The 57,671-nt window shown below is 71.6% G+C and carries 51 protein-coding genes and 1 pseudogene (2 of these 52 cut by a window edge); 33 read left to right on the top strand and 19 right to left on the bottom strand.

Translation table 11 applies throughout. The features are described 5' to 3' along the window. The 5 genes from NE235_RS08615 to NE235_RS08595 all read left to right on the top strand — a co-directional run. A protein-coding gene (locus NE235_RS08615; RefSeq protein ID WP_252800465.1) for a serine/threonine-protein kinase crosses the window boundary here: on the top strand, positions 1-1,607 show its 3' portion. 112 nt of this gene lie to the left of the window's left edge; only the last 1,607 of its 1,719 coding nucleotides appear in the window; the start codon falls outside the window, past its left edge; its stop codon occupies positions 1,605-1,607. Positions 1,608-1,689: 82 nt separating this feature from the next. Continuing rightward, entirely contained in the window at positions 1,690-2,400 is a 711-nt protein-coding gene (locus NE235_RS08610; protein ID WP_252800464.1) for a hypothetical protein, read from the top strand. A 48-nt stretch (positions 2,401-2,448) separates the two neighbouring features. Continuing rightward, complete coding sequence (locus tag NE235_RS08605) at positions 2,449-3,888, top strand: 3' terminal RNA ribose 2'-O-methyltransferase Hen1 (RefSeq protein ID WP_252800462.1); 1,440 nt, start codon at positions 2,449-2,451, stop codon at positions 3,886-3,888. Further along, entirely contained in the window at positions 3,885-6,479 is a 2,595-nt protein-coding gene (locus tag NE235_RS08600; RefSeq protein ID WP_252800461.1) for a polynucleotide kinase-phosphatase, read from the top strand. The genes NE235_RS08605 and NE235_RS08600 overlap by 4 nt, the downstream gene beginning before the upstream one ends. Before the next feature lie 104 nt (positions 6,480-6,583). Then, on the top strand, positions 6,584-7,741 hold the full coding sequence (locus NE235_RS08595; protein ID WP_252800459.1) for a GDSL-type esterase/lipase family protein: 1,158 nt from the start codon (positions 6,584-6,586) through the stop codon (positions 7,739-7,741). Between the two features lie 153 nt (positions 7,742-7,894). On the opposite strand, the gene gndA is transcribed toward NE235_RS08595, so the two are convergent. Then, a complete protein-coding gene (gene gndA, locus NE235_RS08590; protein ID WP_289848351.1) occupies positions 7,895-9,319 on the bottom strand; it encodes an NADP-dependent phosphogluconate dehydrogenase in 1,425 nt (474 codons plus the stop codon). 312 nt (positions 9,320-9,631) lie between these two features. On the opposite strand from gndA, the gene NE235_RS08585 reads away from it, so the two are divergent. The 6 genes and pseudogenes from NE235_RS08585 to NE235_RS38630 form a co-directional block, all read left to right on the top strand. Further along, positions 9,632-10,726, top strand: coding sequence for a sugar ABC transporter substrate-binding protein (locus NE235_RS08585; protein WP_252800457.1), 1,095 nt, complete (start codon positions 9,632-9,634; stop codon positions 10,724-10,726). A 60-nt stretch (positions 10,727-10,786) separates the two neighbouring features. After that, a complete protein-coding gene (locus tag NE235_RS08580; protein WP_252800455.1) occupies positions 10,787-11,572 on the top strand; it encodes an ATP-binding cassette domain-containing protein in 786 nt (261 codons plus the stop codon). Positions 11,573-11,580: 8 nt separating this feature from the next. Beyond that, on the top strand, positions 11,581-12,894 hold the full coding sequence (locus tag NE235_RS08575; protein WP_252800453.1) for a sugar ABC transporter permease: 1,314 nt from the start codon (positions 11,581-11,583) through the stop codon (positions 12,892-12,894). A gap of 5 nt (positions 12,895-12,899) precedes the next feature. Further along, positions 12,900-14,117, top strand: coding sequence for an ROK family protein (locus NE235_RS08570; protein WP_252800451.1), 1,218 nt, complete (start codon positions 12,900-12,902; stop codon positions 14,115-14,117). 166 nt (positions 14,118-14,283) lie between these two features. Beyond that, entirely contained in the window at positions 14,284-15,483 is a 1,200-nt protein-coding gene (locus NE235_RS08565) for an RNA-guided endonuclease InsQ/TnpB family protein (RefSeq protein WP_252800449.1), read from the top strand. A 266-nt stretch (positions 15,484-15,749) separates the two neighbouring features. Beyond that, positions 15,750-15,914 (top strand): annotated as a pseudogene (locus NE235_RS38630) (hypothetical protein); the annotation flags it as partial. Positions 15,915-15,984: 70 nt separating this feature from the next. On the opposite strand, the gene NE235_RS08560 reads toward NE235_RS38630, so the two are convergent. Both NE235_RS08560 and NE235_RS08555 read right to left on the bottom strand, forming a co-directional pair. Beyond that, positions 15,985-16,500, bottom strand: coding sequence for a DUF1707 SHOCT-like domain-containing protein (locus NE235_RS08560; protein WP_252800447.1), 516 nt, complete (start codon positions 16,498-16,500; stop codon positions 15,985-15,987). Between the two features lie 36 nt (positions 16,501-16,536). Continuing rightward, positions 16,537-17,139, bottom strand: coding sequence for a PadR family transcriptional regulator (locus tag NE235_RS08555; RefSeq protein WP_252800445.1), 603 nt, complete (start codon positions 17,137-17,139; stop codon positions 16,537-16,539). A gap of 257 nt (positions 17,140-17,396) precedes the next feature. Between NE235_RS08555 and NE235_RS08550 the strand changes: the two genes are divergently transcribed. Further along, positions 17,397-20,186: an aconitate hydratase gene (locus NE235_RS08550; protein WP_406567555.1), complete on the top strand. Its 2,790-nt coding sequence runs from the start codon at positions 17,397-17,399 to the stop codon at positions 20,184-20,186. Positions 20,187-20,231: 45 nt separating this feature from the next. Here the strand turns inward: NE235_RS08550 and NE235_RS08545 are convergent, their stop codons facing one another. Next, on the bottom strand, positions 20,232-20,435 hold the full coding sequence (locus NE235_RS08545) for a type II toxin-antitoxin system PemK/MazF family toxin (protein ID WP_252800443.1): 204 nt from the start codon (positions 20,433-20,435) through the stop codon (positions 20,232-20,234). Between the two features lie 249 nt (positions 20,436-20,684). Here NE235_RS08545 and mug point away from each other — a divergent pair, with 249 nt between their 5' ends. Further along, on the top strand, positions 20,685-21,221 hold the full coding sequence (gene mug / locus NE235_RS08540) for a G/U mismatch-specific DNA glycosylase (RefSeq protein WP_252800886.1): 537 nt from the start codon (positions 20,685-20,687) through the stop codon (positions 21,219-21,221). 17 nt (positions 21,222-21,238) lie between these two features. Here the strand turns inward: mug and idi are convergent, their stop codons facing one another. Beyond that, positions 21,239-21,811, bottom strand: a complete 573-nt coding sequence (idi, locus tag NE235_RS08535) for an isopentenyl-diphosphate Delta-isomerase (RefSeq protein ID WP_252800442.1) — start codon at positions 21,809-21,811, stop codon at positions 21,239-21,241. 120 nt (positions 21,812-21,931) lie between these two features. Between idi and dxs the strand changes: the two genes are divergently transcribed. The 3 genes from dxs to NE235_RS08520 all read left to right on the top strand — a co-directional run bounded on the left by dxs (position 21,932) and on the right by NE235_RS08520 (position 26,775). Further along, positions 21,932-23,830, top strand: a complete 1,899-nt coding sequence (gene dxs / locus NE235_RS08530) for a 1-deoxy-D-xylulose-5-phosphate synthase (RefSeq protein WP_252800441.1) — start codon at positions 21,932-21,934, stop codon at positions 23,828-23,830. 67 nt (positions 23,831-23,897) lie between these two features. After that, positions 23,898-25,367: an amino acid permease gene (locus NE235_RS08525; protein ID WP_252800440.1), complete on the top strand. Its 1,470-nt coding sequence runs from the start codon at positions 23,898-23,900 to the stop codon at positions 25,365-25,367. Positions 25,368-25,419: 52 nt separating this feature from the next. Beyond that, positions 25,420-26,775: an FAD-dependent oxidoreductase gene (locus NE235_RS08520; protein WP_252800438.1), complete on the top strand. Its 1,356-nt coding sequence runs from the start codon at positions 25,420-25,422 to the stop codon at positions 26,773-26,775. Between the two features lie 51 nt (positions 26,776-26,826). Here the strand turns inward: NE235_RS08520 and NE235_RS08515 are convergent, their stop codons facing one another. The 3 genes from NE235_RS08515 to efeU form a co-directional block, all read right to left on the bottom strand. Then, positions 26,827-28,917, bottom strand: coding sequence for a 3-hydroxyacyl-CoA dehydrogenase NAD-binding domain-containing protein (locus NE235_RS08515; protein ID WP_252800436.1), 2,091 nt, complete (start codon positions 28,915-28,917; stop codon positions 26,827-26,829). Further along, a complete protein-coding gene (locus NE235_RS08510; RefSeq protein WP_252800434.1) occupies positions 28,914-30,116 on the bottom strand; it encodes a thiolase family protein in 1,203 nt (400 codons plus the stop codon). The genes NE235_RS08515 and NE235_RS08510 overlap by 4 nt, the downstream gene beginning before the upstream one ends. Positions 30,117-30,266: 150 nt before the next feature. After that, complete coding sequence (gene efeU / locus NE235_RS08505; RefSeq protein WP_252800432.1) at positions 30,267-31,127, bottom strand: iron uptake transporter permease EfeU; 861 nt, start codon at positions 31,125-31,127, stop codon at positions 30,267-30,269. Positions 31,128-31,350: 223 nt separating this feature from the next. Between efeU and NE235_RS08500 the strand changes: the two genes are divergently transcribed. Then, positions 31,351-32,157 carry a polysaccharide deacetylase family protein gene (locus NE235_RS08500; protein WP_252800884.1) on the top strand — a complete coding sequence of 269 codons (807 nt, stop codon included), beginning with the start codon at positions 31,351-31,353 and terminating at the stop codon, positions 32,155-32,157. A 21-nt stretch (positions 32,158-32,178) separates the two neighbouring features. Here the strand turns inward: NE235_RS08500 and NE235_RS08495 are convergent, their stop codons facing one another. The 4 genes from NE235_RS08495 to NE235_RS08480 all read right to left on the bottom strand — a co-directional run bounded on the left by NE235_RS08495 (position 32,179) and on the right by NE235_RS08480 (position 34,729). Next, a complete protein-coding gene (locus NE235_RS08495) occupies positions 32,179-32,670 on the bottom strand; it encodes a GNAT family N-acetyltransferase (protein ID WP_252800429.1) in 492 nt (163 codons plus the stop codon). Next, positions 32,660-33,883, bottom strand: coding sequence for a ribonuclease D (locus NE235_RS08490; RefSeq protein ID WP_252800882.1), 1,224 nt, complete (start codon positions 33,881-33,883; stop codon positions 32,660-32,662). The genes NE235_RS08495 and NE235_RS08490 overlap by 11 nt, the downstream gene beginning before the upstream one ends. Positions 33,884-33,906: 23 nt before the next feature. Next, positions 33,907-34,485, bottom strand: coding sequence for a DUF3000 domain-containing protein (locus NE235_RS08485; RefSeq protein ID WP_252800880.1), 579 nt, complete (start codon positions 34,483-34,485; stop codon positions 33,907-33,909). Positions 34,486-34,552: 67 nt separating this feature from the next. Then, a complete protein-coding gene (locus NE235_RS08480) occupies positions 34,553-34,729 on the bottom strand; it encodes a hypothetical protein (protein WP_252800427.1) in 177 nt (58 codons plus the stop codon). Between the two features lie 304 nt (positions 34,730-35,033). Here NE235_RS08480 and hemE point away from each other — a divergent pair, with 304 nt between their 5' ends. From hemE to hemQ, 3 genes are read left to right on the top strand one after another with little or no spacing between them, the layout of a single operon-like run. Continuing rightward, positions 35,034-36,095 (top strand): uroporphyrinogen decarboxylase, encoded by a 1,062-nt coding sequence (gene hemE, locus NE235_RS08475; protein WP_252800426.1) that lies wholly within the window; start codon positions 35,034-35,036, stop codon positions 36,093-36,095. A gap of 57 nt (positions 36,096-36,152) precedes the next feature. Continuing rightward, entirely contained in the window at positions 36,153-37,652 is a 1,500-nt protein-coding gene (gene hemG / locus NE235_RS08470) for a protoporphyrinogen oxidase (protein WP_252800423.1), read from the top strand. Between the two features lie 59 nt (positions 37,653-37,711). Then, the gene (gene hemQ / locus NE235_RS08465; protein ID WP_252800878.1) at positions 37,712-38,353 is read left to right on the top strand and encodes a hydrogen peroxide-dependent heme synthase; all 642 of its coding nucleotides are present in this window, start codon (positions 37,712-37,714) and stop codon (positions 38,351-38,353) included. 191 nt (positions 38,354-38,544) lie between these two features. Here the strand turns inward: hemQ and NE235_RS08460 are convergent, their stop codons facing one another. Then, positions 38,545-38,967, bottom strand: coding sequence for a hypothetical protein (locus NE235_RS08460; protein WP_252800421.1), 423 nt, complete (start codon positions 38,965-38,967; stop codon positions 38,545-38,547). 17 nt (positions 38,968-38,984) lie between these two features. Between NE235_RS08460 and NE235_RS08455 the strand changes: the two genes are divergently transcribed. From NE235_RS08455 to NE235_RS08425, 7 genes are all read left to right on the top strand, one after another. Next, positions 38,985-39,341, top strand: coding sequence for a hypothetical protein (locus tag NE235_RS08455; RefSeq protein ID WP_252800420.1), 357 nt, complete (start codon positions 38,985-38,987; stop codon positions 39,339-39,341). Between the two features lie 364 nt (positions 39,342-39,705). Further along, a complete protein-coding gene (locus tag NE235_RS08450) occupies positions 39,706-40,227 on the top strand; it encodes a hypothetical protein (protein ID WP_252800417.1) in 522 nt (173 codons plus the stop codon). Between the two features lie 109 nt (positions 40,228-40,336). Then, positions 40,337-41,884 (top strand): N-acyl-D-amino-acid deacylase family protein, encoded by a 1,548-nt coding sequence (locus tag NE235_RS08445; RefSeq protein WP_252800415.1) that lies wholly within the window; start codon positions 40,337-40,339, stop codon positions 41,882-41,884. Between the two features lie 260 nt (positions 41,885-42,144). Further along, a complete protein-coding gene (locus NE235_RS08440; protein WP_406567554.1) occupies positions 42,145-43,356 on the top strand; it encodes an alanine racemase in 1,212 nt (403 codons plus the stop codon). Positions 43,357-43,401: 45 nt separating this feature from the next. Further along, a complete protein-coding gene (locus NE235_RS08435; RefSeq protein WP_252800413.1) occupies positions 43,402-43,797 on the top strand; it encodes a RidA family protein in 396 nt (131 codons plus the stop codon). Then, complete coding sequence (locus NE235_RS08430) at positions 43,797-44,954, top strand: hypothetical protein (RefSeq protein ID WP_252800409.1); 1,158 nt, start codon at positions 43,797-43,799, stop codon at positions 44,952-44,954. The genes NE235_RS08435 and NE235_RS08430 overlap by 1 nt, the downstream gene beginning before the upstream one ends. A 215-nt stretch (positions 44,955-45,169) precedes the next feature. Next, positions 45,170-45,514: an SH3 domain-containing protein gene (locus NE235_RS08425; protein ID WP_252800408.1), complete on the top strand. Its 345-nt coding sequence runs from the start codon at positions 45,170-45,172 to the stop codon at positions 45,512-45,514. 63 nt (positions 45,515-45,577) lie between these two features. Here NE235_RS08425 and msrB read toward each other — a convergent pair whose 3' ends face one another. Beyond that, the gene (msrB, locus tag NE235_RS08420) at positions 45,578-45,979 is read right to left on the bottom strand and encodes a peptide-methionine (R)-S-oxide reductase MsrB (RefSeq protein ID WP_252800407.1); all 402 of its coding nucleotides are present in this window, start codon (positions 45,977-45,979) and stop codon (positions 45,578-45,580) included. Positions 45,980-46,049: 70 nt separating this feature from the next. Here msrB and ligD point away from each other — a divergent pair, with 70 nt between their 5' ends. Continuing rightward, positions 46,050-47,099, top strand: coding sequence for a non-homologous end-joining DNA ligase (gene ligD / locus NE235_RS08415; protein WP_252800406.1), 1,050 nt, complete (start codon positions 46,050-46,052; stop codon positions 47,097-47,099). Positions 47,100-47,116: 17 nt separating this feature from the next. Here ligD and NE235_RS08410 read toward each other — a convergent pair whose 3' ends face one another. Continuing rightward, on the bottom strand, positions 47,117-48,553 hold the full coding sequence (locus tag NE235_RS08410; RefSeq protein WP_252800405.1) for an aldehyde dehydrogenase family protein: 1,437 nt from the start codon (positions 48,551-48,553) through the stop codon (positions 47,117-47,119). A gap of 324 nt (positions 48,554-48,877) precedes the next feature. On the opposite strand from NE235_RS08410, the gene NE235_RS08405 reads away from it, so the two are divergent. After that, the gene (locus NE235_RS08405; protein ID WP_252800404.1) at positions 48,878-49,201 is read left to right on the top strand and encodes a YciI family protein; all 324 of its coding nucleotides are present in this window, start codon (positions 48,878-48,880) and stop codon (positions 49,199-49,201) included. Further along, positions 49,198-50,439, top strand: a complete 1,242-nt coding sequence (locus NE235_RS08400) for an RNA polymerase sigma factor (RefSeq protein WP_252800403.1) — start codon at positions 49,198-49,200, stop codon at positions 50,437-50,439. Before NE235_RS08405 ends, NE235_RS08400 begins: the two co-directional genes overlap by 4 nt. 73 nt (positions 50,440-50,512) lie before the next feature. Here NE235_RS08400 and NE235_RS08395 read toward each other — a convergent pair whose 3' ends face one another. Together NE235_RS08395 and NE235_RS08390 are read right to left on the bottom strand one after the other, a co-directional pair. Then, a complete protein-coding gene (locus NE235_RS08395; RefSeq protein WP_252800402.1) occupies positions 50,513-51,574 on the bottom strand; it encodes an ATP-dependent DNA ligase in 1,062 nt (353 codons plus the stop codon). Positions 51,575-51,594: 20 nt separating this feature from the next. Further along, a complete protein-coding gene (locus NE235_RS08390; RefSeq protein WP_252800401.1) occupies positions 51,595-52,326 on the bottom strand; it encodes a pyrimidine reductase family protein in 732 nt (243 codons plus the stop codon). 105 nt (positions 52,327-52,431) lie between these two features. On the opposite strand from NE235_RS08390, the gene NE235_RS08385 reads away from it, so the two are divergent. Then, positions 52,432-52,848, top strand: coding sequence for a hypothetical protein (locus NE235_RS08385; protein WP_252800400.1), 417 nt, complete (start codon positions 52,432-52,434; stop codon positions 52,846-52,848). Here NE235_RS08385 and glgX read toward each other — a convergent pair. Together glgX and NE235_RS08375 are read right to left on the bottom strand one after the other, a co-directional pair. Further along, a complete protein-coding gene (gene glgX, locus NE235_RS08380; protein WP_252800399.1) occupies positions 52,839-54,986 on the bottom strand; it encodes a glycogen debranching protein GlgX in 2,148 nt (715 codons plus the stop codon). The genes NE235_RS08385 and glgX overlap by 10 nt on opposite strands. A 179-nt stretch (positions 54,987-55,165) precedes the next feature. Beyond that, on the bottom strand, positions 55,166-56,485 hold the full coding sequence (locus NE235_RS08375) for an MFS transporter (RefSeq protein ID WP_252800398.1): 1,320 nt from the start codon (positions 56,483-56,485) through the stop codon (positions 55,166-55,168). 124 nt (positions 56,486-56,609) lie between these two features. Here NE235_RS08375 and NE235_RS38625 point away from each other — a divergent pair, with 124 nt between their 5' ends. Together NE235_RS38625 and NE235_RS08370 are read left to right on the top strand one after the other, a co-directional pair. Then, positions 56,610-56,687 carry a putative leader peptide gene (locus NE235_RS38625; protein WP_360890854.1) on the top strand — a complete coding sequence of 26 codons (78 nt, stop codon included), beginning with the start codon at positions 56,610-56,612 and terminating at the stop codon, positions 56,685-56,687. 155 nt (positions 56,688-56,842) lie between these two features. Further along, positions 56,843-57,671, top strand: partial view of a taurine ABC transporter substrate-binding protein gene (locus tag NE235_RS08370; RefSeq protein ID WP_252800397.1) — the 5' portion only. Its footprint extends 191 nt past the window's final position; only the first 829 of its 1,020 coding nucleotides appear in the window; the start codon lies at positions 56,843-56,845; the stop codon falls past the right edge of the window.

Here is a 57,671-nt window from a genome sequence, read left to right as displayed (position 1 = left end):
CGTCAGGGGAGCGGGTGGCCGTCAAGCTCCTGCGATCCGCCGGTGACGCGCGCGACCGACGTTACTTCGCCAAGGAACTGGCCGCCGCGCGGAAGGTCGACCCGTTCTGCACGGCACGGATCCTCGCGGCCGACGTCGAGGGCGAGGTGCCCTACATCGTCAGCGAGTTCATCGACGGCCCGTCGCTGCGTCAGGTGGTCGGGGACGGCGCCCCGCTGCGCGGCTCGGCACTCCAGCGGCTGGCCATCGGCACGGCGACCGCCCTCGTGGCCATCCACCAGGCAGGCGTCGTCCACCGTGATTTCAAGCCCGCGAACGTCCTGATGGGGCCCGACGGGCCCCGGGTGATCGACTTCGGGGTGGCGCACGTCGTCGACGCGACCATCAGCGGGCACATCACCGGGACCCCGGCGTTCATGGCGCCGGAGCAACTGCGCAACAAGCCGCCGGGCCGGGCGGCGGACATGTTCGCCTGGGGCGGCACGATCGTGTACGCGGCCACGGGCCGGGCCCCGTTCGGGCAGGACCACCTCGGCGCGGTGGTGAGCCGGATCCAGCACGCGGCGCCGGACCTCGGCGACCTTCAGGGGCCCCTGCGGGAGATCGCGGCGGCCTGCCTGGACAAGGACCCGGCCCGGCGGCCGTCGGCGCGGCAGGCCCTGGCCTGGCTGCTCGGTGAGGAGCCCCTGCCGCCCTCCGGCCAGGGCCTGCTCTCCGGCCAGGCCTCGTCTCCCGGTCAGGGCACGTCTCCCGATCCGGCCCCGTTCTCCGGTCAGGGCTCGTTCTCCGGCCGAGGCTCGTCCTCCGGTCAGGGCACGGTGCCGGGGGTGGCCGGACCGACCGCTCGATGGGCTCCCGGCACCCCGCCCGGCGTGCCCGGCACGGCGCCGCCCGTCACCATGCCCGCCGCCGGTCCGTACGGGCCGGGAACCGGCTCGTACGGACCCGCGGGCGGGCCGCCCGCACCCCGGCCACGGCCCGGCGGGAGGACGGCGTTGCTCGTCGGCGCCGGAGCGGCGGTCGTGGCGGCGCTCGTGGCCGTCACCGTGACGCTCGCCCCCTGGAAGACCGGCACCGGCGGCACGCGGACGCCCTCGCCCACGCCGACCCCTCGGAACCTCACGTGGTTCGACTCACTGGGCCTGCCGATGCGCTCCGGCTGGACGGTCGCCGAGACCGAGAGCGGGACCCACGTGCTAACCGGCCCGTGCACCGATCCGAAGGCATCGTTCTTCAGAACGCCGTGCAACGGCTTCTGGGTGATGGGCGCGAAACAGATCAATACCGCGGCGCACGGCTTCGGCAGTTATCTGGCGGGAAAGCAGATGTACTACCCGGCGTCCGACGTCGAGCCGTGCCCGGCCTTCCCGGCGGACTTCATCGTCACGCCGGACAAACCAGTCGTGACCGAGCAGCGGCAGATCGGCGGGCGTCCCGCCACGTACAGCGAATACGCCGTCAACTGCGCCGAGCAGAACGGCGCGCACCGGACCACCAGCGGCTACACCGAGCGCGAGTGGTACGTCGCCGACCGGCAGATCCTCGTCATCGACGTGACCTCCGATCCCGACCTTCCAGAGGTCCTCGCCAAGGCGTCGTGGCGCTGACCGGAAGGGGAGCGGGTCTTCGATCCTGCTCGAATGGTCAAGGCTCGGTAAACTCCACGGTGGGATCGCGCGTCGGTCAGTCATGAAGACCAACACCCCACGACGGGCGAGCACGGTTCTCGCCGGGCTGTCGATCCTCGGCGCCGCCGTCGCCTGCGGAGGTGCGCCGAAGCCGCGCGCTCACACGACGCCCACACCGGCGGCCGAGGACATTACGGCGAAGCCGGGCGCGGAGATCCTCACCTTGGCGCGGAACGCGCTGGCCAACGCGAGCTCCGTCCACCTCAAGGGCAGGATGACGACGGACGACGGCGTGCTCACCATGAACCTGCAGATCGGGCAGGGCAAGAGCGCCGGAACCATGACCATGCCGGTCAAGAGGAAAAGGGTCGCCCTGCAGATCCGTTCGGTGCAGGGCAAGCTCTACCTCCGCAGTCCACAGCTGCTGCGCGCCATGGGAGGTGACCTCGTGGCCCGCGCGGTGGGCGACCGCTGGTTCTCCAAGCAGATCAAGGAGTTCGAACCGTTCACCGACCTGACGAAATTCAGCGCCTTCGCGACGGCGGACGGCGAGGTCACCAAGGGCGGTACCGAGGTCGTCAACGGGCATCCGGCGCTCCTCCTCAAAGAGGACGGTGATCGCATGTTCGTGGCGACGACCGGAAAGCCGTACCCCCTCCAGGTCTCCAAGGCCACCGGTGACGATCATCTGGACTTCCTGGATTACGGGGTGCCCTTCACCGTGGAGGTGCCGGCGAACGCGGTGGACGCCGATCACGGCGTTTCCGCATAGCAAAAAACAATTGCGGGAGGAAGGCCGTGATCCGGGACACTGTCCCGTGTGCTGCTGACGATCACGACGACCGTTCGCCCGGCGACCGACCTCGGATACCTGCTGGTCAAGCATCCTGACCGGGTGCAGACGTTCGCGCAGTCATTCGGGACCGCGCACGTCTTCTACCCCGACGCGTCACCCGGCCGGTGCACCGCGGCGCTGCTGCTCGACGTCGACCCGATCAAGCTGGCGAAGGCGCGCAAGACGCCGGACCTGTCCCTCGGGCAGTACGTCAACGACCGGCCGTACGCCGCGTCGTCCCTGCTGGCGTCGGCGATGGCGAGCGTCTTCCGCACCGCGATGCGCGGCGCGAGCCGGGACCGGGCCGAGCTGGCGGCCACGCCGATCCCGCTGGAGATCACGCTGCCCGCGCTGCCGTGCCGGGGCGGTCCCGAGGCGGCCCGGCGGCTGTTCGAGCCGCTGGGCTGGCGGGTGACGGCCCGGCCGGTGCCGCTCGACCCGGAGTTCCCCCAGTGGGGCGACTCGCGGTACGTCACGCTCACGATCGAAGGCGAACTGAAACTGTCGGACGCCCTGAACCAGGTGTACGTCCTGCTGCCCGTCCTCGACGACTCGAAGCACTACTGGATCGCGCCGGACGAGGTCGACAAGCTCATCCGGGCGGGCGAGGGCTGGCTGGCGGCCCATCCGGAGCGCGGCCGGATCACCCGCCGGTACCTCGCGAACCGGCGCGGCCTGGTCCGTACGGCGCTGGCCCGGCTCGCTGAGGCCGACGACCGCCCCGACGACGCGCTCGACCGCGACCCGATCGACGAGGAACCCGTCGCGTCCGACCCGACGGCCGCGGAGCCGGGCGACGCGGAGGCCGGCACCGAGGCGGCGGCCCCGCCGGTGCCGCTGGCCGAGCGCCGGATCCAGACGGTGCTCGACGTGCTGCGGGCCGAGGAGGCGCGGCGGGTCATCGACCTCGGCTGCGGCTCCGGGAGGCTGCTGTCCCGGCTGCTGCAGGACCCGTACTTCCGCTTCGTCGCGGGCGCCGACGTCTCGCCGCGGGCCATGATGATCGCCCAGCGCCGGCTCAGGGCCGACCGGCTCCCGCAGGCCCAGGAGGAGCGCCTGAGCCTGTTCACGGCCGCGCTGACGTACGCCGACGACCGGTTCCACGGGTACGACGCGGCGGTCCTGATGGAGGTCATCGAGCACGTGGACGTGCCGCGGCTGCCCGCCGTCGAGCGCGTCGTCTTCGGCGACGCCCGGCCCCGCGTCGTGGTCGTCACCACGCCGAACGCCGAGCACAACGTCCGCTACGAGGGCCTCACCGGGTTCCGGCACCCGGACCACCGGTTCGAGTGGACCCGTGCGGAGTTCCACGCGTGGGCGGGGCGGGTCGCCGGAGCGTACGGCTACCAGGTCCGGTACGTCCCGGTCGGTGACGACGACACCGAGGTCGGCCCGCCGACCCAGATGGGAGTGTTCACGCGATGACGGAGCTGGAGAGTCCGGACGTCAAGGTTCCGGAGCTGCGGATCCCGGAGATGGCGCTGGTCGTGCTGGTCGGCGTGTCGGGCTCCGGCAAGTCGTACTTCGCCCGCCGGCACTTCGCGCCGACGCAGGTGGTCTCCTCGGACCACTGCCGGGGCGTCGTGTCGGACGACGAGAACGACCAGTCGGCCACCGCCGACGCGTTCGACCTGCTGCACTACATCGTGCGCAAGCGCCTGCGGCGCGGCCTGCTCACGGTCGTCGACGCCACCAACGTGCAACCGCGTTCGCGAGAGCAGTTCGTGCGGATCGCGAAGGAGCACGACGTGCTCGCCGTCGCGATCGTGCTCGACGTGCCCGAGTCCGTCGCGATGGAGCGCAACGCCGCCCGGACCGACCGCGACCTGCCCGGCCACGTCGTGCCCCGGCAGCGCCGCGAACTGCGGCGCGGGCTGCGCGGCCTGCACCGGGAGTTCAAGCGCGCGTACGTGCTGCGCGACGAGGAGATCGACCGGGCCGTCATCACCTACGAGAGGCCATGGTCCGACCGGCGGCACCTCACCGGCCCGTTCGACCTGATCGGCGACGTGCACGGCTGCCGCGCCGAGCTGGAGGACCTGCTCACCGAACTCGGCTACGCGATCGAGCGCGACCCGCTCGGCCGTCCGGTGGGCGCCGCGCACCCCGGGGGCCGGACCGCCGTCTTCCTGGGCGACCTGGTGGACCGGGGGCCGGACACCCCCGGCGTGCTCCGCCTCGTCATGGGCATGGTCGCCGCCGGGGCCGCGCTGTGCGTCCCCGGCAACCACGAGAACAAGCTCGTGCGCGCCCTCAAGGGCCGCAGGGTCACGGTCGGCCACGGGCTCGCCGAGTCCCTCGAACAGCTCGGGAACGAGCCGGAGGAGTTCCGTGAAGCGGCCCTGGCCTTCATGGACGGTCTCGTCAGCCACCTGGTCCTCGACGCGGGGCGCCTCGTCGTGGCGCACGCGGGCCTGAAGGAGGCCTACCACGGGCGGGCGTCGGGCCGCGTACGGTCCTTCGCCTTGTACGGCGAGACGACCGGCGAGACGGATGAGTACGGGCTGCCCGTCCGGTACCCGTGGGCGAACGACTACCGGGGCGACGCCGTGGTCGTGTACGGCCACACCCCGGTGCCCGAGCCGGAGTGGGTCAACAACACCCTGTGCGTCGACACCGGCTGCGTCTTCGGCGGCCGGCTGACCGCGCTGCGCTACCCGGAGAAGAGCCTCGTCTCGGTCCCGGCGCACGAGGTCTGGTACGAGCCGGTCCGCCCGCTGGCCGCGGAGGCCGCGGCGGCGCCCGGCTCGCACCGGGAGTCCGGGGTGCTGCGCGTCACGGACGTGCGGGAGGCGGTCGAGACGCGCCTGATGGGCCGGGTCAACGTCCGCGACGAGAACGTCTGGCCGGCCCTGGAGGTCATGAGCCGGTTCGGCGTCGACCCGCGCTGGCTGGTGTACCTGCCGCCGACGATGGCCCCCGCGCCCACGTCCGCCCTGGACGGGTACCTGGAGCACCCGGCCGAGGCGTTCGCGGCGTACCGGCGGCAGGGCGTCGCCCGGGTCGTGTGCGAGGAGAAGCACATGGGCTCGCGCGCCGTCGTGGTCGTCGCCCGCGACGAGCGGGTCGCCGCCGACCGCTTCGGGGCCGACGACGGCACGACCGGGGCCGTGTACACGCGGACGGGCCGGGCGTTCTTCCCGGACCCGGCGACGACCGAGGAGTTCCTGGCCCGGGTACGCGCGGCCGCCGGCGGCCTGTTCACCGACCTCGAGACCGGGTGGCTCGTCCTGGACTGCGAGCTGATGCCCTGGTCGGCCAAGGCCGTCGAGCTGCTGCGCACCCAGTACGCCGCGACCGGCGCGGCGGCCCGCGCCGCCCTGCCGATGGCCGCCGGCGTCCTCGACCGCGCCGCCGCGCGCGGCCTCGGCGTCGCGGCGCTGCGGGACCGCGTCGTGCGCCGTTCGGCCAACGCGGAGCTGTTCCGCGACGCCTACGCGCGGTACTGCTGGCCGACGGAGGGGCTGAAGGGACTGCGCCTGGCCCCGTTCCAGGTGCTGGCCGGTGAGGGCCGCTCGTACGCCGAGCGGGACCACCTGTGGCACCTGGAGGTCGCCGGCCGGCTGGCCGCCGCCGACGAGGAGCTCTTCGCGCCGACCCGGTCGCACGTCCTCGACCTGAACGGCGACGAGTCCGCCGCCGTCGCCTGGTGGACGGAGCTGACCGCGGCCGGCGGCGAGGGCATGGTCGTCAAGCCGCTGCCGCCCGACGGCGGCGGCGCGGGCCCGGCGCCCGCCGGGCCGGACGGGGAACGCCGCCTCGTACAGCCCGGCCTGAAGTGCCGGGGCCGGGAGTACCTGCGGATCATCTACGGGCCGGACTACACCGAGCCGGAGCACCTGGAACGGCTGCGGCAGCGGTCGCTGGGCCGCAAGCGGTCCCTCGCCATGCGGGAGTACGCCCTCGGCCTGGAGGCCCTCGACCGGCTGGCGGCCGGTGAGCCGCTGTGGCGGGTGCACCAGGCGGTGTTCGGCGTGCTCGCGCTGGAGTCCGAGCCGGTCGACCCCCGGCTCTGAGGTACGGGCGCCGCGCGGAGGACGCGTCCGCGACCTTCCGCGCGGCGGCCCCGGGCCGTACGTTCGGTGGTGGCCGCTCCCATCCGGAACGAAAGGTCGATCGAATGGCACCTGCCGACGTCCCCCTGCTCGATGGCCCCGTCGAGATCCGCGGTGCGCTGGACCTGGAGCGCACCGCGGTGGGGCTCCGGCCCCGGCGGCTGCCGGCCTGGACGAGGCCGCAGATCCCGAGCCCGTTCTGCGAGCTGGTGGTGGCCATGCCGTCCGGCGTCCGGATGGTGTTCGCCACCGAGGCGACGGGGCTGGAGCTCGACGTGCTGACCACCAAGACGCTGGCCTTCACCGGCGAGCCGAACCCCGGCGGAGCGTTCGAGCTGGTGGTGGACGGCCTGCCGGCCGGGCGCGTCGCCACGCCCGACGGCAACGTGCTCGCCCTGGATCCCTCCGGGGTCAAGCCCCCGGACGTCACGCCGGGCGATCCCGCCACCGTGCGCTTCGGGCCGCTGCCCCCGGGGCGCAAGCAGATCGAGATCTGGCTCCCGCAGAGCGCTCAGGTCGAGCTGATCGCCCTGCGCGCGGACGGGCCGGTGCATGCGCCGGAGGCCGATCTCCGGCCGCGCTGGGTGCATCACGGCAGTTCGATCAGCCACTGCATGGAGGCCGACGATCCCCTCGGCACCTGGCCGGTCGTCGCCGCGCGGGCCGCCGACGTGAACGTCACCAACCTCGGGCTGGCCGGCAACGCCATGCTCGATCCGTTCACCGCCCGGACGATCCGCGACCTGCCCGCCGACCTGATCAGCCTCAAGCTCGGCATCAACGTCGTCAACGGCGACACCATGCGGCTGCGGGCCTTCGAACCCGCCGTCCACGGCTTCCTCGACACCGTGCGCGAGGGCCATCCGGACACGCCGCTGCTGGTCATCTCGCCGATCCTGTGCCCGATGGTGGAGGACCTGCCCGGCCCGACCTTCCCCGACATCGAGGACGGGACCGTGCGCTTCCGCACGGCGGGCGACCCTGCACGGCTCGCCGAGGGCGCCCTGAGCCTCTCGGTGATCCGGGAGGTCCTGCACCGGATCGTGGGCGAGCGCTCGGCCACGGACCCGAACCTGCACTACCTGGACGGGCGCGCGCTGTTCGGCGAGGCGGACGCCGCCGACCTGCCCGACGCGCTGCACCCGAACGCCGCGGGGTACCGCCGGATGGGGGAGCGCTTCGCCGCGTACGCCTTCGCCGAGGGCGGCCCGTTCGCCCGCTGACCCGTCACCGCCCGCTGCCGCGCGACCGGCCGGCAGTGGGCGGCCGCCCACCGCCGGGTGGCCGTCGAGCGGTTGACGTGCGACCGGCCGCCGGTGTCCGTGCGGACACCGGCGGCCGGTGTGGTGCGGCCGCGATGACGGGCCGGTGCGGGCTCAGTCCGCGGACACCTCGCGGCCGTCCTCGGACCAGAGCGTGTGGAACACGCCCTCCCGGTCGGTGCGGCGGTAGGTGTGCGCGCCGAAGAAGTCCCGCAGGCCCTGGATGAGCGAGGCGGGGCCGCGCTCCCTGCGGAAACCGTCGTAGTACGCCAGCGCCGAGGAGAACGCGGGCGTGGGCACGCCCAGCTCCACGGCCGTGCGCACGACCTTGCGCCAGGCGTCCTGGGCGCCCGCGACGGCGTCGCGGAAGTAGTCGTCGAGGAGCAGGTTGGACAGCTCCGGGTCGCGGTCGTAGGCGTCCTTGATCCGGTCGAGGAACCGGGCGCGGATGATGCAGCCGCCGCGCCAGATCGTCGCGAGGGTGCCCGGCTCGACGTCCCAGCCGTACTCGTCGGACGCGGCGCGGATCTGCTCGAAGCCCTGCGCGTAGGCCACGACCTTCGACGCGTAGAGCGCGTCGCGCACCGCGTCGACGAAGTCGCCCTCCACCTGCCCGGCGGACGGGCCCGGCAGGATCTTCGACGCCTTGGTCCGCTCGTCCTTGCGCGCGGACAGGGCCCGTGCGAACACCGCCTCGGTGATCGCGGTGACCGGGACGCCGAGCTCCAGTGCCGACTGGGACGTCCAGCGGCCGGTGCCCTTCTGCTCGGCCTCGTCGAGGATCACGTCGACGAGCGGTCCGCCGGTGGTCTCGTCGGTGTGCGCGAGCACCTTGGCCGTGATCTCGATGAGGAACGATTCCAGGTCGCCCTCGTTCCACTGCTCGAAGACCCGGGCGATCTCCGGGGCGCTCAGCCCGGCGGCGTGCGTGAGCAGGTCGTACGCCTCGGCGATGAGCTGCATGTCGGCGTACTCGATGCCGTTGTGCGCCATCTTCACGTAGTGGCCCGCGCCGTCCGGGCCGATGTAGGCGCAGCACGGCGTGCCGTCCACCTGCGCGGCGATGGCGGTGAGGATCGGCTCGACGGGGGCGTACGCCTCCCGCGGGCCGCCCGGCATGATGCTCGGCCCGAGCAGCGCCCCCTCCTCGCCGCCGGAGATTCCGGCGCCGACGAAGTGGAGGTCGTGCTCGGCGAGCTCGGCGACGCGCCGCCGGGTGTCCGCGTAGTGCGAGTTGCCGCCGTCGATGATGATGTCGCCCGCGTCGAGCAGCGGGATGAGATCCTTGATCACGGCGTCGACGGGTGCGCCCGCCTTGACCATGATGATGATCCGGCGAGGCCGGTCCAGCGCGGCGACGAACTCCTCCAGGGAGTAGGCGGGCGTGAAGTCGCCCTCGTCGCCGTGGTGCTCGATGAGCTGCTTGGTGCGGCTCTCGGTCCGATTGTGCACGGCCACCGGGAACCCGTGCCGCGCGATGTTGCGCGCGAGGTTCTGGCCCATGACGGCGAGCCCGGTGACACCGATCTGGCTACCCATGATGCCGACACTAACCGTCGCGCCCCGGCGGCCCTGCGCCCGGCTCCCATTCCAGGACCTGCCTGGGAAAACAGTTTCCCCCTTGTAGGGCGGGCGATCCGTGGTTCGGGCCCCGGCCGGCGGCCGGAACGCCCCCGCCCGGGGCGTTGCGCCGCGTGATGGACCGGCCGCCGAGTGTCAGGTGACGAGAAGATTTCGATGTCGTAACCGTCGGATTTCTCCGGCTTCCTCCCCCTATACGAACTCAGTGCGGCGGAATACGTTGTGCGCCCAAACAAACCGTTCCTGGGGACCCCCGAAGAAGGTGTCGACGTGATCTTCAAGCGCACGGCCTGTATCGCCGCTTTCGCGGCCATGGCGACCGCCGGCCTCGTCGGCTGCGGCGGCAGCGACGACAAGAACGACTCGAAGGGTGGCGGCTCGGCCAAGGCGAAGGCCAAGGTCGGCGTCATCCTGCCGGACACGAAGTCTTCCGTCCGTTGGGAGAACTTCGACCTGCCGGTGCTCAAGAAGGCGTTCGAGGCTGCCGGAATTCCCGCCGACATCCAGAACGCCGAGGGCGACAAGCAGCGGATGCAGACCATCGCCGACCAGATGATCACCAGCGGCGTGACCATGCTGGCGATCGTCAACCTCGACTCGAACTCCGGCGCCGCGATCGAGCAGAAGGCCAAGGCTCAGGGCGTCCAGACGATCGACTACGACCGGCTGACCCTCGGTGGGTCCGCCGACTACTACGTGTCGTTCGACGGCGTCCAGGTCGGCCGCGTCCAGGGCCAGGGCCTGCAGAAGTGCCTCGGTGACAAGAAGGCGAACATCGTCTACCTGGACGGCTCGCCCACGGACAACAACGCCACCCTGTTCAAGCAGGGCGCGCACGAGGTCCTGGACAAGGTGTCCAACTACACCAAGGTCGCCGAGCAGGCCGTGCCCGACTGGGACAACCAGCAGGCCGCCACGATCTTCGAGCAGATGTTCACGCAGCAGAAGGGCAAGATCGACGGCGTGCTCGCCGCCAACGACGGCCTCGGCAACGCCGCGATCTCCATCCTGCAGAAGAGCCACGCCGGCAACGTCCCGGTGACCGGTCAGGACGCGACCGTCCAGGGTCTGCAGAACATCCTCGACGGCACCCAGTGCATGACGGTCTACAAGCCGAACAAGCTGGAGGCCGACAGCCTCGTCTCGGTCGTCACCGCGCTGGCCAAGGGTGAGAAGCCCAAGACCAACGCCACCTCGAACGACCCGCAGGGCCACCGCCAGGTGCAGTCGATCCTGCTCAACCCGGTGCTGATCACGAAGGACAACGTCAAGCAGGTCGTCACCGACGGTGGCAGCGGCATCACCGCCGCCGACCTGTGCAAGGGCGCCTACGCCGCCAAGTGCAAGGCCGCCGGAATTCAGTAAGGAACGAGGGGCGCCCGGGTCACCGGGCGCCCCATCGCGCCTTTGTAGGGAGTACGCACGTTGTCTGACAACGGAACGCCGACCCTCGAACTGTCGGGGGTCAACAAGAGCTTCGGAGCCATCCATGTGCTCCACGACATCGACCTCGCGGTCTACCCGGGACAGGTGACCGCGCTCGTCGGCGACAACGGCGCCGGCAAGTCCACGCTGATCAAGTGCATCGCCGGCATCCACCCGATCGACTCGGGGGAGATCAGGTTCAACGGCAAGCCGGTGAACATCCACGGCCCCCGGGACGCCGCCGACCTCGGCATCGAGATCGTCTACCAGGACCTCGCCCTGGCCGACAACCTCGACATCGCCCAGAACATGTTCCTCGGCCGGGAGCGCAAGAAGGGCGTCGTCCTGGACGAGGCCAGCATGGAGCAGGCCGCCCGCGAGACGCTGGCCAAGCTCTCGGTGCGCACCGTCAAGTCGGTCCGCCAGCAGGTGGCGAGCCTGTCCGGCGGCCAGCGGCAGACCGTCGCGATCGCCAAGGCCGTGCTGTGGGAGTCCAAGGTCGTCATCCTGGACGAGCCGACCGCCGCCCTCGGCGTCGCGCAGACCCGGCAGGTCCTCGACCTCGTGCACCGTCTCGCGGAGACCGGCCACGGCGTCGTGCTGATCTCGCACAACATGAACGACGTCTTCGAGGTGGCGGACCGGATCACCTGCCTCTACCTCGGCCGTGTCGCCGCCGACGTCAAACGGTCCGACGTCACCCACAGCCAGGTGGTCGAGCTGATCACCACCGGCCGCTCGGGTGACCTGGGCCTCGCCCCCTCGACCGCGGCAGAAAGCATCTGAGGTTCCACATGTCCACCGAAACCCCCGAGCCGAACGTGGTCGACTCGGTCCCCGAGAAGCCGGCGGCGACGGCCACCCTGGCGGACTCGGACTTCTCCGCCGACACCCGTCAGCAGACGGTGTCCTCGGCGCTCAGCGGCTACGTCGTCAAACTGCGGTCCGGCGACCTCGGCGCGCTGCCCGCGGTGTTCGGGCTGATCGTCCTGATCGTCCTGTTCTACGGCCTGCGCCCGGAGACCTTCCTCAGCAAGGGCAACATCGCGAACCTGCTCGTGCAGGCGATGCCCGTCACGATCCTCGCGATGGGCCTGGTGTTCGTCCTTCTCCTCGGCGAGATCGACCTGTCGGCGGGCGTCGCGAGCGGTGCGTGCGCCGCGGTGATGGGCAAGCTCCTGGTCGACGGCGGCCAGCCCTGGTTCGTCGCGGTGCTCGCCGCGGCCGTGACGGGCCTGGTCATCGGCGCCGCCATCGGCGTGCTGGTCGCGATCGTGCGAATCCCATCGTTCGTCGTGACACTGGCCTTGTTCCTCGGACTGCAGGGCATCGCGCTGAAGCTGATCGGCGAGGGTGGGACCGTTCCCGTCCACGACAAGGTCGTCTACGCGCTGGCCAACAAGTACATGCCGGTCTGGCTGGGCTGGACGATGGCGGTCGTCGGCGTCGTCCTGTTCGCGGCCATCAAGCTGCTGCGCTGGCAGCGGCAGAACGCCAAGAACCTGTCCAACGCGCCCCTGCCGCTCGTCGTCGTCCAGGTCGTTCTGGTCGCGATCGCGCTGCTGGGCGGGGCGTACATCCTCAACCTGAACCGGGCGCGCACCCCGCTGGCGCCGTTCTTCGGCGGCATCCCGTGGGGCGTTCCCCTCGTCGCGGTCCTCCTCCTCATCTGCACGTTCGTGCTGGGCCGGACCGCCTACGGCCGCCACGTGTACGCGGTCGGCGGCAACGCCGAGGCGGCGCGCCGCGCCGGTATCAACGTCAACCGCATCCGGATGTCCGTGTTCATGATCGGTTCGCTGCTCGCCGCGGTCAGCGGCATCGTGGCGGCCTCCCGGCTGAACTCGGTCACCCCGGACGCCGGTGCCGGCAACACGCTGCTGTACGCGGTCGGCGCCGCCGTCATCGGCGGCACCAGCCTGTTCGGCGGCCGAGGCAAGGCACGGGACGCGATCCTCGGTGGTCTGGTCATCGCCATCATCGACAACGGGCTCGGCCTGCTGGGTGCGAAGGCGTACGCCAACTACCTGATCACGGGTGGGTTCCTGCTGCTCGCCGCGAGCATCGACGCTTTGGCCCGGCGCCGGCGCTCCGCGACCGGCCGCTGAGAGCCGTGGCCGGCCCGGTGACCCGTCGGCGCGTCCGCGGATCGACCCAGGACGACGTACGCCGTCACAACCTGGGCGCGATCCTGACGGAGGTGCACCGGCACGGATGCCGGTCCCGGGCCGAGCTGACCGCGGAGATGGGGCTCAACCGGAGCACCATCGGCGACCTGGTCAGCGAGCTGGTCGACGCGGGTCTCGTCCTCGAGCGCTCCGCGAGCGCTCGAGGACGGGCCGGCCGTCCCTCGCTGGAGGTCGTGCCCCGGCCCGAGGCCGCCTACGTCCTCGCCATCGACCTCGGCGTCCGGCACATGGTGGTGGCGCGGGTCGGGCTCGGCGGGCAGGTGCTCGACCGGGTCGAGGCCGACCCCGGGCGGGACTGGAGCGACCTCGACACGACGGTCGACGCGATCGTCGAGACCTCCGGCCTCCTCCGCGAGGGAGCGCCGGACGGTGGCCGCTGCTTCGGGGTCGGCCTGTCCGTGCCCGGCGTCGTCCGGCTGAACGACGGACTGCTGCGCTTCGCCCCGAACCTCGGCTGGATCGACCAGCCCCTCGGGGCCCGGCTGGGGGAGCGGCTCGACCTGCCGGCCTTCCTCGCCAACGACGCCGACCTCGGCGCGCTCGCCGAGCACTGGCGCGGCGCCGCCGTCGGCTACGAGCACGTCGTCGTGATCTCCGGGGAGATCGGCCTGGGCGGCGGCATCCTCATCGGCGGGCGTCCGCTGCGGGGCCGCGGCGGATACGCGGGGGAGATCGGGCACCTGCGCGTCAACCCGAATGGACGGCTGTGCCGGTGCGGCTCGGTCGGCTGCCTGGAGACCGAGACCGGCGTGGAGTCCCTCCTGATCGCCGCGGGCCGGCCGGCCGACGGCGGACTGGAGGTCTACCGCGCGGTGCTGGCCGAGGTGGCCGCCGGAGAGCCCAAGGCCATGGCGGCCGCCGCGCGGGTGGCCCGCTGGCTCGGGATCGGCGTCGGCATGCTGGTCAACACCTTCAACCCGGACATCGTCGTGCTCGGCGGGCCGCTCGGGGAACTGTTCGTCCTCACCGAGGACGTCGTACGGGAGAGCGTCGCCCGGTCGACCCTCGTGGCGCCGCGCGAGCAGGTACGGATGGCGGCCTCCGGGCTGGGCTCGGACGCCCAGCTGATCGGCGCCGCCGAGCTGGCCTTCGCGCCGCTCCTGGAGGACCCCATCGGGGTCCTCACCAGCCTCGCCGCCTGACTCCTGCTCGGCATCGGCTCGTCGTGCAGGCTCTCGACGTACCACGAGTACGTCGACGGCCGTATGACGGTATTCATTCGCTTTTGGTCTGGAGATCCCGGCCTTCCGGCCGGGAAAGCGGCCGTTTCCTCCTTCGCTTGTCGGTAGTTGCGGTTAAGGTGCGGGAATGCGGTTCCGGCTTGTGCCCACGCCCGCCCAGGAGCAGGCGTTGCTGGACCACTGTTCGCATGCCCGGTTTGTGTGGAATCTGGCAATCGAGCAGCATCAGCATTGGCGGCCGGGCCGCAAGAACGCGCCGGGTTATGCGGAGCAGTCTCGCCAGCTGACCGAGGCGAGGCGAGAGTTCGCATGGTTGGCGGCGGGGTTGCAGACGGTGCAGCAGCAGGCGTTGCGGGACTTCGCCCACGCCATGAGTAACTTCTTCGCCGGGACGCATCGGCGGCCGACGTGGCGTAAGGCGGGTGTACATGAGGGATTTCGCATCGTCGGGCAGCGCGGCAAGCACTGGGATGTGCGCCGTCTGTCCCGCAAGGCCGGTGAGGTGTCGATTCCGAAGGTGGGCTGGGTGCGGTTCCGCTGGTCCCGTCCAATCCCTGAGGAGGCTAGATCGTTTCGGGTGAGGCAGGATCGGGCGGGGCGCTGGCACGTTGCATTCGCGGTGATCCCGCCACCCGTCGACAAGCCAGGGGCGGGACTAGTCGTCGGTATCGATCGTGGCGTGACCGTCTCGGCCGCCTTGTCCACCGGTGAGCGGCTGTCCGTGCCTGGTCTGCGCGTGAGCGAGTCCGACCGCATGCGGCGGCTGCAGCGCAAGTTGGCGCGCGCGAAGCCTGGGTCAAATCGGCGGGCACAGGTCAAGATGGCGATCGGCCGGTTGAAGGCGCGTGAGACCGATCGGCGTAAGGACTGGGTTGAGCAGACTTCCACTGATCTGGCCCGCCGGTTCGATCTCATCGGGGTCGAGGACCTGAGAATTAAGAACATGGTGCGGTCCGCGCGTGGCACCATCGATGTCCCAGGCACTAACGTGCTGGCCAAAACGGGACTCAACCGCTCCATTCACGCGGCCGGCTGGGGCTTGCTGGCCACCCGCTTGGAGCAGAAGGCGCCGGGCCGGGTGGAGAAGATCGACCCCGCGTACACGTCTCAGATCTGTCATGCCTGTGGGCACTGCGCTGCGGGGAACCGTGAGAGCCAAGCGGTTTTTCGTTGTCGCGCCTGCGGGCATGTCGATCATGCGGATGTGAACGCGGCAAAGAACATCAGAGACATCGCGGCAGGACATGCCGTGACAGCGCGGGGAGCCCTCCAGCCACTGGGCGGGGCCGTGAGCCGCGAACCTCAACCTGTTCTCACCTCTGGGTGAGAACAGGTTGGAATCCTCCGCCTCCGGGCGGGAGAGGATGTCAACAACTGGCCGGCGGCGTTCAACCGCGGCAAGTGCCTGCGCCAGGTCATCACCAGGTAGCCCAGCAAGTGGACGAAGGTCCCGGCGCCGCTCACCCTGGTCGGTGACGCCTCCCGGACCGACTACGAGACGAGCACGGACGTCCTGCTCGAGCAGTCCGGCTCCGCCGAACTGCTTGGCCGGATCATCGGCCAGCACGACCCGCCCTCGGCACCGGCACCTGGCACCGCCTGGCGCTGCGCTTCCAGGGCACGGCGGTCGGCGCGCTGATCGACGGTAAGGAGGTCGCCGCCGTCACGGATGCGACCTACGACCACGGTCAGTCGGGCGTGGCGCTGGACTCGTACATCAACGCGCAGTTCGACCGGTTCGCCGTCACCGCTCCGTGACGGCGCGGGTGGCGGGGCCTCCTCACGGAGGACCCCGCCACCCGTCCTCCGGCTCGCCCTCGCGGCGCGGTCACCTGCTCAGGCGGTGCCGGCGGCGCCCGTGCCGGATCCAGGTGAACGCCATCGCGCACCAGATGAAGGCGAGCATCGGGACGAGGAACCAGCCGCGGGTCAGGGCCACGACCGCGAGGAACGCGACGAGGAACACGCCGGCGCGCGGCGCGAACCGCGGGTGTCCCCGGTAGGCCATCCGCCCCGCCGCCGGATGCCCGGCCCACGGCGGCCCGCCCCGATACTGCTCGGCCCCGAGCGGCCCGCCCCACGGGAGACCGTCCCAGTGCGGGCCGTCCCACCGCCGGCGGGACCGGGGCGCCCGGCCCGCCTCGGCCACGGGCGCGACCGGGTCCGGGCTCGCGGGCAGGTCCCGGGTGACCTGCCGCAGGTCGCCGACGGTCTTGGCGGCGAGCGCCGCCGACAGCCGCTCGTCCAGTTCCTCCCGGTCCAACCGGCCCTGCGCGAAGTGCTCGTGCAGGGCCGACGCCACGGCGTCCCGCTCCGCGTCCCCGATCCGCAGCTCACCGTTCATCGGCTCACCTACCTTCGTCCTCGCTCCGGCGCCGGGTCACTCGTCCTCGGCGAGCAGGTGATAGAGGCGGCGACGGGTCTCCGCCAGGATCTCCTTGGCCTGGGCGACCTGGGCCTCCGAGCCCGTCCGGACGATCTGCATCACGGCCCCGCCGGCGCCGGCCGCCGTCTTGAACAGCTCCCGTACGTCGTCGCGGACGTCCGAGGTCATCGCCTCCCAGGGCGCGGTGACCTCCTCCGGGTGCTCCTCGACGTACGCGCGGCCGGCCTCGCTGAGGCGGAACGTCTTCCGGCCCTCGCCCTCATCGCCCTCGATCAGCCCCTCGTCGGTGAGCTGCTGCAGGGCCGGGTAGACGGCGCCGGGGCTCGGCCGCCACTCGCCGTGGCTCCGCTCCGCGATCGTCTGGATGAGCTGGTAGCCGTTGCGCGGCTCCTCGGCGAGCAGGGCCAGGATCGCGGCGCGGACGTCGCCGCGCCGGGCCTTCGTCCTGCCTTCGGCCCAGGGCGGCGGGCCGCCCCACGGGCCGAAGGGCGGACCCCAAGGGCCGCCTCGCCTGCCCGCGCCACGTCCGCCCCGGCCGCCACGGCGACCGCCGGCGGCCCAGGCCTGCCACGGAGAGTCGAATGTCGCGTTGTGCATGTTCGGTACTCCCTTCCGAGAACCATCTTTGAGCGTTCGCGATACTCGAACGATATATCGGAAACGCTCGGTGTCAAACGGAAGGGCCGATACCTTGATGTCGAGATATTCGTGATACCTTGATGTCGAGAGAAATTTCGGCGAAGTTAGGCGAGCCTCAGTGCGCGCGGAAGCGGGTGGCTGGGGCAGGATCCTGACGTATCCACCCATGAATCCCCGCGTACGCCGAACGAGCGGTGACCGCGCTCGGTGAGCGCGTGCAGGCTCGGGGAGCGCGTAGAGGAGGAGAAGACTTGAACAGCTTCGGCAGCCGCCAGACGCTGCGCGTCGGCGAGGCGTCCTATGAGATCTTCCGGCTGGATGCCGTCGAGGGTTCGGCGCGCCTCCCGTACAGCCTGAAGGTCCTGCTGGAGAACCTGCTCCGCACCGAGGACGGCGCGAACGTCACGGGTGAGCACATCCGCGCCCTGGCGGCCTGGGACCCGAACGCCCAGCCGAACCAGGAGATCCAGTTCACGCCGGCCCGTGTGATCATGCAGGACTTCACCGGCGTTCCGTGCGTCGTGGACCTGGCGACGATGCGGGAGGCCGTCCGGGACCTCGGCGGCGACCCGGCGAAGATCAACCCGTTGAACCCCGCCGAGATGGTGATCGACCACTCGGTGCAGGTCGACGTCTTCGGCCGTGAGGACGCCTTCGAGCGGAACGTCGAGTTCGAGTACGGCCGCAACCGGGAGCGCTACCAGTTCCTCAAGTGGGGCCAGAACGCCTTCGACAACTTCAAGGTGGTCCCGCCGGGCACCGGCATCGTGCACCAGGTGAACATCGAGCACCTGGCCCGCGTGGTCTTCGACGGCAACGGCACGGCCTACCCCGACACCTGCGTCGGCACCGACTCCCACACCACGATGCAGAACGGCCTGGGCGTCCTCGGCTGGGGCGTCGGCGGCATCGAGGCCGAGGCGGCCATGCTCGGCCAGCCGATCTCGATGCTCATCCCGCGCGTCGTCGGGTTCAAGCTGACCGGCGAACTGCCGGCCGGCACCACCGCCACCGACCTCGTCCTCACGATCACCGAGATGCTGCGCAAGCACGGCGTGGTCGGCAAGTTCGTCGAGTTCTACGGCGAGGGCGTCGCGGCCGTGCCACTGGCCAACCGCGCCACCATCGGCAACATGAGCCCGGAGTTCGGCTCCACCTGCGCGATCTTCCCGATCGACGAGGAGACCGTCTCGTACATGCGGCTCACCGGCCGTCCCGCCGAGCAGGTCGACCTCGTCGAGGCGTACGCCAAGGAGCAAGGGCTCTGGCACGACCCGTCCCGCGAGGCCGAGTACTCCGAGTACCTCGAGCTGGACCTGTCGACCGTGGTCCCCTCGATCGCCGGCCCGAAGCGCCCGCAGGACCGCATCGCGCTGTCGGACGCCAAGTCCGCCTGGCGCACCTCCGTCCGCGACTACGTCCCGGACGGCGTCGAGGGCCCGACCGACGAGTCCTCCGCCGAGTCCTTCCCGGCCTCGGACTCCCCGGCGATCTCTCACGGCTCCAACGGCGACCGGCCCCACGAGACCGCCGCAGACCCGAAGGCCGGCCGGCCGAGCAACCCGGTCACCGTCAGCCTGGACGGCGCCGAGTTCGAGCTCGACCACGGCGCCGTCGTGATCGCCGCGATCACCTCCTGCACGAACACCTCGAACCCGTCGGTCATGATCGGCGCCGCGCTGCTCGCCAAGAAGGCCGTCGAGAAGGGCCTGGCCCGCAAGCCGTGGGTCAAGACCTCCCTCGCCCCGGGTTCGAAGGTCGTCATGGACTACTACGACCGCGCGGGCCTCACCCCGTACCTCGAGAAGCTCGGCTTCAACCTGGTCGGCTACGGCTGCACGACCTGCATCGGCAACTCCGGCCCGCTGCCGGAGGAGATCAGCCAGGCGGTCAACGACAACGACCTCGCGGTCACCTCGGTGCTGTCCGGCAACCGTAACTTCGAGGGCCGGATCAACCCCGACGTCAAGATGAACTACCTGGCCTCACCGCCGCTCGTCGTCGCGTACGCCCTCGCCGGCTCCATGGACGTCGACATCGCCAAGGACCCGATCGGCACGGGCTCCGACGGGCGGCCGGTGTACCTGCGGGACATCTGGCCGTCGCCGCAGGAGGTCCAGGAGGTCGTCGACTCGGCCATCGCGCAGGAGATGTTCAGCCGCGACTACGCCGACGTGTTCGCCGGCGAGCAGCGCTGGCAGGCCCTGCCGGTGCCGACCGGCAACACCTTCGAGTGGGACGCCGACTCGACGTACGTCCGCAAGCCCCCGTACTTCGACGGCATGGCGGAGAAGCCGGAGCCGGTTAAGGACATCCGCGGCGCCAAGGTCCTCGCGCTGCTCGGCGACTCGGTCACCACCGACCACATCTCGCCGGCCGGTGCGATCAAGCCCGACAGCCCGGCAGGTAAGTACCTCACCGAGCACGGCGTCGAGCGGCGTGACTTCAACTCGTACGGTTCCCGGCGCGGCAACCATGAGGTGATGATCCGTGGCACGTTCGCCAACATCCGGCTGCGCAATCTCCTCGCGCCCGGCACCGAGGGCGGCGTCACCGTGAAGGACGGCGAGCAGCTGTCCATCTACGACGCCGCGCAGGCGTACGCCGCCGAGAACACCCCGCTGATCGTGCTGGGCGGCAAGGAGTACGGCTCCGGCTCCTCCCGTGACTGGGCGGCCAAGGGCACCGCGCTCCTGGGCGTCCGTGCAGTGCTCGCCGAGTCCTTCGAGCGCATCCACCGCTCGAACCTCATCGGCATGGGCGTCCTGCCGCTGCAGTTCAAGGACGGCGAGTCGGTGGAGTCGCTGGGCTTGACCGGCCAGGAGACCTTCGAAATCGTGGGCGTCGAGGCGCTGAACGGCGGCGAGACCCCGCGCGAGGTCACGGTCAAGGCCGGCGACAAGGAGTTCCAGGCGGTCGTCCGCATCGACACGCCGGGCGAGGCCGACTACTACCGCCACGGCGGCATCCTGCAGTACGTCCTCCGCTCCCTCCTGAAGAAGTAGGCGACCGACCGAACGGGCCGCCTCCCGAGAGGGAGGCGGCCCGTCTCATACCTCCAGAAGCCTCCGGACGATCGCGCCGATCCGCTCCATGATCATCGGGTCGACCTCACCGATCCGGCGTCTCAGCCGGACCGTGGAAGCACTGCGCAACTGCTCGACCAGCGCCGTTCGTCGGTCGGCCGGTTTCCTCTCCGCGGTGTGTTCACCATCCGGAGTAGTCGGTGTCGTCGAGACCTGCCAGTCCGTCATCGGCGGCCTTGTCGATGTGGTCACGGTGCCGCCACTGTGGTCTCCTTGCCGTCGGCGTTGTCGAAGGAATGACTGATCTGCCGGTCTTAGCGGGTCCATATCGGCGTCAAAGCGGCCCGATCGCTCCGGCCTGCCGCGCTTGTGTCCGCCTTCACGGGACTTTGCCGCCGTCGTCGCCGCATTGCCGCCGTGGTGGTCGGCGGCTCGCCCGGGGGAATCGGCCGGGCGGCCGGTAGGGTCACGAGGGTGATGACGCCCCGACCGACTGCCGCCGACCTGGAGGCCGCGCGGGACCGGACGATTCCGGACGTCGTGCCGCCGGAGGGCGGAGTCCTGTTCTGCGGGATCAACCCGGGGCTCTACTCCGCCGCGACCGGGTGGCACTTCGCGCGGCCGGGCAACCGGTTCTGGCCCGCGCTGCACCGGTCCGGGTTCACCGACCGGCTGCTGCATCCCAGCGAGCAGGACCTGCTGCCCTCCTACGGGGCCGGGATCACCAACCTGGCCGCCCGCGCCACCGCGCAGGCGGCCGAGCTGACCCCGGACGAGCTTCGGGAGGGCGGCGCGCTGCTGGAGAAGTTCGTGGCGGAGCACCGGCCGCGGATCGTCGCGGTGCTCGGCGTGACCGCGTTTCGTACGGCGTTCGGGCGGCCGAAGGTGAAGATCGGCCCGCAGGAGGAGCGGCTGACCGGGGCGGCACTGTGGATCCTGCCGAACCCCTCCGGTCTCAACGCGCACTACACACCGGCGGCGTTGGCCGAGGAGTTCCGCCGGTTGCTGGAGTGACCGCGGTGTCCCGGCCGCTACCAGGCGATGGCGGGCGGCAGCAGGGAGGTCGGCGCGGCGGGCCAGTCGGCCGGCTTGCCCAGCGTGATGAGCTGGGCCATCTGCTCGCGGTACCACGGGGAGGCCGACGGGTCGTCGACCAGCGCGACGCAGGACTCCCAGTCGCGCCAGTCGGCCGCGGCGGTCTCGTCCGGGTGGAGGCGCGGGTCGCCCGTGGCGAGGGCGCGGACGACGGGACACGACTCGTGCTCCACGACACCGTCCGCGGCGGTCGCGCGGTAGCGGAACTCCGGGAGAATGAGCGTCATGCTCTCGATCTCCAGGCCCAGCTCCAGGCGGACGCGGCGGCGGACGGCGTCGCGCAGGCCCTCGCCGGGCGCAGGATGACCGCAGCAGCTGTTGGTCCACACGGATGGGAACGTTCGCTTGCCATGCGCGCGTTGAGTGATCAGGATGCGCCCCGCCGGGTCCGTCAGATAGCACGAGAACGCGAGATGCAGGGGCGTGGCGCCGTGGTGGCTGGAGGCCTTGGGGGCCGTGCCGATGGCATGGCCGTCGGCGTCCAGCAGCACGATTCGTTCGTCATCCATCACTCTCTTTATATCCGATCGCTACGCTGCGCCACGTGAACTCGGCTCAGGGGCTTCGCGTCTCATAGTCGAGCGGCCACTAAAATCAGCATCCGCAGAAAAAACGAGGAGATGACCCGCGTGACCCTTCTTGAGTCGATCCGAGGGCCCGAGGACCTCAAGCGCCTGGCTCCGGAGCAGCTTCCGCAGCTCGCCGGCGAGATACGAGACCTCCTCGTCACCGCGGTGTCGACGTCGAAGAACGGCGGTCACCTCGGTCCGAACCTCGGCGTGGTCGAGCTCACCATCGCCCTGCACCGCGTCTTCGACTCCCCGCGTGACCGGATCCTGTTCGACACGGGTCACCAGGCGTACGTCCACAAGCTGCTCACGGGGCGGCAGGACTTCGGCACGCTGCGGCAGGCCGGCGGGCTGTCCGGGTACCCGAGCCAGGCCGAGTCCGAGCACGACGTGATCGAGAACTCCCACGCCTCCACCGCCCTGTCGTACGCCGACGGGCTCGCGAAGGCGTACCAGCTGCGCGGCGAGGGCGACCGGTTCGTCGTGCCGTTCATCGGAGACGGCGCGCTGACCGGCGGCATGGCCTGGGAGGCGCTGAACAACATCGCGGCGGGCAGGGACCGCAGGGTCGTCATCGTCGTCAACGACAACGGCCGGTCGTACTCCCCGACGATCGGCGGGCTGGCCAGCCACCTCGCGGACCTGCGGATGACGCGGGGGTACGAGAGCGCCCTGGACCTGATCAAGCGCACGGTGCCGCGCACGCCGGTCGTGGGGCCGATGGCGTACGAGGCGCTGCACGGCATCAAGAAGGGGATCAAGGACATCCTGCAGCCGCAGGCGATGTTCGAGGACCTGGGCCTGAAGTACCTCGGGCCGATCGACGGGCACGACGAGGAGGCCGTCGAACACGCGCTGCGCAAGGCCAAGGACTTCGGCGAGCCGGTGATCGTGCACTGCATCACCCGCAAGGGCTTCGGCTACGCGCCGGCGGAGAACGACGAGGAGGAGGCGTTCCACGCGCCCGGCCTGTTCGACGCGGCGACGGGCCGCAAGCTCGCCAAGAGCTCCCGGTCCTGGACCAACGTGTTCAGCGACGAGCTCGTGGCGCTGGGCGCGGAGCGTCCCGACGTGGTGGCCATCACGGCGGCGATGCTGCACCCGACGGGCCTGGCCGCGTTCGCCGAGGCGTACCCCGAGCGCACGTTCGACGTGGGAATCGCCGAGCAGCACGCGGTGACGTCCGCGGCGGGCCTGGCCTTCGGCGGCATGCATCCGGTCGTCGCGGTGTACGCCACGTTCCTCAACCGCGCGTTCGACCAGCTGCTCATGGACGTCGCGCTGCACAAACTGCCGGTCACGGTCGTTCTCGACCGGGCCGGGGTCACGGGTGACGACGGGCCGAGCCACAACGGCATGTGGGACATGTCGATCCTGCAGGTGGTGCCGGGCCTGCGCGTCGCCGCGCCGCGGGACGGCGCGCGGCTGACGGAGCTGCTGCGCGAGGCGGTGGCCGTGGCCGACGGGCCGACGGTGGTCCGGTTCCCGAAGGGGCCGGTCGCCGAGGACGTTCCGGCCGTCGACCGGGTCGGCGGGATGGACGTGCTCGTCCGCTCGGGCGCGCAGGACGTGCTGATCGTCGCGGCGGGCCCGATGGCGGGCCTGGCGGTGGAGGCCGCCCGGACCATCGACGCGCACGGCATCGGCGTCACGGTCGTCGACCCGCGCTGGGTCAAGCCGCTGGACGCGGAGCTGCCGGCGCTGGCCGCCGCGCACCGGGTCGTCGCGGTCGTCGAGGACAACTGCCGGGTCGGCGGGGTGGGCGACGCGGTGGCGCGGGCGCTGCGCGACGCCGATGTGGACGTGCCGGTGCGGACGTTCGGCATTCCGGACCGGTTCCTCGACCACGCCAAGCGGGCGCAGGTCCTCACCGACATGGGGCTGACCCCGCAGGGGCTCGCCCGGGACATCACGGCGGCCACCGCCAGGGACGAAGTGCTCGAGCCGACCGAGTCCTGACAAGCCGTTCGTTAGTTTTTCCGACGCTGGGTAGAGGAGGGCCAAAAAGGGCGACAAAGGAGTCCCGGTGCATGTATTTCGAACGAAGTCGGTCGAGCGGTCCATTCAAGATACGGACGAGCCCGGTCACCGACTCCGAAGAGATCTCAGCGCACTGGACCTGACCGTCTTCGGCGTCGGGGTCATCATCGGGACCGGCATCTTCGTCCTCACCGGCGAGGTCGCGAAGGAGAAGTCCGGACCGGCGGTGGCGCTGTCCTTCGTCGCCGCGGCCATCGCCTGCGCCCTCGCCGCGCTGTGCTACGCGGAGTTCGCCTCGACCGTTCCGGTGGCGGGCTCCGCGTACACGTTCTCGTTCGCGACGCTCGGTGAACTGCCCGCCTGGATCATCGGCTGGGACCTGGTCCTGGAGCTGGCGCTGGCGGCGGCGACCGTGGCGGTGGGCTGGTCCGGCTACGCCAGAACGCTGCTCAGCGACCTCGGCTGGGACCTCCCCACGTCCGTCGCCGGGGAACACGCGACCTTCAACATCCCGGCGGCGCTGATCGTGCTGATCGTGACGGGCGTCCTCATCCTCGGCGTGAAGATCTCCTCCCGGGTGAACGCCGTCATCGTCGCGATCAAGATCGCGGTCGTCCTCTTCGTGATCATCGCGGGCCTGTTCTTCATCAAGGGCGCCAACTACCACCCGTTCGTCCCGAAGGCCGTCCCCACGCCCGAGGCGCACGGCGGGAAGACCCCGCTGATCCAGGTCATCTTCGGCTTTCTGCCGTCGACGTACGGATGGGCCGGCATCTTCGCGGGCGCCGCGATCGTCTTCTTCGCCTTCATCGGCTTCGACATCGTCGCCACCGCCGCCGAGGAGACCAAGAAGCCGCAGCGCGACCTGCCCGTCGGCATCATCGCCTCGCTCGCCATCTGCACCACGCTGTACGTCGCCGTCTCCCTCGTCGTCGTCGGCATCCAGAACTACCGGCAGCTGAGCGTCGACGCGCCCCTCGCCGACGCGTTCAAGGCGATCGGCCACTCGGGGTTCGCCACGATCGTCAGCGTCGGCGCGCTCGCCGGCCTGACCACCGTCGTGCTGATCCTGCTGCTCGGCCAGAGCCGGGTGTTCTTCGCGATGAGCCGGGACGGGCTGCTCCCGGCGTGGCTGGCCAAGGTTCACCCGAAGTACGGCACGCCCGCCCGGATGACCGTCATCATCGGCGTGATCGTCGCGGCCATCGCCGGCCTGGTCCCGCTGTCCGCCCTGGCCGACCTGGTCAACATCGGCACCCTGTTCGCGTTCGTCGTCGTCTCGGTCGGCGTCGTCCTCCTGCGCCGCACCCGGCCGGACCTGGAGCGCTCGTTCCGCGTCCCGGCGTCCCCGCTCGTTCCGGTCCTGTCCGTCCTGGCCTGCGTCTACCTGATGCTGAACCTACCCGTGGAGACGTGGATCCGGTTCGTGGCCTGGATGCTCATCGGCTTCGTCATCTACTTCGGGTACGGGTACGCCCACAGCAGGGCCGGTAAACCGTCGGTCGAATCCCGGTGATGTGGCCCCGCCGGTCCTGACGCGGGGCGCCTCCTGTGCGCACAATGGCGAGGTGGCGGACACACCTCCGCTCCGCGTGGCGGTCATCGGGTCCGGGCCGGCGGGCATCTACGCCGCCGAGGCCCTGGTGAAGCAGGCGGACGGCAACGTACTCGTCGACGTCTTCGACCGGCTGCCGACACCGTACGGCCTCGTACGGTACGGCGTCGCGCCGGACCACACGTCGATCAAATCGATCGCGCGCTACCTGCAGCGGGTGCTGGAGCACCCGGGGGTGCGCTTCCTCGGCGGCGTGGAGTTCGGTGCCGACGTCACGCGGGACGACCTGCGCGCCTGCTACGACGCGGTGATCTACGCGACCGGCGCCATGGTCGACCGGCACCTCGGCGTGCCGGGGGAGGACCTGCCCGGCAGCGTCGCCGCGACCGACTTCGTCAACTGGTACTGCGGCCATCCGGACGCCGCCGGCCTCGACGTCGACCTGTCCGCCGACGAGGTGGCGGTGATCGGGGTCGGGAACGTCGCCGTCGACGTGGCGCGGATCCTCGCCAAGACCGCGGACGAGCTGCGCGCCACGGACGTGCCCGAGCCGGTGCTCGACCTGCTCGGCGGCAGCGCCGTTCGCCACATCCACATGATCGGCAGGCGTGGTCCGGCGCAGGCCAAGTTCACCACGAAGGAGCTGCGTGAGCTGGGCGCGCTGCCGCACACCGAGGTCCACGTGCGGCCTGAGGACCTGGAGCTCGACCCGGCGAGCGCCGCGCTCGCCGAGTCCGACCGGCACGTGCGCGGCAACGTCGCCGTCATGCGCGACTGGGCGGGGCGCCCGGCCGAGGGCCGGCCGCGCCGGCTCGACCTGCGGTTCTGGCTGCGGCCCGTGGAGATCCTCGGCACCGACCGGGTCGAGGGCCTGCGCCTGGAACGCACCGCGCTGAACGCCGAGGGCCGGGTCACCGGCACCGGCGTCTACGAGACGCTGCCGGTCGGGATGGTGCTGCGCTCGGTCGGCTACCAGAGCGTCCCGCTGACCGGCGTGCCGTTCGACCCGCGGGCGTACGTCGTGCCGAACGAGTCCGGGCGGGTGCTCGGCGAGGACGGCGCGCCGAGGCCGGGGGAGTACGTCGCCGGCTGGCTCAAGCGCGGCCCCACCGGGGTGATCGGAACGAACAAGGCCGACGCCGCCGAGACCGTCCGCGCCCTGCTCGCCGACCTGGCCGGCCGGGCCCGCGAGCGCCCGTCGATCGAGGGGCTGCTGGAGGCGCGGAACGTCCGCGCGGTGACGTACGACGACTGGCTCCGCATCGACGCCGAGGAGATCGAGCTGGCCCGTACGCTCACCCGCGGCGAACGCGTCAAGCTCGCCGGCTGGGACGCCCTGCGCCGCGCCTGCGGCACGCACACGCCCTGACACGCCGAACGCCCCGGCACGGTGTGCCGGGGCGCCTGCGTCGGATCGGCGTCAGGAGTGGAAGCGCGCTCCGGTGACCTTCTCCGCGATGCCGGTGCGGTCGAGATACGGCGTGATGCCGCCCAGGTGGAACGGCCAGCCCGCGCCCAGGATCAGGCACAGGTCGATGTCCTCGGGCGCCGCCACTACGCCCTCGTCCAGCATGATCTTGATCTCTTCGGCGAGCCCGTCGAGCGCCCGGGCGAGGACCTGCTCCTCCGTCGACGGGGACGTGCCGCCCTCGAACAGCGCCACGGCCTCCGGGTCGAAGGTGAAGTCCGGCCGGTAGACGCCGGGCTTGCCCGCCGCGACCAGCTTGGCCAGGCCCGCCGAGACCGGGAACCGGTCCGGGAACGCCGCGTGCAGTGTCTCGCCGACGTGCAGCGCGATCGCCGGGCCGACGAGCCCCATGAGGACGAACGGCGACATGGGCAGGCCGAGCGGGTTGGTGGAGCGCTCGACGACCTCGATCGGCGTGCCCTCCTCCACGGTCTTGAGGATCTCCGCCTGCAGCCGCAGCAGGATGCGGTTGACCACGAACGCGGGGGCGTCCTTGACCAGCACGCAGGACTTCTTCAGCGCCTTGCCGGTGGCGAACGCCGTCGCCAGCGCGGCGTCGTCGGTCCGCTCGCCCCGGATGATCTCCAGCAGCGGCAGGACGGCGACCGGGTTGAAGAAGTGGAAGCCGACGACCCGCTCGGGGTGCTTCAGCTTCGACGCCATCTCGGTCACCGACAGCGAGGAGGTGTTGGTGGCCAGCACGCACTCGGGCGAGACGACCGCCTCGACCTCGGCGAAGACCTTCTGCTTGACGCCCATCTCCTCGAACACGGCCTCGATGACGAAGTCCGCGTCGGCGAACGCGTCCTTGGTCAGCGAGCCGGTCACCAGGCCCTTGAGCCGCGACGCGTCGTCCGCCGAGATCCGGCCCCGGCCGAGCAGCTTGTCGACCTCGCCGTGGACGTAGCCGACGCCCTTGTCGAGGCGCTCCTGGTCCAGGTCGGTGAGCACGACCGGAACGTTCAGCCGCCGGGCGAACAGCAGGGCCAGCTGCGAGGCCATCCGCCCGGCGCCGACCACGCCGACCTTGGTCACCGGCCGCGCGAGGGACCTGTCGGGCGCGCCGGCGGGCCGCTTGGCGCGCTTCTGCACCAGGTCGAAGGCGTACAGGCCGGAGCGCAGCTCCGGGCTCATGATGAGGTCGGCCAGGGCGTCGTCCTCGGCCGCGAAGCCCTCGTCGCGGGTGCGGTCCTTGGCCGCCGCGACGAGGTCGAGCGCCCGCAGCGGCGCCGGGGCCGCGCCGTGCAGCTTGCCCTCGGCGAACCACCGGGCCTGCGCGACGGCGTCGTCCCACGCCTTGCCGGTGTCGACCTCGGCGCGCTCGACCGTCACCTCGCCGGTCAGGACGTGGGCGGCCCAGCGCAGCGACTCCTCCAGGAAGTCGGCCGGCTCGAACATGACGTCGGCGATGCCCAGGTCGTACGCCTGGGGGCCGCGGAGCATCTTGTTCTGGTTGAGCGGGTTCTCGATGATGACCTTGAGGGCGTTCGCCGCGCCGATCAGGCGGGGCAGCAGGTACGTCCCGCCCCAGCCGGGCACCAGGCCCAGGAAGCACTCGGGCAGCGCCAGCGCGGGCACGCCGGAGGAGATCGTCCGGTACGCGCAGTGCAGCGCCACCTCGACGCCGCCGCCCATCGCCGCGCCATTGACGAACGCGAACGACGGGACGTTCAGCTCCCCGAGCCGGCGGAACACGTCGTGCCCGAGCCGCGCGACCAGCTTCGCCTGCTCCCGGTCCTCCAGGGACTGCACGCCCTTGAGGTCCGCGCCGACCGCGAAGATGAACGGCTTGCCGGTCACGCCGACGGCCGCGAGGTCGTCGCGCGCCGCGACCTGGTCGAGGGCGTCGTCCAGCTCCAGCAGGCCGCGCGGGCCGAAGGTGTTCGGCTTGGTGTGGTCGAACCCGTTGTCGAGCGTGATCAGCGCCATCGTGCCCGCGCCGTACGGCAGCTCGACGTCGCGTACGCGCGCGTGCGTCACGACCTCGTCGTGGTCGACGTTCCCGGCGTCCAGCAGCGAACGCCACGTCTGCACCGTGCTCACTTGCCCCCCTCGAAGTTCGGGTTCTCCCACAGAACGGTGCCGCCCATGCCCATGCCGACGCACATCGTCGTCAGGCCGAAGCGGACGTCGGGACGCTCGGCGAACTGGCGGGCCAGCTGCATCATCAGCCGCACCCCGGAGGACGCGAGCGGGTGGCCGAGCGCGATCGCGCCGCCCCAGGGATTCACCCGAGCGTCGTCATCGGCGATCTTGAAGTGGTCGAGGAAGGCGAGGACCTGCACGGCGAACGCCTCATTGATCTCGATCAGGCCGATGTCGTCCATCGTGATCGAGTTGCGGGCCAGGAGCTTCTCGGTGGCCGGGACCGGGCCGACGCCCATGACCTCCGGTTCCACGCCGGCGAACGCGTAGTCGACGAGCCGCATCTTCGCGGTGAGGCCCAGCTCGGCCGCGACGTCCTCGGCCGCGACGATGCAGCCGGTCGCGCCGTCGTTGAGGCCCGCGGCGTTGCCCGCCGTGACGTGGCCGTGCGGCCGGAACGGCGTCTTCAGGCCGGCCAGGCCCTCCAGCGTCGTTTCGGGACGCGGCGGCTCGTCGCGGGTCGCCAGGCCGTAGCCCTTCTCCTGCGAGCGGATCGCCATCGGCACCAGGTCCGGCTGGATCTTGCCGGCCTCGTACGCCGCCGCGACCTTCTGCTGGCTGCGCAGGGCGTACGCGTCGGCGCGCTCGCGGGTGATATGCGGGTACCGGTCGTGCAGGTTCTCCGCCGTGGACCCCATGACCAGCGCGGAGGGGTCGACGAGCTTCTCGGCGAGGAACCGCGGGTTCGGGTCGACGCCCTCACCCATCGGGTGCCGGCCCATGTGCTCGACGCCGCCGGCGATCGCGACGTCGTACGCGCCGAAGGCGATGCCGCCGGCCACGGTCGTGACGGCGGTCATCGCGCCCGCGCACATGCGGTCGATGGCGAACCCGGGGACGCTCTTGGGCAGCCCGGCGAGCACGGCGGCCGAGCGGCCGATGGTGAGGCCCTGGTCGCCGGTCTGCGTGGTCGCGGCGATGGCGACCTCGTCGACGCGGTCGGCAGGCAGGGAGGGGTTGCGCCTCCGCAACTCGCGGATCACGCGGACGACGAGATCATCTGCGCGGGTCTCGGCGTAGAGCCCCTTGGGGCCCGCCTTGCCGAACGGCGTGCGAACGCCGTCGACGAAGACCACGTCACGTGCGGTACGGGGCACGGTCGGTTCTCCTTCTGACAGAGCCTGCGGAGCACTCCTGGGTACTCCTACCCCTACGTTACTCGCCAGTAACGACTGACGGGTAACCCGGGCCCTGTCATGACCCTCCGCGGGGCGGGACCGTACGCGTACCGCCGCGCTCAGCCGTGATCAGCCGCGCGCGGCGGCGGTCTGCTGCCCCGGCTTGGGGGCGGCGGGCTTGGCCGGGCGGAGGAAGAGGAACATGACCGGCACGACGTAGAGCACCCACATCACGGCCTGGACCTTGGTCACCTGAGGCGTCAGGTTGAAGACGCCCTGGAGGGCCGTCTGCAGCCACTGGCCGGTGGTGCCCATGCCGTGGAACCACTTGTGCGGCTCGAACGCGTGGGACGTGATGCCGGGCAGGATGCCGGCCTCCTGCAGGTCGTGGAAGCCGTAGCCGAAGACTCCGGCGGCGACCACGATGAGCGCCGCGCCGGTGATCGTGAAGAAGCGCTTGAGGTTGAGCCGGAGCCCGCCCCGGTAGAGGAGATAGCCCAGCAGCGCGGCGGTGAGCAGGCCCAGCACGGCGCCGACGATCGGCTGGACGCTGCTGTCCTGGGCGGCGTTGATGTTGGTCCACAGGAACAGGGCCGTCTCCAGGCCCTCCCGGCCGACCGCCAGGATCGCCACGGCGAACAGGGCCCCGGTCCCCAGGGACAGTGCGCCCTCCAGCTTGCCCTCGAGCTCGGCCTTCATCGACCGCGCGGCCCGGCGCATCCAGAAGACCATCCACGTCACCAGGCCGACCGCGAGGATCGACAGGAACCCGCCGAACGTCTCCTGCGTCTTGAACTGCATCTCGCCCGAGGCGACGCTCAGCAGCACGCAGAAGGCGACGCTGATGCCGATGGCGGTGCCGATGCCCGCCCAGACGGGCGCGAGCGCCCGGCGGTTGCCCGACTTGACCAGGTACGCGATGAGGATGCTGACGACGAGCGAGGCTTCCAGCCCTTCGCGCAGGCCGATGAGGAAGTTGCCGAGCAACAAGGGGACGCGCTCCTTCGGACGACCGGGGGTGTTAGGCAAAGCTAACCTAAGCCGAGTCTGAGGGAGGGGGTCCGCGATCGCAAGCCCGGAATGTCACTCAGAAGCCGGTTTAGGTGTCGGATAGGTCACGTTCCCGGTTCCGGATCCTTGTTGCGATCCGATCAATTACGTCCGCCGACGGCCGTAACGTCATAGCGTTCGGCATGTGGAATTCCGGGACGTGATGACTCGCCGTCGGATGCTGACCCTCGGCGCGGCGAGCGCCGCGCTTCTTCTCGCCGGAGACCGGGTCACCGGGGCGCCGGCGAGCCCTCGCCGGCCGCTCGCACGAGGCCGCGCCGTCATCCCGCCCGCCAACACCAGCCCGTCGCCCACGCCGAGACCCACGCTCAAACCCAGACCTCCGACGCCGACGCCGGTGCCGCGCCGCAAGGAGGCCGTGCACAAGGTCCACGACATCCTCCCTGACGCGCCGCCCAACGCGATCGCGCTGACGATCGACGACGGCCCGCACCCGGAGTGGACGCCGAAGATGCTCGACGTGCTCGCCGAGCACGACGTGAAGGCGACGTTCTCGCTGATCGGCATCCAGGTGAAGGAGTACCCGAAGCTCGCGCAGCGGATCGTCGCGGCGGGCCACCAGCTCTGCAACCACACGATGAACCATCCACTGTGGATCGCCGAGATGTCGTCCCATAAGGTCGACAAGGAGATCACCGAGGCGCACGAACGGATCGCCGACGCGACCGGCGTCGCCCCGAGGTTCTTCCGCTCGCCCGGCGGGGCGTGGTCGCGGGCGGTCTTCGGCTCGGCCGCCCGGCACGGGATGGTGCCGATCGACTGGGACATCGACCCGAGGGACTGGGCCCGGCCGGGCACCGCCCACATCAGGCGCAGCATGCTGGCCGCCAAGGGCGGCGACATCCTCCTGTGCCACGACGGTGGCGGCGACCGCTCCGAGACGATCAAGGCGCTGCGGAAGGTCCTCCCGAAGCTCCAGGCCCGCGGCCTGTCCTTCGTCCAGCTCTGACCCCGGAAGCGAAGGGGCCCGTCACCGGAGGAATCGGGAGTACCAGACGTACGGCGGCGTGAGGGCGTCGATGGAGAACCCGAGCCGCTCCAGGAGCCGCCGGGACGAGAGGTTCCCCTCGTGGACCTCGGCGGTCACCCGCCGGTAGGCGGGGAGTTCCGCCAGCCGGTCCAGCAGCCCGCGGATCGCCTCCGTGCCGTAACCCTGGGACCGCCACGACGCGCCGAGCCCGTAGCCGATCTCGACCACCCCGTCGGCGTCCGGGCCATGCTTGAGCCCGCACTCCCCGATCACCGCCCCGTCGTGGTGGATCAGCCAGGTGAGCGCCTCGGCGTCGTCGGCCGCCCGGTGGGCGACGATCACGGTCGCGTCCGTCGGCCAGCCGCGCGCGGCGACCAGCCCGCCGCGGTCGCCCTGGGCGAGCGCGCGGGCGGCGCGGGGGCCGAGCCGGCGCAGGACGAGACGCCGGGTGACGATCCGGTCGACCCGACCGGCCCGCGGGTCAGGCGTCACGCTTGGCGGCCAGCCGGGACAGCGCCTTGGCGAGAGGCGTGGCCGTCAGCTCGACCTGCCAGGAACGCGCGCCGAGGGCGGTGAGCACCACGCCCACGGCGTCCGGCGTCGCGTCCTCCGGCGGGTCCCAGGCGAGCCGTCGTACGGTGTCGGGCTGCAGGACGTTCTCCGTGGGGAGCGTGTGCTCGTCGGCCAGCGCGGCGACCACGGCGCGCAGGGTGCTGAGGCGCTCGGCCGCCGCCGGGTCGCGCTCGGCCCAGCGGTGCGCGGGCGGTGGCCCGTCGCCGGGAACGCTGTGCTCGGGCAGCGAGGCGTCCGGGAGCGTACGGCCGCGCTGCACCGCGCGGAACCAGGCCGGCGCGTGCCGTCGCGTGTTGCGGCCGCGGAACGTCGACAGCGCCGCCAGGTCGTCCGGCGTGCGGGGAAGCTCGAGCGCCGCCTCGACGATCGCGGCGTCGGGCAGGACCCGGCCGGGGGACAGGTCGCGGTCCCGGGCGATCCGGTCGCGGGCCGTCCACAGCTCACGGACGACGGCGAGGCTCCGCCGGCTGCGCAGCCGGTGGATGCCGGAGGTGCGGCGCCAGGGGTCCTGCCGCGGCTCCTTCGGCGGCGTGGACAGGATCGCGGCGAACTCTTCCAGCGCCCACTCGAGCTTGCCCGCCCGGTCCAGCTCGAGCTCCAGCGCGTCGCGCAGCTCGACCAGGAGCTCGACGTCGAGCGCGGCGTAGCGGAGCCAGTCGGCGGGCAGCGGACGGCTGGACCAGTCGGCCGCCGAGTGCCCCTTCTCCAGGGTGAAGCCGAGGACGGTCTCCACCATCGTGCCGAGGCCGACGCGGGGATAGCCGAGCAGCCGCCCGGCCAGCTCGGTGTCGAACAGCCGCCGCGGCACGAGCCCCAGCTCGGCGAGGCACGGCAGGTCCTGGCTGGCCGCGTGCAGCACCATCTCGGTGCCGGCCAGCGCGGCGTCGAGGGCGGACAGGTCGGAGCAGGGGACCGGGTCGATCAGGAACGTGCCGGAGCCACGGCGGCGCAGCTGCACGAGGTAGGCCCGCTGGCCGTAGCGGTAGCCGGACGCGCGTTCGGCGTCCACCGCGACCGGGCCCGCGCCGGCGGCCAGCCGCTCGACGGCGTCCCGCAGCGCCTCCGGGGTCTCGACGACCGGAGGGATGCCCTCCCGGGGTTCGAGTAGGGGTACGACTTCTGTCTCCGACACTTCCACGCGCCTACCGTATGTGCTCAAACTCCTGGACTCGGCAGTGAGGTGACTCCCGCCGGCGGCAAGCCGGCCGCCTGACATAGAACATCGCACCATGCACTGATATGCCCAGCAATATCATCACTCGTCGGTGACCAGGAGGCGCGCAGCTCCAGCTCGGTCGTCGCTGGATCGTCGCCCTTGTCCCCGAAACTCTCCGACACCGCACGGGTGATCGTTCCCGACGCGGCCTTGTACCCGGCCCGGTGGCCCTCTAGGGCCTCGGTCAGCCAGCTCCACCCGACCGGGCCGATCAGCGGGTCCGCCGCGATCTCCGGCTCCAGCTCGGCCCGGACGTACGCGACGAGCCGGAAGTCCCCGTCCCAGCCGCGCTGCCCCTCGGGGTCGTACAGCACGATCAGGCGGCCGACGGCGAGCTCACTGTCGTCCTCGCGGTACACCGTCGCCATGATCGCCGCGGCGTACGGCGCGAGCCGCTGCGGGGCCGGCATGTCCTCGATGAGAAGCTCGGGCCGCGCGGGGTCGGCGTCGACGACGGCGCGCAGGGTCTCGAGCACGCGTTGGAACGGTCCCGGCGCGGGGGCGGTCCGCGCCGTCATCGGGCGTACGGCCGATCCACCGGGCACGCCTCGGAACGCTTTGACGGGAACATCGGCACAGGGAGCCTCAGGCGGCCTCGGAACGGACGGTGACCGGGGTCTCCGGCGCGTCGCCGATCAGGATCGCCATGCCGCAGTCCACACACGCCCACTCGGGGCAGTCCGCGCCGTGGTCGTCCGCGCACGGCGGCTGCTCGAAGCGGCGTTCGCCGCCACAGGCGGAACAATGACGTGTGAGGGCCATCTCTCGGTGACCTCCCTCGATTCGGCAGGGGAGCGTTCACACGTTCGCATGCGCCCCGCCGTGATCGCAGGACCTCGCTCGGCGTGTCCTGAAGATTCTCATAACGGACGTAGGGCCCCTGCCCCCGGCGATGTTCCGCCGTCCGTTCCGGGATCACATCGTACGGGACCGCGGACCGGCCTTGGGACCGTTCCAGCGGTGGCCCCGCGGGCCGGTGCCCGCGGGGCCGCCGGGCCGTGGGACCATCCAGAGCGTGCCGCAAGCCCATGACGTTCCGCGGAGAGCCGGACAGGAGAGCACTTCCATGCCGCAAGCCAGCGCCACGGCCGCCTCGGGGCCGGGCGAGGAGAGCGCCTTCCTTCTCGCCTGCCGCCGCAGGCCGGTGCCGTACACGCCCGTGTGGTTCATGCGCCAGGCGGGCCGCGCCCTGCCGGAGTACCGCGAGGCGCGCGCGGGCATCCCCATGCTCGAGGCGTGCGCCCGGCCCGACCTCATCGTCGAGATCACGATGCAGCCCGTCCGGCGCTACGCCGTCGACGCGGCCATCTTCTTCAGCGACATCGTCGTGCCGCTCAAGGCGATCGGCGTCGACCTCGACCTCAAGCCCGGTGTCGGCCCGGTCATCGCCGACCCGATCCGCGACGCCGCCGCCGTCGACCGGCTGCGCCCGCTCGAGCCCGGCGACGTCCCCTTCGTCGTCGAGGCGGTCGGCGCGCTCACCGGCGAGCTCGGCGCCACCCCGCTCATCGGGTTCGCCGGCGCCCCGTTCACGCTCGCGTCGTACCTCATCGAGGGCGGTCCGTCCAAGACCCACGACCGGACCAAGGCGATGATGTACGGCGAGCCTGAGCTGTGGGCCCGGCTGCTCGACCGGCTCGCCGACATCGCCGCGACCTTCCTGAAGGTCCAGATCGAGGCCGGGGCGCGCGCGATCCAGCTGTTCGACTCGTGGGCCGGCGCCGTCGGCCCGGAGGACTACCGGACGTCGGTGCTGCCGTACAGCCGCAAGATCTTCGAGGCGCTGGAGCCGTACGACGTGCCGCGCATCCACTTCGGCGTCGGCACGGGCGAGCTCCTCGGCCTGATGGGCGAGGCCGGCGCCGACGTCGTCGGCGTCGACTGGCGGGTGCCCCTCGACGAGGCGGTCCTGCGCGTCGGGCCCGGCAAGGCGCTGCAGGGCAACCTGGACCCGGCGATCCTGTTCGCCCCCTGGGACGTCATCGAGAAGCGCACCCGCGACGTGCTCGCCCGCGGCCGTACCGCCGAAGGCCACGTCTTCAACCTCGGCCACGGCGTGCCGCCCGCGGCCGACCCCGACACGCTCACCCGGCTCGTCGAGTTCGTCCACGAGGAGTCGGCGCGCTGACCGCCGACACGCGACCCTGAACGCCGGTCGTCCTGGACGTCTGCCATCGTGGGGACCATGACCGATGAGTCGCATCGCGGCCACGTCGCCGTCGTCGGCGGCGGCGTCGCCGGGCTGACCGCCGCGTACGAGCTGGCGAAGCAGGGCGCCCATGTCACCCTCCTGGAGGGGTCGCCGGACGTCGGGGGCAAGCTGCGGGTGAGCGAGATCGCCGGCGTCGCCGTCGACGAGGGCGCCGAGGCGATGCTCGCCCGGCGCCCCGAGGGCCTGGACCTCGTCCGCGAGCTCGGCCTCGGCGACCGGCTCGCCTTCCCCGGCACGACGTCCTCGGCGATCTGGAGCCGTGGCGCCCTGCATCCGATGCCCGCCGGCCAGGTGATGGGCGTGCCCGCCGACCTGACCGCCCTCGCCCGCTCCCAGATCCTCTCGCCCGCCGGGCTGGCCCGGGTGCCGCTCGACCTGGTCCGCCCAGAGACCCCGCGCGGCGAGGACGTGTCGGTGGCCGACTACGTCGGCGCGCGCGTCGGCCGCGAGGTGGTCGACCGCCTCGTGGAGCCGCTGCTCGGCGGGGTCTACGCGGGGCGCGTCGAGGAGCTGTCGTTCGAGGCGACGATGGGCGGGCTGGCCACCGCGTCCCGGAGCCGCCGGTCCCTGATCAACGCCGCGCGCACCGTCGTCGCGGCGGCGCCCGCGAACCCCGGTCCGGTCTTCACGACGCTCGTCGACGGCATGGGTTCGCTGCCGGGCGCGCTGGCCGCGAAGCTCGCCGGCCTCGGGGCCGTCGTGCGCACCGAGGCGATGGTCCGCGAGCTCACCCGTACGCCCGGCGGCTGGCGGCTGACGATCGGGCCCGCCCGCGCGCCGGAGTCCCTCGACGTCGACGCCGTCGTCCTCGCGGTGCCCGCCCGCCCCGCCGGCCGTCTCCTGAAGGACGCCTCTCCGGCCGCGGCCGCCGAGCTCGACCGCGTCGAGTACGCGAGCATGGCGGTCATCACGCTCGCCTACTCCGGCACGGCCTTCCCCGAGCGGCCGCGCCGCAGCGGCTACCTCGTGCCCGCCGTCGAGACCCGGGACGTCAAGGCCGTCACGTTCAGCACCACCAAGTGGCCGCACCTCACCGGGGGCTCGCCCGACCTGGTCGTCGCCCGCTGCTCCATCGGCCGGTACGGCGACGAGCAGGCGCTCCAGCGCTCCGACGAGGAGCTGGTGGCCGCGGCCATGACGGAGCTGGCCCGCACCGGCGACGTCACCGAACTGCCCATCGACACGCGCGTCACCCGGTGGGGCGGCGGGCTGCCGCAGTACACCGTCGGACACCTCGAACGGGTCGCGCGGATCCGCGCCGCGGTCGCCGGACTGCCCGGTGTGGCGGTCTGCGGCGCGGCCTACGACGGCGTCGGCGTACCGGCCTGCGTCGTGTCCGGCCGGGTCGCGGCGGCCCGGGTGCTCGACCATCTGAACGGTCGGGGACAATCGGACCGGGGAGCCGAGCCGGTCGGCGACCGGCCCGCGACCCCCAGGCGTTCCCCCGGACAGCGAAGAGGAGTGCGACCGTGAGTGCCGCAGAGACGGGCCGACCGAAGGCACGGGAGCTCAACCAGGTCATCCGGTACACCATGTGGTCGGTGTTCCGGGCCCGTGACCTCGCCGAGGCCGACCGCGCCGCGGTCGCCCGCGAGGTCGAGGAACTGCTCGAGCAGGCGGCGGCCAAGGACGTCACGACCCGCGGGCTGTACGACGTGGGCGGGCTGCGCGCCGACGCCGACTACATGTTCTGGTGGCACGCGCCGAGCTCCGACGACCTGCAGGAGATCTACCACCGCTTCCGCCGGACGGCGCTCGGCCGCGCCTCCGAGCCGGTGTGGTCGGTGATGGCCCTGCACCGCCCGGCGGAGTTCAACAAGAGTCACATCCCGGCGTTCCTCGCCGACGAGGAGCCTCGCGCGTACCTCTCCGTCTACCCGTTCGTCCGGTCCTACGAGTGGTACCTCCTGCCCGACGAGGAGCGCCGCGCGATGCTCGCCGAGCACGGGATGATGGCGCGTGGCTACCCCGACGTGCGGGCCAACACGGTCGCGTCGTTCTCGCTGAACGACTACGAGTGGATCCTGGCCTTCGAGGCGGATGAGCTGCACCGCATCGTCGACCTGATGCGCCACCTGCGCGGCGCGACGGCCCGCCGCCACGTCCGCGAGGAGATCCCCTTCTACACCGGCGCTCGCAAGCCGGTCTCCGAGCTCATCGCCGCCCTGCCCTGACCCGCCACGACACCGGCCACTTCATCAGTGCCGAGGATTTTCGTCGCTCCACCAACGACGATGATCCTCGGCACAGGCGCGCCAGGGCGTCCGGCTCACCCAACTCGACCTCGCCCGCCGCGACGGCACAACTCCGATTGACTTCGGAACATGTTCCGAACTACCGTGAAGGCGTGTCCACTCCTGTCGTTTCATTCTCCGAGCTGTCGAAGAACTCCAAGCGGGTCGCCGAGACCGTCGAACGTGCTCAGCGCGTCCATGTCACTCGACGGGATGGCGAGGACCTGTACCTCACCACCGAAGGGCACGACCGGCAGCGCGAAGAGACCGCAGACGTCACCACGCGGCTGTTCACCGCACTCATCAGCAGCGATGAGGGCGCTCGTGCCGTCCTCCTCGCCCTTCCGCAGGTGTTTCCCTGGGTCCGTCACCTCTCGGCGGCAGAGGTTCGCGAGTTCGTGGTAGAGCTCGTGGACGCCGTCCGTGACGCGGCCGAGCTGGACGTGCATTCCAACGTCCATCGCGTCATCGTCGAGTGGCGGGCTACCGCTCGCATCCTGGCCGATCCGGAACTGGCGGCCCGGCTGGCCGCCCCTCTTCCCGATGAGGATCACGGAGAGGTGCCCGCTCCATGAGCCCGAAACGGGGCGACGACGTCCCGTCGCCACCGGTCGGCGACGAGTGGCGGCTGCGCTTCGCCACGACCGACGCGGCCAAAGGCTGGGCGGAGCTCTGCAATGAGGCCGCAGGTAACACCCGGCGGTGTCATGAGGCGCTGCGCAGCGATCCGATCTCCATGCGCGATCCCGATCGTCAACACCGGCTGCGCGGCCGCCTCGCGACCGCCACCCTGGGCGGTGTCGAGTATCCACAGTGGGAGTACGAGGTGACCGCCGGCGGCCGCGTACGCTACCTCGTCGATCGAACCAAGCGGACCGCGTATCTCACCTACGCTTCCCCGCGACATCCCAAGGACACGGACGGCTGATCGTGATCCGGTCCTGACCGAGTCCGGCCAGCCGTGCAGCAGCACGACGACGGGGGCTCCGTGATCTGCGGACCGCTGGTGGATCACCCGCAGGCCGGCGCCGCCCGCCCGGACCGTCACCCAGGGGAACGCGCCGACGCGGCGCTCGTGCACGCTGAGCGCCACCATCCGGCGCCTCGCCGACGGGTGAGCGCATGACCGGCCATGTCCGGCGGATCCCGCGGCGCTAGGCCATCGCCGGGTACCAGTGGCTTCATCGGAGGGTCAAGGGTGGTCGAGGAAACGGCCATTGGGCGGGTCGGTCGGTGTGCGGCGGCGGAGTATTCCACGCGTGACTCGATCAGGGCGCCGGAGGGGGCGACATGTGCGGCCGCGCGACGGCGTGCCCGGCATGGTCGCCCGGCTGCTGCCGGCCTCAGTCGTACGCCCGGCGTGCCTGCTCCTCGGCGGGGTGGCCGGACTCGTGCTGGTGGCCGTCGCGTTGACCCCGTCCGCCCCGCACCGGCGGCCGGGCCGTCCGGTGGTCGACGTGGAACGCCCGACCCCGGTCGCGGCGCCGAGCACGACCCCGACCGCGCCGGCGTGGCGTGACGACGCCCGGGACACGGCCGCGGTGGTGTACTACCGGAGCGCGGATCCCCGGGCCGCCGGGCATGTGCGCGACGTGATCTGGACCGCGCCGATCCTGCGCGTCTACACCGACCTGCCCGCCGCCGACGCGAACTCGCCGGACGCCCTGGCCCTGTGCCGGACGGGCGCGGCGTACCTCGAGGTCCGGGGCCGGTCGCCGGTGGTCTTCGTGCACGCGCGCGAACGCGACGGATATCCCGTCCTCGCCAACAAGATGGACCTCAAGGACGACTGCCGCCTGGGCCGGGTGCCGTAGGAACCGTGGCCCGGCGCGGTGACCCGCAGCGCGGAAATCCGCGTGCGGATCTGGCGTGCTCGGCTCCCGGACTCCTAACGTCGATGCTCTGACACGCGAGGAGTGAGACGTGGCCGATGTGCTTGTCCGTGGGGGATGGGTGGTCGATGGGACGGGTGCCCCCGCCTACCGCGCCGACGTCGCGATCTCCGGTGACCGGATCACCGAGGTCGGCCCGCTGCCCGGGGCGCGCGGCGCGACGGAGATCGACGCGACCGGCCGGTACGTCATGCCGGGCTTCATCGACACCCACGTCCACGGCGACGCGGCCGTCTTCGCCCCCGAGGTTCAGCTCGCCGCCCTGCGCCAGGGCGTCACCACCTTCGTGCTCGGCCAGGACGGCGTCTCCTTCGCCCCGGCGAGCGCGGCGACGCTGGCGTACGTCTCGCGGTACTTCGCGCCGGTCAACGGCCGGCACCCCGGCCTCGACGGCGGCCCGGTGACGGTCGCTGCGCTGCTCGCCGGCTATGACCGGCGCCTTCCCCTCCACACGGTCTACCTGCTCCCGCACGGGACGATCCGGCGCAACGCGCTCGGCGCCGCCCGCCGCGCGCCCGACGCAGGGGAGCTGGCCGCCATGCTCCGCGACGTCGAACGCGGCCTGGAGGAGGGCGCGGCGGGCCTGTCCACCGGCCTGGAGTACTTCCCCGGCGCGTACGCCGAGGCCGGCGAACTGGCCGCGCTCTGCCGGCCGGTCGCCGCCGCCGGCCTGCCCTACGTGACGCACATGCGGGGGTACGAGGCCAAGGCCGGCGACGGGATGGCCGAGGTGCTCCGGATCGCGGCGTCCAGTGGGGTAGCCCCGCACGTCTCCCACTACCACGGCCCCCGCGAGCACCTGATCGCGTTGGTGGACGACGCGCGGGCCGAGGGCGTCGACCTGACCTTCGACAACTACCCCTACCTGCGCGGATCCAGCACCCTCACGCTGGTCACCCTGCCCGGCTGGCTGCCCGTCGCCGACCTGGACGCGACCCTGGAGGCGCTGGCCGACCCCGCCGTACGCCGGCGGCTGGAAGGGGAGTGGACCGCCGACCTGTGGCCGCGCATCACGCTGTCGCACGTGCCGGCCGACGACCTGCGCTGGACCGAGGGCCTGACGCTGCTCGAGGCGGCGGAGCGGGCCGGCCGCTCCCCGGGCGAGTTCTGCTGCGACCTGCTCGTGGCGACCCGTCTGGAGGCCGGGTGCGTCTTCGGGCAGCCGCCGACCAACACCGAGGAGTCGGTACGGGCCCTGCTGCGCCACTCCGCGCAGACCACCGGGTCGGACGCCATCTACCAGGGCGGCCACCCGCACCCGCGCGGCTGGGGCGCGTTCGCCCGGCTCCTGGCCCGGCACGTCCGCGAGCTCGGCGACTGGACCTGGGAGCAGGCGGCCGTGCACATGTCCGCGCACGCCGCGCGCCGGTTCCGCCTGCTCGACCGGGGCCTGGTCCGCCGCGGCTTCGCGGCCGACCTCGTCGTCCTGAACCCCCGTACGGTCACCGACCGCTCGACCTACGAATCCCCGCGAACGCCCGCCGACGGCGTCGATCACGTCCTCGTGGCCGGAGTGCCCGTCCTGGCCGGGGGCGCCCTGACCGGCGCGCTGCCCGGTCGTGCCCTCACCCCCGGCTGACCGCACCGTGCCTCCGCCGCACTCTCGTAGCGGACACCGGTGCGGGTCCGCGAGATGGGGCCGGTGGCGCTCCGCACGGCAGGCGAGATATCACGGAACCTCGGAACCACGCGACACGGCGCTGCAGAGGGGAACGTCCAGTGAGCGAACGCGGCATCGGCGAGGCGGCCACCGACCAGGCGGACGGCACCGGTGAGGCGACCACCGGCCGGGCGGACGGCATCGGCGAGGTGACCGCCGGCCGGGGAGAGGGCGCCGGCGTGCGCCTCACCGCCCCGCCCGCGCGGATCGGCGCGCTGACCAAGGGCCTGTGGCACCCGGGACCGGCCGAAGCGGCCGAGGACTTCGCCGCCGCCCGGCACCACCTGTTCGGCGGGGCCTTCACCTGGCCGGTCATGGTGGCCCGGCGCTCGGCGATCGAGCACAACATCGCCCGGCTCGCGGCGTTCTGCGCCGAGCACGGGCTGGAGTTCGCGCCGCACGGCAAGACCACGATGGCACCCTCGCTGTTCCAAGCGCAGTTCGACGCCGGAGCGTGGGGGATCACCGCCGCCACCGCCAACCAGGTGCTGGCCTACCGGACGTTCGGCGTGCCCCGGATCCTGCTGGCCAACGAGCTGCTCGACCCGGTCGCGCTGCGCTGGATCGGCGAGGAGGCCGACCGCGGCCTGGAGTTCCTGTGCTACTTCGACTCGGTCGCCGGAGTGGAGACGATCGCGTCGGTGCCCGGGTCCTTCCGGGTCCTGGCCGAGCTCGGGCACGCCGGCGGGCGCACGGGCTGCCGCACCGCCGCCGAGCTGGCCGAGGTCGCCCGCGCCGTCGCCGCCGCCCCGAACATCGAGCTCGCGGGCGTGGCGGCCTACGAGGGCGGCCTGGCGAGCGTGCCCGCCGTCACCGCGTACCTGAACGACGTGCGCGCGGCGACGCTGGAGCTGTCCCAGGCCGGGCTGCTGCCCGAGACCGTGATCGTCACCGCCGGCGGCAGCGCCTACTTCGACGTCGTCGCCGACCGGCTCGGCGGCGACTGGCTGCCCGGCCACCGGCTGCGCGCGATCCTGCGCAGCGGCGCGTACGTCAGCCACGACGACGGCGTCTACCGCGTCAAGACGCCCTACACCCGGATCGAGGGCTCGCTCGACGCGGCGCTGGAGGTCTGGGCGCAGGTCACCTCCACGCCGGAGGACGGGCTGGCCCTCGTCGGCATGGGCAAGCGCGAGGCGCCGTACGACGAGGGGCTGCCGGTGCCGCGCCTGATCCGCCGTCGCGACGGCGGCGAGGAGCCCGCCGACGGTCTCGTCGTCGAGCGGATGAACGACCACCACGCCTACCTGACCGGCGACGTCCGGCTCACCCCCGGCGACCTGGTCTGCTTCGGCATCTCCCACCCCTGCACGGCTTTCGACAAGTGGCAGGTCATCCCGGTGATCGACGAGAATCGCACGGTCGTCGACCTGATCCGCACCTACTTCTGAGACCCCGCAGGCGCGCCGCCGGCGAGTGGTACGCCCGACCATCGATTGGAGAAGACCATTCCTTCCAAGAAGCGCGTCCAGCCGGAGAACGTCCCCGCACCGGGCGGGACGTACTCGCATGGGATCGTCGCCGGTGACCTCCTCTTCACCGCGGGGATGGGCCCGATCGACCCGGAGACCGGCCAGGTCGTCGGCGACGACGTGGCCACCCAGACCCGGCAGGTCCTGAAGAACCTGGCCGCCGTCCTCGCCGCCGAGGGCCTGACCTTCGACGACGTCGTCAAGTCGACCGTGCACCTGCAGGAGCTGCACCGCGACTTCGCCGCGTACGACGAGGTCTACCGGGAGCACTTCAGCGAGCCGTACCCGGTGCGTACGACGGTCGGCTCGGATCTGATGAACATCCTGGTCGAGATCGACTTCGTGGCGTACAAGGGCTGATGGACTCCACCGTCTACACCTTCGTCGAGGACGTGCGCGGCGAGGGCGCCGCGCCGGTCCTCGACCGGGTTCTCGGCTACGGCTGCACCGGGCTGACCGTCGCGGCGGCCTACCACCGGGCCCGTGACGTCACCCCGCACGGGGCGTCCCGGGTGACCTTCCGCCACGACGGCGTGCACTTCCCGCCCGGCGACCTGTTCGGGCGGCTGGTGCCGCCCGTGCGGGCGGGCGCGGAGGAGGACCCGCTCCGCTCGCTGCGGGACCTGACCCGCTCGCGCGGCGCGTCCCTGTACGCGTGGGGGGTCTTCCTGCACAACACCACGATCGGCCTGGCACACCCCGACGTGACGCAGGAGAACTGCTTCGGTGACCGTGCGGCCCCGGCGGACCTGTGCCCGTCCGACCCGGACGTCCGCGCGTACGCCGTGGCCCTGGCCCGCTCCATGGCCCGGTACGGCGTCGACGGCGTCGTCGCCGAGTCGCTGCACTTCGGGTTCTTCGGTCACGGGTACCACCACGAACGCTCCTTCGTGGAGCTCGGGCCGGTCGCCGAGTACGCCCTGGGCCTGTGCTTCTGTCCGCACTGCCGACGCGTCCCGGGGGCGGAGGCGGCACGGGCGGAGGCCGCGCGCCTGGTGGAGGAGGCCTTCGAGGGCGGTGGCGCCCGGCAGGCGGAGGCCGGCCCGCCGGAGGTGATCACGGAGTTCGCGATGGCCCGCCGGGCGACGGTCACCTCGCTCGCCGCCGAGGTGGCCGAGGCCGTCGCCGCGGAGGGCTCCCGCCTGATCTTCCTCGACCTCACCGGCGCGGTGAAGGGGTACGCGGACGGCCGCCCGGCGGGCGGGCCCGCGGCGTCCGACGCGTGGCGGATCGGGATCGACCCGGCCGCGGTCGCGCGGGTCACCGGCGGCTACGCCGTCACCGCGTACGCGCGGGACACCGAGCGGGTGACGGCCGACCTGGAGGCGTACCGCGCCGCCCTCGGTCCGGGCCGCGAGCTGCGGGCTCTGCTGCGCCCGGGCCCGCCGGACACCGCCTCGGCGGCCGAGCTGGCGGCCAAGACCGGCGCGGTCGCGGCGACGGCCGACGCGGTGGACTTCTACGCCTACGGGCTGCAGCCGTTCGGCGTCCTCGACCGGCTGTCGGTCCTGCGCTGAGCGGGCGGCGCGCCACCCTCGCCGGGCGGCGCGCCGCACTCAGGGAACGCGTCGTGATGAGGGGACGCGTGCCGTGGTCCTCATGCGGCCTTAATGCGCTTCATTCCGCTCTGAAATTCATTTCATGCGGTTCCTCGTCGTGCTTCATTGTTTCTCCAGGCGGGCCGGTTAATTTGGTCGGCATCTGAAAGACCTGCGAACACGAGGGAGTGCAAATGAATCTGCGCAATCGGGCCGTCGCCGTCGTCACCGCCGTGACCATCGGCGCGGGTGGCATCCTGGCCATGGGGGCGACGGCGGAGGCCGCCGTACGGCCCGCCGCCGCGCACGTCCTGAGCGCCCACGCCTACCGGGTCGTCGGCGTCAGAAAGGGCCATGAGCTCACCGTTCGGGCGGCGGCGAACGCGAAATCGCGGGTCGTCGGCCACCTCGCCGCCGGTGCCGCGACCACCGGCACCGGCCGGTCCTCCCGCGGCTACCTCGAGGTCAGGGCGGGCAACGGCAAGACCGGATGGGTGCCGGCGAAGAACCTTGAAACGATCGAAGTGAAGCGCCACTGACAGTCGTCGAAAATGCGCCGGCGCGGCCACGTGCCGGCGCAATTTCTATTCCGTCCGAGGGGCCTATTCGGCCGGTTCGAGATTCAGCGAGACACTGTTGATGCAGTACCGCTGGTCGGTCGGGGTGGGGTAGCCCTCGCCCTCGAAGACGTGGCCCAGGTGCGAGTCGCACCGGGCGCAGCGGACCTCGACGCGGATCATGCCGTGCGACGTGTCGCGCAGCAGCGTCACCGCGTCCGACTCGGTCGGCTGGTAGAAGCTGGGCCAGCCGCAGTGCGAGTCGAACTTGGTGTCCGAGCGGAACAGCTCCGCGCCGCAGGCCCGGCAGCGGTAGACGCCTTCGGTCTTGGTCGAGACGTACTCCCCGGACCACGGCGGCTCCGTGCCCGCCTCACGCAGGACGTGGAACTCCTCCGGCGAGAGCTGAACCTTCCACTCTTCCTCGCTCTTGCGAATGACTGTCATGTCCCGCATAACCCGGGCGGGGCGGTCGCCATTCCGGCGATCTGTCGCCGGGCGGTTGTACCGTGCGGTTATGGCATCGCCTTACGTGGAGATCCAGGTCGGAGATCGCGTCGTCAAGATCACCAATCCGGACAAGGTCTACTTCCCGGCGCGGGGGGAGACCAAGCTGGACCTGGTGAACTACTACCTGGCCGTCGGTGACGGCATCCTGCGCGCGCTGCGTCGCCGCCCGACGACGCTGGAGCGCTGGCCGGGCGGGGTGTTCGAGGGCGCGAAGATGGCGACGCGCGCCGACAACCGGGGCGACGCGTTCTACCAGAAGCGTGTGCCGAAGAACGCGCCCGACTGGCTCGAGACGGCCCGGATCGCGTTCCCCAGCGGGCGCCACGCCGACGAGATCTGCCCCACCGAGCTCGCGGCCGTGGCCTGGTGCGCCAACCTCGGCACCGTCACCTTCCACCCGTGGCCGGTGCGCTGCGCGGACGTCGACCATCCCGACGAGCTGCGCATCGACCTCGACCCCCAGCCCGGCACCGGCTTCGCCGAGGCCAGGAAGGTTGCCCTGGAGGGGGTCCGCGAGATCCTCGACGAGCTCGGCTGCACCGGCTTCCCCAAGACCTCCGGTGGGCGCGGCGTCCACATCTACGTGCGGATCGAGCCGCGCTGGACCTTCACGGAGGTGCGCCGCGGCGCGCTGGCGTTCGGACGGGAGATCGAGCGCCGGATGCCCGGCCTGGTCACCACCAACTGGTGGAAGGAGGAGCGCGGTGAGAAGGTCTTCGTAGACTTCAACCAGAACGCCCGTGATCGGACGATCGCGTCCGCCTACAGCGTCCGCCCGAAGCCGTACGCCCCGGTGTCGGCGCCGCTGACCTGGGAGGAGCTGCGCGACGCCGATCCGGAGGACTTCACGATCGCCACGATGCCGGAGCGCTTCGCCAAGGTCGGCGACCCGCACGCCGCGATCGACGAGCGGGCGTTCTCCCTGGAGACGCTGCTGGAGTGGGCCGACCGGGACGAGCGGGAGCATGGGCTGGGCGACATGCCCTATCCGCCGAACTATCCGAAGATGGCGGGTGAGCCCAAGCGCGTCCAGCCGAGCAAGGCCCGCCGCGACTGAGCCCCTGATCGGGCGGCTCAGGTCTCGATCAGACAGGATTTCTCGCGGGTGTTCGCGAGCACCGAGTCGTGGCCGTAGCCGCTGTCCTTGAGGCCCTCGAACGGCAGGCCCGGAGGCATCTTCCGGTAGGTGTTCACCCAGACGGTGCCGGCCTCGACGTCCCGGCACATGCGGTGTGCGCGGCCGAGGTCCCGCGTCCACACGCCCGCCGCCAGGCCGTACGCCGAGTCGTTGGCGATCGCGATCGCCTCCTCGTCGGTGTCGAAGGGCAGCGCCACGGCGACCGGGCCGAAGATCTCCTCCTGGCAGACGCGCAGCGCGTTGTCCTCGGTCGTGAACAGCGTCGGCTCGACCCAGTAGCCGCCCGCGTACGCCTCGTCCACGATCTCGCCTCCGGAGCGCCCACCGAAGACCAGCTCCGCACCCTCCTTCGCGGCGATCTCCAGGTAGCCGGTGACCCGCTGGAACTGCTCGGCCGAGACGATCGGCCCCATCGTCGTCTCCTCCGACAGCGGGTCGCCGAGCCGGATGCCCCGGGTGATCGCCGTGATCCGGTCGATCATCTCGGCGAAGACCGGCCGCTGGATGAGGATGCGCGAGCCCGCCACGCACACCTGGCCCGCGTTCGCGGTGAAGACGCTCTGCGTCGACACGCCGAGGGCGGCACGGTCCAGGTCGGCGTCCGCGAAGACGATGTTGGGCGACTTGCCGCCGAGCTCGAAGGCGAGGGGTTTGAGGGCGTCGGTGCTGGCCCGGGTGATGATCCGCGCCGTCTCGGTGGAGCCGGTGAGGCTGATCCGGTTCACGCCGGGGTGGCGGACGAGGGCGTCCCCAGCCTCCTCGCCGAGGCCGGAGACGATGTTGAGCACCCCGGGCGGCAGGACCTCGCGCAGCAGCTCGCCGAGCCGCAGCGTCGACGCGGCCGCCTGTTCGGCGGGCTTGATGACGACGGTGTTACCGGCGGCCAGCGCGAACGCCGCCTTCGCCGAGAACGTGGAGATCGGGGAGTTCCAGGGGATGATCCCGACCACCACCCCGTACGGGACGCGCCGGGTGAATCCCAGGCTGCCGGGTCCGAGGATGACGGTTCTGCCCTCGACGGCGGCGCCGCACTCGGCGGCGGCCAGTTGCCAGAGGTAGGTCATGCCGGGTAGGTCGCGCCGGGCGGTCTCGGTGATGATGCGGCCGTTGTCGCGGGTCTCCAGCTCGGCCAGTTCCCGCGCGTTGGCGGCGAAGACCCCGGCCACCTCGCGGAGCAGGTGCGCCCGCCCGGCCGCCGGCATCGCGGACCAGGCGGGGAACGCCGTGCGGGCCGCCGTGACGGCCGCGTCCGCGTCGCCGGCCGTGCTGCGCGGGATCCTCGCCCAGGCCCTCCCGGTCGAGGGATCGACGGAGTCGAGCGTGCGGTCGGCGGGGCGCGGCTCGCCGCCGATCAGGTTGGAGAACTCCCGCATCGCGACCCCTTCTCCCGGGCGCGGCCGAATCCGTCCGCGCCACTCGGCATTTTGCCAAAGCGTACGCTTGGTTGGTATGCCGGGAGAAGAGCCGCGCGTTCTTCTGAAGAAATCCGGGGAGACGGTGTCGGATCGGGGCGGTGGTGTTCGTAGCAGGGGTGAGGCCGCCCACGAGGGGCGGCGCCGAGGCGAGGGAACCGCCATCATGAAGCTGATGACGATCCAGGTCCACCGGCCGGCCGGGCGCCCGCGGTACGCGCCGACGGCGTGAGATCCCCGACCGGAGTACGACGCCGTCTCGGCGCCACAGGAGAGGATGTTCAGATGCGGTACCTGGTCTCTGTGATCGATGACAAGAGCAATCCCGGCAGCACGGACAGGCAGCCCGCCATCAGCGCGTTCAACGAACGACTCATCGCCGAGGGCCACTGGGTCTTCGCGGGGGGGCTCGCGGACACCGACGCGGCCACGGTCGTCGACAACCGGGGCGAGCAGGTGGTGTTCAGCGACGGGCCCTTCGTGGAGTCGAAGGAGTACCTCGCCGGCGTCTGGGTGTGGGAGGCCCCCGATCTCGATGTGGCGCTCAAGCTCGCCGCCGAGGCGTCGAAGATCTGCGATCGGAAGATCGAGGTGCGGCCGTTCCTGTGAACGCCGCCGACGTCCGCGAGGCGGTCACCCGGGCCCACCACGAGGAGTGGGCCCGGGTGGTCGCCTCCCTGACCAGGCGTTTCGGTGACCTCGACCTCGCCGAGGAGGCGGCCGCCGAGGCGTTCGCGACCGCCGTCGAGCGGTGGCCGGCCGACGGCGTGCCGCCCAACCCCGGTGCCTGGCTGACCACCACCGCGAACCGCAAGGCCATCGACCGGATCCGGCGTGAGAGCAAGCGCGACGGTAAGCACAGGGAGGCTCAGATCGTGTTCGACGACGATCCGCCGGAGCCTGTCGGCGCCATTGACGACGACCGGCTCCGGCTGATCTTCACCTGCTGCCACCCGGCGCTGGCGATGGAGACCCGGGTGGCGCTGACGCTGCGCATGGTCGGCGGTCTGACCGTGCCCGAGATCGCCCGCGCCTTCCTGGCGCGGGAGACCGCCATGGAACGGCGGATCACCCGCGCGAAGGCCAAGATCAAGGCGGCGCGCGTCCCCTACCGCGTGCCGTCCGCCGAGGATCTGCCGGCGCGCGTCTCCGGCGTGCTCGCCGTCCTGTACCTGGTGTTCAACGAGGGTTACCTCGCGACCGGCCCCGGCACCGACCCGGTACGACGCGACCTGCCCGCCGAGGCGATCCGGCTCACCCGCCTGATCCGTGCCCTCCTGCCGGACGACGGCGAGGTGGCCGGGCTGCTGGCGCTGATGTTGCTCACCGAGGCCCGCCGCCCCGCGCGGGTCTCGGCCGGCGGCGAACTGGTCGCCCTCGCCGAGCAGGACCGGGGGGCCTGGGACACCGGCCTGATCGCCGAAGGCCACCGGCTGGTGCGCGAGCGCCTCGCCGCTGCCGCCGCCGGGGCGGCTCCGGGCCGCTACCAGATCCTCGCCGCGATCAACGCCGTGCACACCTCCGCCCGCGACATGCGCGACACCGACTGGTCGCAGATCCTCGCCCTCTACGATCGGCTCGTCCGCCTCGACCCCTCGCCGATCATCGCCCTCAACCGGGCCATCGCGGTCGCCGAACTCGACGGCCCGCAGGTCGCAATGGCGGCCGTCGACCGCCTCGAGGACGAGCTGGCCGGCTATCACGCCTACCACGCCACCCGCGCCGACCTGCTGCGCCGGCTGGGCCGCGGGCATGAGTCCCGCGCGGCCTACGACAAGGCCATCGACCTGGCCGGCAACACCGCCGAGACCGCCTACCTGACCCGCCGCCGCGACCAACTGGGGTAGCGCCCTGGGCGTCACCCGTCCCGCGGGGCCCGGGGCGGTGCGCCGGCGAAGCGGCGGGTGCGGGCCGGGAGGGTCAGTCGCCGAGGATGTCGTCCAGGTCGTACGCGACGGGCACCTCGAGCTGGTCGTACCCGCATGACTCCGGCGTGCGGTCCGGCCGCCAGCGCCGGAACCGGGCGGTGTGCCGGAACCGGCGGCCCTCCATGTGGTCGTAGGCGACCTCGCACACCAGCTCCGGGCGCAGCGGCACCCACGACAGGTCCTTCTTGCCGGTCCACCGGCTGACCGCCCCGGGCATCCGGTCGACGGTGGCGTCGGTCTGCTCCGCCCACCCGGCCCACGGGTGCCCGGCGAGGTCCGTGACCCGATAGGGCTCCAGCTCCGCGACCAGCTCCTCGCGGCGCTTCATCGGGAAGGACGCCGAGACCCCGACGTGCTGGAGCCGGTCACCGTCGTACAGGCCGAGCAGCAGCGAGCCGACGACCGGCCCGGACTTGTGCCAGCGGAACCCGCCCACGACGCAGTCGGCGGTGCGCTCGTGCTTGACCTTGAACATCACCCGCCGGTCCGGTTCGTACACACCGTCCAGGGGCTTGACGACCACGCCGTCCAGCCCGGCACCCTCGAACTCGTCGAACCAGCGCAGGGCGACGTCGTAGGAGTCGGTGGCGGGCGTGAGATGGACGGGCGGCTTGGCGCCGGCGAGCGCCTCGGCGAGCCGGGCGTGCCGGTCGCCGAACGGGGTCTCCAGCAGCGACTCGGCGCCGAGCGCGAGCACGTCGAAGGCGACGAACCCCGCCGGCGTCTCCTCGGAGAGCAGTTTGATCCGGGAGGCGGCGGGGTGGATGCGCTGCTGCAGCGCCTCGAAGTCGAGGACGTGGCCGCTCCGGACGACGATCTCCCCATCGAGGACGGACCGCTCGGGCAGCTCACGGCGGAAGCCCGCGACGAGCTCGGGGAAGTAGCGGTCCAGCGGCTTGCCGTTGCGCCCGTAGATCGCCACCTCGTCGCCGTCCCGGAACACGATCGCCCGGAACCCGTCCCACTTCGGCTCGTACAGGACGTCACCCCGGGGCAGCTCCTTGACGGCCTTGGCCAGCATCGGCGCCACGGGCGGGCTCACGGGCAGGTCCATGACCTCACACTAGAACACGCCTACGACGCTCCTCCGTCGTCCACGCGGCGCGTGTACCGGAGGAACAGGAAGTCCTCCTCCTCCAGGACGTGCCCGAGACGCAGCCGGGTCGACGCGGATCCCGGGCCGTCGATGATCCGTGCCGCGTCGCCCGCCGTGATCTGCGGGCTGACGGTGAGGCACAGCTCGTCGAGCCGCTCCGCCGCGACGAACTGGGCGAGCAGCCGCGGGCCGCCCTCGGTGAGCTGACGGGTGAGTCCGCGCTCGGCCAGCGCGTCGAGGGCCGCGGCCACGTCGACCGCGTCCTCCCCGGCGACGATCACGTCGGCGTGCTTCGCACAGCCCCTGCGGCGGTCCTCCCCGGCCGCGGCGCAGGTGATGATGATCGTGCGGCTCGCCGCCTCGGTGAAGACGGGCGCGTCCAGGTCGAGGTCCAGGGAGCGCGACACGATGGCCAGCGGCGGCGCCGGCGCCCGTCCCGTACGGATGTCGCCCCACCACTCGCCAGGGCGGACCGGGCCGTACCCCTCGACGCGGACCGTCGCCGCGCCGACCACGACGACGTCGGCCAGCCCGCGCAGCAGGGACAGCAGGCGCCGGTCGGCCTCGTTCCCCAGACCTCCGGCCTTGCCCTCGAACGTCGCGGCGCCGTCGGCGCTGGCGACCATGTTGCCCCGGAGCCAGGGGGCGGTGTCCGGATAGGCGTACGCCTCGGCGAGGTCCGCGAGGCCGGCGGGTTCGAGTCGTCGCATGACACCCAGGGTGGCACAGCGTTCGGTTCGTGACGTTATCGCGCTCTTGTCGCAGCGTTGTCCGGGTGACACTTGAGGAAGAGCCGGGTCAAAAGGGGGACGAGTTTGGGCATCGCCGCGCTAGTGATGTGGATCCTGGCCGCGGTCGCGGGCGCCTACCTGCTGATCGTCTGGCTGGCCAACGGCGGTCTGCGGCGCCAGGGCACGAAGGTCACCCGATTCCCGCTGGTGGTGGTCCTCGGCCATCCCGCGCTCGCCGTGGTGTCCCTGGGCGCCTGGGTGAGGTTCCTGCAGACGGCGCGCGTCGCGTACGCGTGGGAGTCGTTCGCCCTGCTGGCGGTCGTGGCGCTCCTGGGCTTCACCCTGCTGACGCGCTGGCTGACCGGCCGTGGCGGCAAGCACGCGCGCGGCGCCGAGCAGCACTTTCCCCTGATCGGCGTGCTCGCCCACGGCACGGTCGCCATCCTGACGTTCGTGCTGGTGCTGCTCACCGCGATCAGGGTCGGCCGGGGTCAGCCCTGACCGTCGTCGACGGCCCTGGCCGGTCCTGACCAGGCGGGGAGGACGCGGCGCAGCAGGACGAGGGCGCGGTCGGCGACCGCCAGCTCGTCGTTGGCCTTGACCGGCTCGCGGTCGGCCGGTCTCGGCGTCGCCGTGTCGAGGACGATCTCCCAGCGCTCGCCGAAGCGCTCGTCCGGGATGTGGAAGACGATGCCGTCGGAGTGCGCGTTGAACAGCAGCAGGAAGGAATCGTCGCGGACCCGCCGTCCCCGCGGGTCCGGCTCGGTGATCGCGTCGCCGTTGAGGTACACCGCGACGGCCTTGGCGTAGCCGATGTTCCAGTCCGCCTCGGTCATCTCCGTTCCCGAGGGGGTGAGCCAGCAGATGTCGCGCTGGCCGTCCAGCTCGCCGCCGTGCGTGCGCCCCTGGAAGAAACGCCGCCGCCGGAAGACCGGGTGCTCCCGGCGCAGCTCCGACACCGTGCGGATGAAGCCGGCCAGGTCCGCGTCGCCGTCCCAGGACACCCAGGCGATCTCACCGTCCTGGCAGTAGGCGTTGTTGTTGCCGTCCTGCGTGCGGTTCAGCTCGTCGCCGTGCGACAGCATCGGCACGCCCTGCGACAGGAGCAGTGTGGCGAGGAGGTTGCGCTGCTGGCGGGCGCGCAGCGACCGGATCGCCGGGTCGTCCGTCTCGCCCTCCGCGCCGTGGTTCCACGAGCGGTTGTCGTCGGTGCCGTCGCGGTTGTCCTCGCCGTTCGCCTCGTTGTGCTTGCGGTCGTAGGCGACGAGGTCGTGCAGGGAGAACCCGTCGTGACAGGTGACGAAGTTGATCGAGGCCAGCGGGCGGCGGCCGTCGTCGGCGTACAGGTCGCTGGAGCCGGTGAGGCGGGAGGCGAACTCCTGCAGCACGGGCTCACCCCGCCAGAAGTCACGGACAGAGTCGCGGTACTTGCCGTTCCACTCGGTCCACAGCGGCGGGAAGTTGCCGACCTGGTAGCCGCCCTCGCCGACGTCCCAGGGCTCGGCGATCAGCTTGACCTGCGACACGATGGGGTCCTGCTGCACCAGGTCGAAGAACGCCGACAGCCGGTCGACGTCGTGGAACTCCCGGGCCAGGGCCGAGGCGAGGTCGAACCGGAACCCGTCCACGTGCATCTCGGTGATCCAGTACCGCAGCGAGTCCATGATCAGCTGGAGCGCGTGCGGGTGCCGGGCGTTGAGGCTGTTGCCGCAGCCGGTGTAGTCGAGGTTGTACCGCTTGTCGTTGTCCCGGAGCCGGTAGTAGGCGGCGTTGTCGATCCCGCGGAAGCTGAGCGTCGGCCCCAGGTGGTCGCCTTCGGCGGTGTGGTTGTAGACGACGTCGAGGATCACCTCGATGCCCGCCTGGTGCAGCGCCCGCACCATGGCCTTGAACTCCAGGACCTGCTCGCCGAGCTGCCCGGTGGAGGAGTAGGCGTTGTGCGGCGCGAGGAACCCGATGGTGTTGTAGCCCCAGTAGTTGGTCAGCCCGCGCGCCACCAGGGCGTGCTCGGAGACGAACTGGTGCACCGGCATCAGCTCGATCGCCGTGACGCCGAGCTGGAGAAGATGGTCGATCATCGCGGGGTGGGCGAGCGCGGCGTAGGTGCCGCGCAGGCCCTCCGGGATGGCCGGGTGGAGCCGGGTGAGGCCCTTGACGTGCGCCTCGTAGATCACCGTCTCGTGGTACGGCGTCCGCGGCGGGCGGTCGTCACCCCACTCGAAGAACGGATTGATCACGACGTTCTTCGGCATGTACGGCGCGCTGTCCTCGGTGTTGAGCTCCGCCGGCGCCGCGAACCGGTACGAGAAGAGGGACTCGTGCCAGCGCACGTCGCCGTCGACGGCCTTGCCGTACGGGTCCAGCAGGAGCTTGGCGGGATTGCACCGGTGGCCCCGCGCCGGATCGTACGGCCCGTGGACCCGGTAGCCGTACCGCTGACCGGGGCCGACGCCGGGGAGGTAGCCGTGCCAGACGAAGCCGTCCACCTCGGGCAGGACATGGCGGCTCTCGATGCCGTCCTCGTCGAACAGGCAGAGCTCGACCCGCCGCGCCACCTCCGAGAACAGCGCGAAGTTCGTGCCGGTCCCGTCCCAGGTGGCACCCAGGGGGTAGGGGGTGCCGGGCCAGACCTCCTGCATCGCTCTCCTCGGTGTCCACGGACATGCCTCATCGAATTGTCGCCGTACCGGGGCCGAGACGCGAATGGCATGGCCGGGCACGTCCGGGAATCCGCGCCCCGGGCCGCGCGGCCCGGGGCCGGTCGCGCGGCTGACCAGGGCATTTATCCGGATCCGCCAGGGATGCACTCTACGTGAGGTCAGGAAAGGCCCGTGCCAGGGTGCGTCTCCGGCCCGGTCACCCGGTCGGCCTCCGCCCGGTCCGGCGGCAGGGCCGGAGCGCCACCGAACTCCACGCCGTGCGCCTCACGGCCGAACGCGGTCAGCAGGATCACGGCGAGGAGCGTCGGCGCCACCACGACCGCGAAGGCGAACGAATACCCGTGCGCGTCCGCGAGGCGCTCCTGCAAGGGCAGGTTGATCGCGGCGAGCAGATTGCCGAGTTGGTAGGTCACGCCCGGATAGAAGCCGCGGATGGCATCGGGCGACATCTCCGTCAGATGCGCCGGGATGACGCCCCAGGCACCCTGGACGAAGAGCTGCATGAGGAACGCGCTGATCGCGAGCATGGCCGTGCTCTTGGAGTAGGCGAACAGCGGCACCACGAGCAGGGCCAGCAGCGCCGAGCCTACGATGGCCCGCCGACGGCCGAAGCGCTGTGAGAGCGTACCGGCCACGACACCGCCGAGGATGGCGCCGACGTTGTAGATCACCGCGATGCCGACCGCGAAGTGGGGAGAGTGCCCCAGGCCCTTCTTCACGAAAGTCGGGTATACGTCCTGCGTGCCGTGGCTCATGAAGTTGAACGCGGTCATGAGCAGCACGAGGTAGAAGAACCGGACCAGGACCTTCCGGTGGAAGAAGACCTCGCGTAGCGGCGTGCGCGTCATCCGCAGCCGCGCGTTCGTGCGCTCCCAGACCTCCGACTCGCCCACGCGGTACCGCACGTACAGCGCGAGGAGCGCGGGCACCGCCCCGAAGACGAACAGGCCGCGCCAGCCGAAGATCGGGGTGATGACGAAGTACGCGAGCGCGGCCACCAGGTAGCCCGCCGGGTACCCGACCTGGAGCAGTCCGGAGTAGAACCCGCGCTTGGCCGGCGGGATCTTCTCCATGGCCAGGGACACGCCCAGGCCCCACTCGCCGCCCATGCCGATGCCGTAGAGGAACCGCAGCACGAGCAGCATGGTCAGCGAGGTCGAGAAGCCGGAGATCATCTCGATGACGGAGTAGAACAGCACGTCCGCCATGAGCGGGATCCGCCGGCCGGCCTTGTCCGCCCACAGGCCGAACAGGTACGCCCCGAGCGGCCGGGCGATCAGCGTCAGCGTGGTCGCGACGGTGACCTTCTCGGCCGAGGTGCCGAAGTCCTTGGCCACCTCGGTGATCACGAAGACGAGGAGGAAGTAGTCGAACGCGTCCATCGTCCAGCCGAGGAACGCGGCGAGGAAGGCGTTGCGCTGGTCTCGATCGAGGCCGCCGGCCTGGTCACGGATGTCGCCGAGGAGGGGTACGCCCATGTGTCGTCCTTGGTCCGGTCCGTCGCTCCCGGCCGATCTTTACCCAGAGTTGGGACGGTCAATTCCATGGTTTCCTAGTAGGAAATATTGACTAGCCCTGGTTCGTCGTGTTTCCATCGATTCCATGCGCGTCCGGCCCGCTCTCACCCGCCGGCGGCACGTCGACCTGGTCCGTGTCGCCGCAGCCCGCTGTCGCGGCTGACGACCTCGCCGTTCTCCCTCTCCCGTGACCCCACCGCCGGGTCGCGTCCTCTCCTCCCCGTGCCCGTTCGCCCGTGACGGTGCCCCACGGCACCCGTCCGGCGAGTGCGCCGTGCCCGAAGGCGGCGCCGCCCCGTACAGGAGCGCATTCCCCTCATGCCCAGAAGATCTCTCTCGGCCGTCCTGGCCCTGACCCTGGCCGGCACCGGCTGCGCCGCGCAGGCGCGATCGTCCGACACGCCGACCCTGAAGATCGGATACTTCCAGGGGGCCGTCGCCGGCCCTGAGGCCGTCGTGGCCGCCGACCCCGGCCTGTCGTCCCGCGTCAAGGCGAAGATCGAGCTCCGCCCGATCGACAGCGGGGTGGCCGGCATGGCCCAGCTGCGCGCCGGCGCCTTCCCGGTGGTCTCCGGCGTCGGCAACCCGCCGTTCGTCGGCGCCTTCTCCTCCGGCACGGACGTGGAGGTGGTCTTCGCCGAGAGCATCGACGAGTCCGGGCTGGTCGTCAGCGACGCGATCAAGTCCAGCGCCGACCTGAGGAAGGTCGGCGTCCTCGTCGGCTCCACCCTCGACTTCCAGCTCCGCGGCTGGCTGAAGAGCCAGGGCCTCGCCGGCAAGGTGCAGATCGCCAGCTTCGCCAGTGAGGCCGCCGAGGCGGCCGCCTGGAAGTCCCACAAGATCGACGCGGTCTACATCAGCCAGGCGTTCCTGCTGGAGCTGAAGAAGCACGGCGGCCGGGTGCTCACCACGGCCGCGGACATCGCGAAGCTCGGGTACGCCGCGGTCAACCTGCTCGCCGTCAGCCGGCCGTACGCCGCGAAGAACCCCGACGTGGTCCAGCGGCTGGTCTGCCAGATCTCCCAGGCCCAGACGCTCGTCCACGGCGACCAGGCCGCCAGGTACGTCCGCCCGGCCGCCCGGTTCCTCGGCGTGCGCCCGGACGACGCCGTCGAGGCCACGAAGAGCTACCCCTACATCCCGGCGG

This window comes from Actinoallomurus spadix (genome assembly GCF_024055725.1).
Classification (GTDB): domain Bacteria; phylum Actinomycetota; class Actinomycetes; order Streptosporangiales; family Streptosporangiaceae; genus Actinoallomurus; species Actinoallomurus spadix.
The sequence above is the reverse complement of the archived record's forward strand: the minus strand, read 5'-3'. Positions and strand labels throughout refer to the sequence as shown.

Excerpts from the sequence above, each read along its gene's own strand:
- NE235_RS08610 (WP_252800464.1), top strand. The coding sequence starts at position 1,690 with ATGAAGACCAACACCCCACGACGGGCGAGCACGGTTCTCGCCGGGCTG.
- NE235_RS08600 (WP_252800461.1), top strand. The coding sequence starts at position 3,885 with ATGACGGAGCTGGAGAGTCCGGACGTCAAGGTTCCGGAGCTGCGGATC.
- NE235_RS08595 (WP_252800459.1), top strand. The coding sequence starts at position 6,584 with ATGGCACCTGCCGACGTCCCCCTGCTCGATGGCCCCGTCGAGATCCGC.
- gndA (WP_289848351.1), bottom strand. The coding sequence starts at position 9,319 with ATGGGTAGCCAGATCGGTGTCACCGGGCTCGCCGTCATGGGCCAGAAC.
- NE235_RS08575 (WP_252800453.1), top strand. The coding sequence starts at position 11,581 with ATGTCCACCGAAACCCCCGAGCCGAACGTGGTCGACTCGGTCCCCGAG.
- NE235_RS08565 (WP_252800449.1), top strand. The coding sequence starts at position 14,284 with ATGCGGTTCCGGCTTGTGCCCACGCCCGCCCAGGAGCAGGCGTTGCTG.
- NE235_RS08560 (WP_252800447.1), bottom strand. The coding sequence starts at position 16,500 with ATGAACGGTGAGCTGCGGATCGGGGACGCGGAGCGGGACGCCGTGGCG.
- NE235_RS08555 (WP_252800445.1), bottom strand. The coding sequence starts at position 17,139 with ATGCACAACGCGACATTCGACTCTCCGTGGCAGGCCTGGGCCGCCGGC.
- NE235_RS08545 (WP_252800443.1), bottom strand. The coding sequence starts at position 20,435 with ATGACGGACTGGCAGGTCTCGACGACACCGACTACTCCGGATGGTGAA.
- mug (WP_252800886.1), top strand. The coding sequence starts at position 20,685 with ATGACGCCCCGACCGACTGCCGCCGACCTGGAGGCCGCGCGGGACCGG.
- idi (WP_252800442.1), bottom strand. The coding sequence starts at position 21,811 with ATGGATGACGAACGAATCGTGCTGCTGGACGCCGACGGCCATGCCATC.
- NE235_RS08500 (WP_252800884.1), top strand. The coding sequence starts at position 31,351 with ATGACTCGCCGTCGGATGCTGACCCTCGGCGCGGCGAGCGCCGCGCTT.
- NE235_RS08485 (WP_252800880.1), bottom strand. The coding sequence starts at position 34,485 with ATGACGGCGCGGACCGCCCCCGCGCCGGGACCGTTCCAACGCGTGCTC.
- NE235_RS08480 (WP_252800427.1), bottom strand. The coding sequence starts at position 34,729 with ATGGCCCTCACACGTCATTGTTCCGCCTGTGGCGGCGAACGCCGCTTC.
- hemE (WP_252800426.1), top strand. The coding sequence starts at position 35,034 with ATGCCGCAAGCCAGCGCCACGGCCGCCTCGGGGCCGGGCGAGGAGAGC.
- hemG (WP_252800423.1), top strand. The coding sequence starts at position 36,153 with ATGACCGATGAGTCGCATCGCGGCCACGTCGCCGTCGTCGGCGGCGGC.
- hemQ (WP_252800878.1), top strand. The coding sequence starts at position 37,712 with ATGTGGTCGGTGTTCCGGGCCCGTGACCTCGCCGAGGCCGACCGCGCC.
- NE235_RS08455 (WP_252800420.1), top strand. The coding sequence starts at position 38,985 with ATGAGCCCGAAACGGGGCGACGACGTCCCGTCGCCACCGGTCGGCGAC.
- NE235_RS08430 (WP_252800409.1), top strand. The coding sequence starts at position 43,797 with ATGGACTCCACCGTCTACACCTTCGTCGAGGACGTGCGCGGCGAGGGC.
- NE235_RS08425 (WP_252800408.1), top strand. The coding sequence starts at position 45,170 with ATGAATCTGCGCAATCGGGCCGTCGCCGTCGTCACCGCCGTGACCATC.
- msrB (WP_252800407.1), bottom strand. The coding sequence starts at position 45,979 with ATGACAGTCATTCGCAAGAGCGAGGAAGAGTGGAAGGTTCAGCTCTCG.
- ligD (WP_252800406.1), top strand. The coding sequence starts at position 46,050 with ATGGCATCGCCTTACGTGGAGATCCAGGTCGGAGATCGCGTCGTCAAG.
- NE235_RS08410 (WP_252800405.1), bottom strand. The coding sequence starts at position 48,553 with ATGCGGGAGTTCTCCAACCTGATCGGCGGCGAGCCGCGCCCCGCCGAC.
- NE235_RS08405 (WP_252800404.1), top strand. The coding sequence starts at position 48,878 with ATGCGGTACCTGGTCTCTGTGATCGATGACAAGAGCAATCCCGGCAGC.
- NE235_RS08395 (WP_252800402.1), bottom strand. The coding sequence starts at position 51,574 with ATGGACCTGCCCGTGAGCCCGCCCGTGGCGCCGATGCTGGCCAAGGCC.
- NE235_RS08390 (WP_252800401.1), bottom strand. The coding sequence starts at position 52,326 with ATGCGACGACTCGAACCCGCCGGCCTCGCGGACCTCGCCGAGGCGTAC.
- glgX (WP_252800399.1), bottom strand. The coding sequence starts at position 54,986 with ATGCAGGAGGTCTGGCCCGGCACCCCCTACCCCCTGGGTGCCACCTGG.
- NE235_RS08375 (WP_252800398.1), bottom strand. The coding sequence starts at position 56,485 with ATGGGCGTACCCCTCCTCGGCGACATCCGTGACCAGGCCGGCGGCCTC.
- NE235_RS38625 (WP_360890854.1), top strand. The coding sequence starts at position 56,610 with ATGCGCGTCCGGCCCGCTCTCACCCGCCGGCGGCACGTCGACCTGGTC.